Annotated in this window: 48 protein-coding genes, 2 pseudogenes and 2 riboswitches; of the genes and pseudogenes, 9 read left to right on the forward strand and 41 right to left on the reverse strand. The window is 50.2% G+C overall.

Going from position 1 to position 49,851, the window contains the following annotated elements; translation table 11 throughout:
* The 18 genes and pseudogenes from C792_RS0112190 to C792_RS0112275 form a co-directional block, all read right to left on the reverse strand.
* A pseudogene (locus C792_RS0112190) lies at positions 1 to 258 on the reverse strand (2-keto-4-pentenoate hydratase); the annotation flags it as partial.
* A gap of 11 nt (positions 259 to 269) precedes the next feature.
* Positions 270 to 1,097 (reverse strand): FAD synthetase family protein, encoded by an 828-nt coding sequence (locus tag C792_RS0112195; RefSeq protein WP_040608908.1) that lies wholly within the window; start codon positions 1,095 to 1,097, stop codon positions 270 to 272.
* Between the two features lie 41 nt (positions 1,098 to 1,138).
* Positions 1,139 to 1,618 carry a flavin reductase family protein gene (locus tag C792_RS0112200; RefSeq protein ID WP_017549736.1) on the reverse strand — a complete coding sequence of 160 codons (480 nt, stop codon included), beginning with the start codon at positions 1,616 to 1,618 and terminating at the stop codon, positions 1,139 to 1,141.
* A 26-nt stretch (positions 1,619 to 1,644) separates the two neighbouring features.
* Positions 1,645 to 3,060: a solute carrier family 23 protein gene (locus tag C792_RS0112205; protein ID WP_017549737.1), complete on the reverse strand. Its 1,416-nt coding sequence runs from the start codon at positions 3,058 to 3,060 to the stop codon at positions 1,645 to 1,647.
* Positions 3,061 to 3,120: 60 nt separating this feature from the next.
* Positions 3,121 to 3,972, reverse strand: coding sequence for an alpha/beta fold hydrolase (locus C792_RS0112210; protein ID WP_017549738.1), 852 nt, complete (start codon positions 3,970 to 3,972; stop codon positions 3,121 to 3,123).
* A 37-nt stretch (positions 3,973 to 4,009) separates the two neighbouring features.
* Positions 4,010 to 4,963, reverse strand: a complete 954-nt coding sequence (hpaD, locus tag C792_RS0112215; protein ID WP_017549739.1) for a 3,4-dihydroxyphenylacetate 2,3-dioxygenase — start codon at positions 4,961 to 4,963, stop codon at positions 4,010 to 4,012.
* A gap of 48 nt (positions 4,964 to 5,011) precedes the next feature.
* A complete protein-coding gene (locus tag C792_RS0112220; RefSeq protein ID WP_017549740.1) occupies positions 5,012 to 6,193 on the reverse strand; it encodes an acyl-CoA dehydrogenase family protein in 1,182 nt (393 codons plus the stop codon).
* 157 nt (positions 6,194 to 6,350) lie between these two features.
* The gene (locus C792_RS0112225; protein WP_017549741.1) at positions 6,351 to 8,213 is read right to left on the reverse strand and encodes a V4R domain-containing protein; all 1,863 of its coding nucleotides are present in this window, start codon (positions 8,211 to 8,213) and stop codon (positions 6,351 to 6,353) included.
* Positions 8,214 to 8,289: 76 nt separating this feature from the next.
* Positions 8,290 to 9,312, reverse strand: coding sequence for a 4-hydroxy-2-oxovalerate aldolase (gene dmpG / locus C792_RS0112230; protein ID WP_026090351.1), 1,023 nt, complete (start codon positions 9,310 to 9,312; stop codon positions 8,290 to 8,292).
* Positions 9,312 to 10,214: an acetaldehyde dehydrogenase (acetylating) gene (locus C792_RS0112235; protein WP_017549743.1), complete on the reverse strand. Its 903-nt coding sequence runs from the start codon at positions 10,212 to 10,214 to the stop codon at positions 9,312 to 9,314. The genes dmpG and C792_RS0112235 overlap by 1 nt, the downstream gene beginning before the upstream one ends.
* A gap of 16 nt (positions 10,215 to 10,230) precedes the next feature.
* On the reverse strand, positions 10,231 to 10,875 hold the full coding sequence (locus tag C792_RS0112240; RefSeq protein WP_017549744.1) for a GntR family transcriptional regulator: 645 nt from the start codon (positions 10,873 to 10,875) through the stop codon (positions 10,231 to 10,233).
* 131 nt (positions 10,876 to 11,006) lie between these two features.
* Entirely contained in the window at positions 11,007 to 11,912 is a 906-nt protein-coding gene (locus C792_RS0112245) for an AEC family transporter (protein ID WP_017549745.1), read from the reverse strand.
* A gap of 126 nt (positions 11,913 to 12,038) precedes the next feature.
* Positions 12,039 to 13,400 (reverse strand): anthrax toxin lethal factor-related metalloendopeptidase, encoded by a 1,362-nt coding sequence (locus tag C792_RS0112250; protein WP_017549746.1) that lies wholly within the window; start codon positions 13,398 to 13,400, stop codon positions 12,039 to 12,041.
* A 177-nt stretch (positions 13,401 to 13,577) separates the two neighbouring features.
* Positions 13,578 to 14,513, reverse strand: a complete 936-nt coding sequence (locus C792_RS0112255) for a CorA family divalent cation transporter (protein WP_017549747.1) — start codon at positions 14,511 to 14,513, stop codon at positions 13,578 to 13,580.
* A gap of 105 nt (positions 14,514 to 14,618) precedes the next feature.
* The gene (locus C792_RS0112260; protein ID WP_017549748.1) at positions 14,619 to 15,611 is read right to left on the reverse strand and encodes a FecCD family ABC transporter permease; all 993 of its coding nucleotides are present in this window, start codon (positions 15,609 to 15,611) and stop codon (positions 14,619 to 14,621) included.
* Positions 15,604 to 16,575, reverse strand: coding sequence for a FecCD family ABC transporter permease (locus C792_RS0112265; RefSeq protein WP_017549749.1), 972 nt, complete (start codon positions 16,573 to 16,575; stop codon positions 15,604 to 15,606). The genes C792_RS0112260 and C792_RS0112265 overlap by 8 nt, the downstream gene beginning before the upstream one ends.
* Entirely contained in the window at positions 16,565 to 17,380 is an 816-nt protein-coding gene (locus tag C792_RS0112270) for an ABC transporter ATP-binding protein (protein ID WP_017549750.1), read from the reverse strand. The genes C792_RS0112265 and C792_RS0112270 overlap by 11 nt, the downstream gene beginning before the upstream one ends.
* A 19-nt stretch (positions 17,381 to 17,399) precedes the next feature.
* The gene (locus C792_RS0112275; RefSeq protein WP_017549751.1) at positions 17,400 to 18,329 is read right to left on the reverse strand and encodes an ABC transporter substrate-binding protein; all 930 of its coding nucleotides are present in this window, start codon (positions 18,327 to 18,329) and stop codon (positions 17,400 to 17,402) included.
* A gap of 109 nt (positions 18,330 to 18,438) precedes the next feature.
* On the opposite strand from C792_RS0112275, the gene C792_RS0112280 reads away from it, so the two are divergent.
* Positions 18,439 to 19,452, forward strand: coding sequence for an NAD(P)/FAD-dependent oxidoreductase (locus C792_RS0112280; protein WP_017549752.1), 1,014 nt, complete (start codon positions 18,439 to 18,441; stop codon positions 19,450 to 19,452).
* Positions 19,453 to 19,538: 86 nt separating this feature from the next.
* Here the strand turns inward: C792_RS0112280 and C792_RS0112285 are convergent, their stop codons facing one another.
* Positions 19,539 to 20,870: a sodium-dependent transporter gene (locus tag C792_RS0112285; protein WP_017549753.1), complete on the reverse strand. Its 1,332-nt coding sequence runs from the start codon at positions 20,868 to 20,870 to the stop codon at positions 19,539 to 19,541.
* A 411-nt stretch (positions 20,871 to 21,281) separates the two neighbouring features.
* Positions 21,282 to 21,384, forward strand: a riboswitch (SAM riboswitch).
* An 83-nt stretch (positions 21,385 to 21,467) separates the two neighbouring features.
* Here C792_RS0112285 and C792_RS0112295 point away from each other — a divergent pair.
* Positions 21,468 to 22,763 (forward strand): Na+/H+ antiporter NhaC family protein, encoded by a 1,296-nt coding sequence (locus C792_RS0112295; protein ID WP_017549755.1) that lies wholly within the window; start codon positions 21,468 to 21,470, stop codon positions 22,761 to 22,763.
* A 31-nt stretch (positions 22,764 to 22,794) separates the two neighbouring features.
* On the opposite strand, the gene C792_RS0112300 is transcribed toward C792_RS0112295, so the two are convergent.
* Genes C792_RS0112300 through hpaB form a run of 7 tightly spaced genes read right to left on the reverse strand, consistent with a single transcriptional unit; the run spans position 22,795 to position 29,616 of the window.
* The gene (locus C792_RS0112300; protein ID WP_017549756.1) at positions 22,795 to 23,178 is read right to left on the reverse strand and encodes a 5-carboxymethyl-2-hydroxymuconate Delta-isomerase; all 384 of its coding nucleotides are present in this window, start codon (positions 23,176 to 23,178) and stop codon (positions 22,795 to 22,797) included.
* Positions 23,179 to 23,190: 12 nt separating this feature from the next.
* The gene (locus tag C792_RS0112305) at positions 23,191 to 23,928 is read right to left on the reverse strand and encodes a fumarylacetoacetate hydrolase family protein (RefSeq protein ID WP_017549757.1); all 738 of its coding nucleotides are present in this window, start codon (positions 23,926 to 23,928) and stop codon (positions 23,191 to 23,193) included.
* A complete protein-coding gene (locus tag C792_RS0112310) occupies positions 23,925 to 24,680 on the reverse strand; it encodes a fumarylacetoacetate hydrolase family protein (protein ID WP_017549758.1) in 756 nt (251 codons plus the stop codon). Before C792_RS0112310 ends, C792_RS0112305 begins: the two co-directional genes overlap by 4 nt.
* A 12-nt stretch (positions 24,681 to 24,692) precedes the next feature.
* Entirely contained in the window at positions 24,693 to 25,601 is a 909-nt protein-coding gene (hpaI, locus tag C792_RS0112315) for a 2,4-dihydroxyhept-2-ene-1,7-dioic acid aldolase (RefSeq protein ID WP_017549759.1), read from the reverse strand.
* A gap of 14 nt (positions 25,602 to 25,615) precedes the next feature.
* Positions 25,616 to 26,596: a 3,4-dihydroxyphenylacetate 2,3-dioxygenase gene (gene hpaD / locus C792_RS0112320; RefSeq protein WP_017549760.1), complete on the reverse strand. Its 981-nt coding sequence runs from the start codon at positions 26,594 to 26,596 to the stop codon at positions 25,616 to 25,618.
* 25 nt (positions 26,597 to 26,621) lie between these two features.
* A complete protein-coding gene (gene hpaE, locus C792_RS0112325) occupies positions 26,622 to 28,118 on the reverse strand; it encodes a 5-carboxymethyl-2-hydroxymuconate semialdehyde dehydrogenase (protein ID WP_017549761.1) in 1,497 nt (498 codons plus the stop codon).
* A gap of 28 nt (positions 28,119 to 28,146) precedes the next feature.
* Complete coding sequence (gene hpaB, locus C792_RS0112330) at positions 28,147 to 29,616, reverse strand: 4-hydroxyphenylacetate 3-monooxygenase, oxygenase component (RefSeq protein WP_017549762.1); 1,470 nt, start codon at positions 29,614 to 29,616, stop codon at positions 28,147 to 28,149.
* Between the two features lie 165 nt (positions 29,617 to 29,781).
* On the opposite strand from hpaB, the gene C792_RS0112335 reads away from it, so the two are divergent.
* Complete coding sequence (locus tag C792_RS0112335; protein WP_245537545.1) at positions 29,782 to 30,669, forward strand: LysR family transcriptional regulator; 888 nt, start codon at positions 29,782 to 29,784, stop codon at positions 30,667 to 30,669.
* Positions 30,670 to 30,850: 181 nt separating this feature from the next.
* Here the strand turns inward: C792_RS0112335 and C792_RS0112340 are convergent, their stop codons facing one another.
* The 7 genes from C792_RS0112340 to C792_RS0112370 form a co-directional block, all read right to left on the reverse strand.
* On the reverse strand, positions 30,851 to 32,017 hold the full coding sequence (locus tag C792_RS0112340) for a M20 metallopeptidase family protein (RefSeq protein ID WP_017549764.1): 1,167 nt from the start codon (positions 32,015 to 32,017) through the stop codon (positions 30,851 to 30,853).
* A 25-nt stretch (positions 32,018 to 32,042) separates the two neighbouring features.
* Positions 32,043 to 33,572, reverse strand: coding sequence for an AbgT family transporter (locus C792_RS0112345; RefSeq protein WP_017549765.1), 1,530 nt, complete (start codon positions 33,570 to 33,572; stop codon positions 32,043 to 32,045).
* A gap of 144 nt (positions 33,573 to 33,716) precedes the next feature.
* Positions 33,717 to 34,571, reverse strand: a complete 855-nt coding sequence (locus tag C792_RS0112350; RefSeq protein WP_017549766.1) for a LysR family transcriptional regulator — start codon at positions 34,569 to 34,571, stop codon at positions 33,717 to 33,719.
* A gap of 99 nt (positions 34,572 to 34,670) precedes the next feature.
* Positions 34,671 to 35,831, reverse strand: a complete 1,161-nt coding sequence (solA, locus tag C792_RS0112355; protein WP_017549767.1) for an N-methyl-L-tryptophan oxidase — start codon at positions 35,829 to 35,831, stop codon at positions 34,671 to 34,673.
* Between the two features lie 205 nt (positions 35,832 to 36,036).
* Entirely contained in the window at positions 36,037 to 37,170 is a 1,134-nt protein-coding gene (locus C792_RS14520) for a sodium:solute symporter family transporter (protein WP_017549769.1), read from the reverse strand.
* Complete coding sequence (locus C792_RS15120) at positions 37,085 to 37,534, reverse strand: sodium:solute symporter family transporter (protein ID WP_281166641.1); 450 nt, start codon at positions 37,532 to 37,534, stop codon at positions 37,085 to 37,087. The genes C792_RS14520 and C792_RS15120 overlap by 86 nt, the downstream gene beginning before the upstream one ends.
* Positions 37,535 to 37,550: 16 nt before the next feature.
* Positions 37,551 to 38,930: an LLM class flavin-dependent oxidoreductase gene (locus C792_RS0112370; RefSeq protein ID WP_017549771.1), complete on the reverse strand. Its 1,380-nt coding sequence runs from the start codon at positions 38,928 to 38,930 to the stop codon at positions 37,551 to 37,553.
* Positions 38,931 to 39,019: 89 nt separating this feature from the next.
* A riboswitch (SAM riboswitch) is annotated at positions 39,020 to 39,120 on the reverse strand.
* Between the two features lie 136 nt (positions 39,121 to 39,256).
* Between C792_RS0112370 and C792_RS0112375 the strand changes: the two genes are divergently transcribed.
* Positions 39,257 to 39,979, forward strand: coding sequence for an MBL fold metallo-hydrolase (locus C792_RS0112375; RefSeq protein ID WP_017549772.1), 723 nt, complete (start codon positions 39,257 to 39,259; stop codon positions 39,977 to 39,979).
* A gap of 105 nt (positions 39,980 to 40,084) precedes the next feature.
* Positions 40,085 to 40,306 carry a hypothetical protein gene (locus tag C792_RS0112380; protein WP_017549773.1) on the forward strand — a complete coding sequence of 74 codons (222 nt, stop codon included), beginning with the start codon at positions 40,085 to 40,087 and terminating at the stop codon, positions 40,304 to 40,306.
* Between the two features lie 125 nt (positions 40,307 to 40,431).
* Here C792_RS0112380 and C792_RS0112385 read toward each other — a convergent pair whose 3' ends face one another.
* From C792_RS0112385 to C792_RS0112405, 5 genes are all read right to left on the reverse strand, one after another.
* Positions 40,432 to 40,782, reverse strand: a complete 351-nt coding sequence (locus C792_RS0112385) for a hypothetical protein (RefSeq protein WP_017549774.1) — start codon at positions 40,780 to 40,782, stop codon at positions 40,432 to 40,434.
* 63 nt (positions 40,783 to 40,845) lie between these two features.
* Complete coding sequence (locus C792_RS0112390) at positions 40,846 to 41,439, reverse strand: alpha/beta hydrolase (protein WP_017549775.1); 594 nt, start codon at positions 41,437 to 41,439, stop codon at positions 40,846 to 40,848.
* A gap of 44 nt (positions 41,440 to 41,483) precedes the next feature.
* A complete protein-coding gene (locus C792_RS0112395; RefSeq protein ID WP_017549776.1) occupies positions 41,484 to 42,377 on the reverse strand; it encodes a VOC family protein in 894 nt (297 codons plus the stop codon).
* A 20-nt stretch (positions 42,378 to 42,397) separates the two neighbouring features.
* Positions 42,398 to 43,351: a ring-cleaving dioxygenase MhqE gene (gene mhqE / locus C792_RS0112400; protein ID WP_017549777.1), complete on the reverse strand. Its 954-nt coding sequence runs from the start codon at positions 43,349 to 43,351 to the stop codon at positions 42,398 to 42,400.
* A 90-nt stretch (positions 43,352 to 43,441) separates the two neighbouring features.
* Positions 43,442 to 43,882: a MarR family winged helix-turn-helix transcriptional regulator gene (locus C792_RS0112405; protein WP_017549778.1), complete on the reverse strand. Its 441-nt coding sequence runs from the start codon at positions 43,880 to 43,882 to the stop codon at positions 43,442 to 43,444.
* 183 nt (positions 43,883 to 44,065) lie between these two features.
* On the opposite strand from C792_RS0112405, the gene C792_RS0112410 reads away from it, so the two are divergent.
* Both C792_RS0112410 and glnA (C792_RS0112415) read left to right on the forward strand, forming a co-directional pair.
* Positions 44,066 to 44,584, forward strand: a complete 519-nt coding sequence (locus C792_RS0112410; protein ID WP_026090352.1) for a VOC family protein — start codon at positions 44,066 to 44,068, stop codon at positions 44,582 to 44,584.
* A 77-nt stretch (positions 44,585 to 44,661) separates the two neighbouring features.
* Positions 44,662 to 45,990 (forward strand): type I glutamate--ammonia ligase, encoded by a 1,329-nt coding sequence (gene glnA / locus C792_RS0112415; RefSeq protein ID WP_017549780.1) that lies wholly within the window; start codon positions 44,662 to 44,664, stop codon positions 45,988 to 45,990.
* Between the two features lie 57 nt (positions 45,991 to 46,047).
* Here the strand turns inward: glnA (C792_RS0112415) and C792_RS0112420 are convergent, their stop codons facing one another.
* The gene (locus C792_RS0112420) at positions 46,048 to 46,578 is read right to left on the reverse strand and encodes a GNAT family N-acetyltransferase (RefSeq protein WP_017549781.1); all 531 of its coding nucleotides are present in this window, start codon (positions 46,576 to 46,578) and stop codon (positions 46,048 to 46,050) included.
* Positions 46,579 to 46,635: 57 nt separating this feature from the next.
* Between C792_RS0112420 and C792_RS0112425 the strand changes: the two genes are divergently transcribed.
* Complete coding sequence (locus tag C792_RS0112425) at positions 46,636 to 47,058, forward strand: hypothetical protein (protein ID WP_017549782.1); 423 nt, start codon at positions 46,636 to 46,638, stop codon at positions 47,056 to 47,058.
* 189 nt (positions 47,059 to 47,247) lie between these two features.
* Positions 47,248 to 48,582, forward strand: a complete 1,335-nt coding sequence (gene glnA, locus C792_RS0112430) for a type I glutamate--ammonia ligase (protein WP_017549783.1) — start codon at positions 47,248 to 47,250, stop codon at positions 48,580 to 48,582.
* A gap of 46 nt (positions 48,583 to 48,628) precedes the next feature.
* Here glnA (C792_RS0112430) and C792_RS0112435 read toward each other — a convergent pair whose 3' ends face one another.
* Both C792_RS0112435 and C792_RS0112440 read right to left on the reverse strand, forming a co-directional pair.
* On the reverse strand, positions 48,629 to 49,405 hold the full coding sequence (locus C792_RS0112435; protein WP_017549784.1) for a 2-keto-4-pentenoate hydratase: 777 nt from the start codon (positions 49,403 to 49,405) through the stop codon (positions 48,629 to 48,631).
* Positions 49,406 to 49,419: 14 nt separating this feature from the next.
* A pseudogene (locus tag C792_RS0112440) lies at positions 49,420 to 49,851 on the reverse strand (FAD synthetase family protein); the annotation flags it as partial.

Genomic DNA, 49,851 nt, shown 5'->3' on the forward strand with positions numbered 1-49,851 from the left:
ATGGATCATATCATCAAATATATGCCCGTAATCGGGGCGGTCCACCCCCAGCATCTCCTGCATGGCTTTACTTGTAAGACCGATTTTTTTACCCTTCACGACAGCCCCGTCCGCAATACGCTTTTGTACATATTGGAGCTGTGCCCCGTAAGCCTCGTCCACAGAAATATCCGGAAAACATTCTGTGAATGGTTCAACAGGTTTCATATTTTTTTCAGCATCGTATATATAATCTCCAAGATCACAAGTAATGGTCATACATACCCCTCCTATTGTGCCACCATCTGATACAGGGTATAGGACGCTATCCTTCTCTCCCATGTAATGGCAATCTCAAACCTATTTATCTTATCCATCAGGCACTTTTGCGTAAACGAAATCTTCTGTGCATCGTTATCTACGTATATCTGCGCTTCATACCGTTTGAACCCCGCCTCAATCGTCACATTATATATTCCGTCCTGCGGAAGCATGTAGTAATCATTCAAAGACAGATAACCATCCGTCACACGGGCTTTTGTTGAATAATTCCTGCCCAGAAGCTCCCTCAACTCAGAAATTCTGCCTTCCAAAATCGCACTCCTGATACAGGTGGAACTTATCTTGCTGCCCATATGGGTCACTTTATCCACCTTTGTTGCTCCGATACTGAAACCTGAATCGGCCGCCAGCCTGTCCATGTTTCCCTCACCTTTGAACCCATAGGAGAAATCATAACCAGCCACCGCTTGGATGGTCCCGAGCTTTTCCAGGTACTCTTCTACATATTCATGAGGTTCCATGGAAGCGAATGCCTTCGTAAACTTTACGATATAGAAACGGTCGACACCCATCTTCTCAAGCACACGCGCCTTTTCCTCAAGCGGCATCAGATAGTCGACACGCTTTTTTCCATTTGAAATGACGGTCTTCGGATGCGGGAAGAAACTCATCACATCAAGTGAAGCATCATGTTTTTCTGCTTGCCGCTTTGCCTCTGCGATCACTTTCTGATGTCCCCGGTGCACCCCGTCAAAAAAACCGAGTGCCATCACGTTTTTACTGGATTTACGCTGCCATGCCTTCAAATTCATATCATCAACATAAATGATTTCCATCTGATCCGCCTCCCCTTTGAGGAATTCCTGCATATCCGGCGTTATTTCGCCACTGCTTCCAGCGCTTCGAGCCTTCTGTACTTGCCGCAGTTGAAGATGAGCGGCTCCCCCTCTTTCAGTACGAGATCGTTCACTTTGCCGATGAACAGCACATGATCCCCTTCCGTGTGCTCATTGTACACTTCGCATGACAGCTGGCACAGTGCATCTTTTATGACCGGCGCCTCACCCAGGCGGTCGAATTCAAATTGATCTTCAAACTCCTTCTGTCCGGCAAACCGCATGGATTCCTCCTGCTGCTCACAGGACAGGACGTTGACCGAGAACCTTCCGCTCTGACGGATCCTGTCCAGCATTTTCGCCTGGTCCCCGATTGAAATGACGATAAGCTTCGGGTCCAGTGACACCGACATGAATGCATTGGCAGTCATGCCATACACTTCACCTTCCACCTCTGCTGCGATAACGTTCACGCCTGTTGCGAATTTCCCCATTGCATTCCTGAACTGACGATCTTCCATACAATTACCTCCTGAAAATTTATTTATCAATCGACTGTTGCATATTCTTCATCAATTTTCCGGCCCCGCTTCTGTTTCTCGTTCTCAGACTGCTCAATTTCTTCACCTTCAGCATCTTTTTCAAAGAGCCTTGTTTTCTGTATGACAAAGTACAGAACTACGCCGGCTGCTAATGCGGCTGCTGCACCGTAAAGTGCCAAAGTGATTGCCATCAGACCGGCAACGCCCATTTCCGACTCTTTTTTGAGCTGCTGCATGCCAATTGTGATACAGAGATAACCTGTTAAGATCAGTGTCAATGACAGTGCTATGGGCAAAAAGGGCCTGAAGAATGAAACCAGCGGCAGGAGCATGATTCCGACACTGAAGGCAATCAGCATTGAATTCGTTCCTGAAAATATTGAGTCCATCGATTTTCTTCCATAGGTATACCTTTCAGCCACTGACGCTGTACCTGCAGTAAATATCGGTCCTGCCATCCCTGGGTGCGGAGCAAACAAGCCATTGAGCAGGTTACGCAGAAATGTCAGTTTATGAAGCATGCTGAAACTGTAGTTAATCTTCTCATCCGGCCGCGACTCTTCCGCACGTTTTATAACCTGTTCACCGACGACGATATCACCATAGGCAATCACATACGCCATGATCGCTGTAGGTATTGCCGCTACGAACATTTCCAAGCCCGGAAATCCTATGGAAAATGGAGACATTGCCCATACCTCCTGAATTGCCAGTGGAGTGATCCCCCATTCTATATCCGGGAATGAGTATTCACCAACCACAAGCCCGATGGCAATGGCTGCCATGATTGCCGGAATGATACCGTAACTGGCTATCTTCTGTATCATACTGCTTTTTCTTGATATTTTTCTAAAGTACATTGAGAACATGATGAACAGGCACAGCACAGAACCTATCCCAATCGTTATTGGCGTTTCCGTCAATCTGCCCCCAGGCTCTATCTCCGTCATGATTGCCGCGATCCCCGCGCCTATCAAAATACCGCCTTTAAGGGATGCCGGCAGATTCTTCACAACTTTCTCCCCCAGGCCGCTGATTCCGAAGACAAGGAAGATCAATGCGAGTACCAGCTGCACCGCTATTACTGCCTGTATTGCTTCCGGTCCCGGATCATACCCTTGGAGAAACACGATGATCAACGGTATCAAAGCTGTAATGAATCCTGAAACGAACGGCACTCCCATCGAGGATGGCAGAAGCATCAGGAACTGATTCAATATTGTAATGGTCAGAGCAGCTTCATATGAAATCCCCATAAAGCTCGTCATGATTTCTATCATGCTGAGCCCGGCTGTAAACAATACCAGACCCTGTATCAGTTCCGCCTTCTCAAGTCTATAGTGTATGAATGGCAGACGGATCTTGAATGATCCAAGCGGCCAGTACGGCTGTTCTTCCCCATCCTTCCTTTTTTTGAACACTGTTTGAAATCCCCCTCTATTGATAAATAGATGAATGTCCAAGACATCCATCCATTTAGATTACTTCACAGGTGCTTTAAGGAAATCTTTGATGACCCGGTTGAACTCTTCAACCTGCTCCCACTGCGGCCAGTGACCTGCATCATTTATGACAGTAAGTTCCGCTCCCGGTATCATCTCCTGGATCGGTTTGGCCTGTTCCACTGAGGATGTAGGGTCGTGATCCGTCCACGCAAGCAGTGTCGGTGCCTTGATCTTGCTGCACCATGAAGGATCCCATATATACTGTTTACGTGCTTCAGGGTCCTGCAGATGGACGATGTTATATACCGCTTCCTGATAGGCAGGCTGTGTATAGATATCATATCTCGACTGGATCAGCTCATCGGTTACAACACTCTTGTCATACATCAGCCATTCAAGTCGTGTTTTGACATTTTCGTAGCTTGCTTCAACAACCGCTTTAATTGTGGAAGCCCTGAGTCTCTCCATGATTTCCGGATCACTGTTTACGTTGCCCGGCGTATTCAATACCATCGCCTTTACATATTCAGGATGTTCGGCAGCGAACCATGCAGCTACCCAGCCGCCAAGTGACTCGCCTGAGAGAAAGACTTCGTCCAGCCCAAGCGCGTTTATTACGTCCAGAAGATGATCACTGTAAGCGTCAATTCCATACGGCTTGTCCGGCTTGTCCGTATAACCGTGACCGAGCATATCGATGCAGATCACCCTGAAGTCCTCAGCGAGCCCTTTTATGTTTTTGCCGTATGCCTCAATATGACCGCCTGTCCCATGCATCAGGATCAGCGGCTCACCTGTCCCTGATTCCATTACGCGCGTCTTTACACCATTGGCATCTAAATAATATAGTTTGAATTCAATGTCCTGTACTTCAGTCCAAAGTGACACAAAAATTCTCCTCTCTTTTAAGAAAATACTTTTCTGACTAATTATTGACTTTAGGCTTCACCCAGTCTTTATTGACCGGGGTCGTCTCAAAGAAACGATCAGGCACTGAAGGCCCCCACCACAGGCGGCCATTCGCATCATAATCTTCCTTGGTCCAGCCGATCGGCGGGAGATCCGTATCGCGGTTGTAGTCACCGGAATAGATTTCTATACGATGCCCGTCGGGATCACGCACATAAAGGAAGAATGCGTTACTCACACCATGCCGTCCCGGTCCGTACTCGACTGAATCCCTGTATCCCGCATCAGCCAGCAGGTCAGCCGTTCTTACAACACCTGCCACACCATCAACGATATAGGCAATATGATGAAGCGCCGTTTCCTCCTGCCTGACAAGGGCAACATCATGCGTGGAAGTTTTGGCCCTTGTCCATGCAGCAAACTTTTCATCACCATCCTGCACATATTCAGAAATGCTGAATCCGATGGCTTCCCAGTATTCCCATGCTTTATCGACATCTGTCACACGGAGGTTCATATGGTCAATTCTGACCGGAGGAATACCGTTGAACCTGTGGGTATTACGCATAGGCAGCTTTTCTACTCCTGGTCTGCCCCCGCCGACATCAATCTGTTCCATCGCATGGTAGAATTCCACCGGATGCCCGCTCGGCTCAGCAACCCTCAATGTACGTCCGCGTCCCGGATGGTGACTTTCAACCATTTCAGTTTCAATGCCCATCTCCCCGTGTTTCTTCTGCAGCTCATCCAGATATCCTTCACTGGACACCCTGAGTCCGAAGCTTGCCAGTGCCGCTTCTTCCTTCTGAGTCAGGACGAGAGTATAGATATCAAACTCGTCTGTCGCTTTAAGATACAGGCTCTCCTCCGTCTCATCCGCTTTGATGAACCCTAAAGTATCCACATAAAATCTTTCAGATTCTGCGAGGTCTGTAACGAATAGTTCAATTTGTCCAAGTCTTAATATCATAAGTACTCCACCTTTTTTATAGAATTGTCAGTAAACCGGGGTCCATTGCTACCCTCTGACATTGCTGTCGAATCCAAACAGATCCTGGCCATACGCTGCAACAGCATCTTCATACAGGGAAGTTTTGTGTGTCGCGAGCGACATCAGATCTCTGTAGAACAGTTCAATCGGCCCGCCCTTGTATAGTGCTCCTCCGCCAAGAGTAAGCAGGATGCGTGTACCAATGTCTACTGTATTTTTGATGATTTTTGTCCTTAGGGCGAAGAACTCTGAATTCGGTGTTTCACAGCCGTTCTTTTCATAATCTTCAAGCAAGGTCATATATTTATCGAGAAGCGCCTCCGCAACTTTAAATTCAGTTGTGATTTCCGCAATAACCCTTTGGCTTCTCGGAGACTCACTTTCCCTGACACCATCCATCAGACGCACTCGCTTTTCAGTGGCATTCTTAAATTCTTCAATCATTCTTTCAGCTGCTCCAACCGCCATAACCGGGAAGCCGAAATAGAATGCCGGGAATAAAGGAACATGATAGAGGGGGTAGTCTTTCTCATAGTTCTCCTCGTGTGGCCTGCGTGTTTCGACAGCTTTATCCACATCGAAAATCATTTCATCGGATACAAACACATTATCCGCGTTAACCTGATTGCTTCCGCTTCCCCTCAGACCGAATGTATCCCAGTTCACAACCACTTCCAGCTGCTCGATGGGGATAATTGGAAGGATCACTTTCGATTTGCCTGATTCATCTTCAAATTTCACACCCACACCGACCCAGTCTGCATGATTGACTCCGCTGACAAAGTTCCATTTGCCACTCACTCTATAACCGCCCTCGACCCTCTCGGCAGTCCCGACAGCTGCAAATATATCTGCAATCAATCCGCCGTCCTTGTAAACTTTGTCCTGACCTTCCTGCGGCAGATATGCAGGGAGCATATTATGCAATGGATACAGGAATGACAGCCATGCAGCAGAGACATTATAGTTGGATACCGTTCTTAAAACTTTGACGAATGTTTTCAAACTTGTTCCGGGGCCTCCCTGATTTTCAGGGATCATCATTTTAGTGATTCCGACCTCTTTCATGAGATCTACAACTTCCCTCGAAACACTTGCGTTTTCCTCCGCCTGATGCGCTTGCGATTCTGCCAGCTCACCTACGCGTCTCGCACCTTCCAGAAGTTCGTCTTCAGTCAGATTCACTTGCGCAGTTAATTGCTGTGTCATATAAAAACATCCTTTCATCAGAAAATTTCTCAGTGTATGCGGTTTCAACGATATTTACAGTCTATATTACAAATTTTCTGATAACTAGAGCAATAACTGCCCATGAAAAATTAATTCATGAACACTGTTTGTTGGTTTGTGATGAAAAAATCATAAATCATCGGACATTTATGTCTTTCAAAACAATCAGAGCTTTCATGATGAGCAGCAGGCTGTTGCCCACCTCGGGGTCCCTTATGTCCTTTTGCAAGATGTGCTCTATCCGTTGTATCCTGTGCCTCAATCCACTCATGGACAAAGCCAGATCGGCAGCCGTATTCCTCAAGTTTCCTCCGTTACTTAAAAAATAATACAATGTTTCGAACAATTCATGATCTTTTTCATCCTCTGCTCCGTACAATCCCTTCAATTCCTCTTTCGCAAGAATCTGTATACTTTCTATATTATTGGAATTGATCAACAGTCCCACCACCCCCAGTTCATCATAGGAGACGCGGCTTTTACGGATGGCGAGCCTCAATGCAATCCTGGCTTCTTCGTAACCTTTGGCTACGTTATCAATATTCTCTTCATATCCTCCCAGTCCCATCTGGAAGCGGATATTTCCCATATACTTATGAATGTATTCGACATACCCATCCAATATATTGTCTATATGGTCAGGTTCGAAGATCATCATAATGATCTTGTCATCGTTGAAACCTGTTAACGCCTGCTGGCCCTTGCTCCTGTAATACTGATGGGAGAGATCGAGCAGCTTTTCCTGGAAGCCAAACTCCTCCTCTAGGGTCGTAAAGTCATTTTCATAATTTATGACCACCAGCCGGTAAGGCAGGGTGAAATCCACATCAATATACTTACCTCTCTTGACAAGTTCCGATCTGGTATACTCACCGCTCAAGACCTGTTCCAGGTAATTGCCTTTCATCCTGCCCAGGGATTCAAACGCTGCTTTTTCATTGAGCAGGACCAGCGCTGCCGCACTGGCCAAATGTTCCAAATAGAGATATTCTTCATCGTATTCCCCTGTATTTTTCTTGTCGACAATCATCGTACAGTAACCCAGCAACTGCTTTTGGACAAGCACTGGAACCACTATACGGTTGTATGCTTCAAACTCATATATCTTCTTGTCGGAGGAAAGGGTGTATTCACTTTTATCCTCCACTATGAATTCCGGCGCAGTCTCAATCATCTCTTTTCGCATTTCTTCTTTTTGAATATCGGAAATCCCCGCACAGGCGATGGTCTCCATTGAAAGATCCTCTATCGTCAGAGGTTTTCCAACGAGCTCGCCGGCAACTTTGACAATCGCTTTCAGATCCCTCCCGTTAACGACTTCATTCGTCAGCTCTTTCTGAAAATCCGACAGGTTTGTGATGAACTCCGTCTGCTCAAGCAGGTTGTCATACGTATATTCCAGCTCCTCCACGATCGGTTTACGTCCAAGCAGGTCAGCCACATTCTGTTTTACATCATCCCCCCAGTCTTCCTGGGGTCTCACCATCCATTGGCATGTATCATGACCGGCTGCGGCACATGTGATTTCTTTGGCGATCAGTGGTTTCTTGAAAATCGTGGACATCATGCCGCTGGAATAACCGGCAAGTGTATGGCATACCGGTTCTTCGGATGGGCCAAAGTGATGCAGATGCTGTTCCACTTCATATGAATCGAACCATTCACCTCTGCCAACCAGCGTTTTAAGCGAACCGTCTTCATTATATTCAATATCACATCTGTGATCGATACCGCTGATATGGCCGCTGGCGATATGCTCTATCGGCCCGTCAATTACCAGATCCTCAAGTGCTTTGTCGCTTTTTAACAGCTCACGACCGTCAGCCACACCCATTTCCCAGCCAAATTGAAACAGGAAACTATCCATGCGGTCAATCCCAATATGTTTAGCCACCTGCAGACGTAATATTCCCATGGAATTCGCAGAAGTCCTTATCTTCCGTCCATAGCCAGATTTATGTATCTTCTCAATTGACTTATCTTCAACAGAAACTTTCATTTTCCATCCTCCCAGCATGATTCGTAAAAATGAGCCCGGGACCACTCTGTCCCAGGCTCATTCTCCATAATCCATCCTATGCGTTCAACTGCTTTTCTTTTGACAGTTCCTGTGCGACACCGATGATCCAGTCTTCCTGGCCGCCGACTGCGCCCATCTCGGCTATTCTTGTCAGTATGTCCCGGGCATCCACTCCGTATTCCCTGCCTGCACGTTCTGCAAAAAGCAGGAAACTGGAATAGACACCTGTGTACCCAAGTGTCAGGGAGAGACGGTCTATCTGTACCGGTCGTTCCATCATCGGTTTCATCAGGTTTTCAGCAGCGTCCATCGTCTTGTAGAGATCCAGGTTATGGTCGATATCCATTCTGTCCATCACTGCCACGAGCTGTTCTGTTGCGGTATTTCCTGCACCCGCACCCATGCCTGCCAGACTCGCATCGATCCTGTCGGCGCCTTCCTCGATTGCGGCGATTGAATTCGCCACACCGAGTGACAGGTTGTTGTGTCCGTGGAAACCGATCTGGGTCTTGCTGTTCAGATACTCTTTGAACAGGGAGACCCTGCGCCTTGTATCATCCATCGTCAGCGCACCGGCGGAATCGACGACATAGATGGTGTCTGCACCATAGGATTCCATTTTCCTGGCTTCCTCAAGAAGGTTTTCAGGTGGCGTCCGGTGGGACATCATGAGGAAGCCGACCGTATCCATGCCGAGTTCTTCGGCTTTTTTGATGTGCTGCTCGGATACATCCGCTTCTGTACAGTGAGTTGCCACGCGCGCGACCTGTGCTCCCCAGTCATGTGCCCGTTCAAGATGCTCGATCACACCGATTCCCGGAAGCAGCAGTACACCGACTTTTGCATTCTCTGCATTGGCAACCGCTGTTTTGATGATGTCCTCCTCGGATTCCTTTGAAAAACCATACTGGATGGAGCTCCCTCCCAGGCCGTCTCCATGCGTCGCTTCGATGATATCTGCGCCCGAATCATCGATTGCCCGTGTCAGCCGGGCGATCTGGTCGGTTGAATACTGGTGACGGATCGCATGCATGCCGTCCCTTAAAGTCACATCATTGATAATCACTTTTTTGCCCATCATTCAGCAACCCCTTCCTTTAACATGCTCTCTGCCATTACTTCCCCTGTCCTGACTGCTGCGGAAGTGATGATATCGAGATTGCCTGCATATTCCGGCAGGAAATCCCCGTTCCCTTCCACTTCAACAGATACGGTAACGATGTTTCCTTTGATGACCGGATCCGCTTTGAATCTGTAGCCCGGTACATATCCCTGTACATTGCCGAGCATCCTTTCCAGTGAACCCTTTATCGCCCCGGCGTGTGCTTCTGCATCTCCCGCAGTCTGTACATGTATCGTATTCCTCATGAGAATCGGAGGGTCTGCCGGGTTCAGGGTGATGATCGCTTTTGACTCTTTGGCCCCGCCAACTTCTTTCAATGCACTGGCTGTAGTGACAGTGAACTCATCGATATTCTGCCTTGTCCCGGGTCCTGCACTCCTGCTTGAGATTGAGGCTACAATTTCGGCATAGTCGACCGGCAGTACATCCGATACGGCCTTGACCATCGGAATCGTCGCCTGTCCGCCACAGGTGACCATGTTTACATTATCAAGCTTCGGGATCTCCCTCTCTTTCAGATTCACCGATGGAACAAGGAACGGGCCTACTGCCGCCGGTGTCAGGTCGATCGCTTTCTTTCCGAGATCCTTTAAAATTTCCGCATTATGCAGGTGCGCTTTTGCAGAAGTCGCCTCATACACAATGTCCGCAAGCTCCGGACGCTCCACAAGACCGTCTATACCGTTGGATATTGCGACAAGTCCATTCTCTTCTGCCCGCTTCAATCCTTTAGATTCCGGATCTATGCCGATCAGGGCAGTGACTTCCAGCTTTTCACTTCTTAAAAGTTTGACCATCAAGTCTGTTCCGATATTGCCGGATCCGATGATTGCACATTTGATCTTTTCATTCGTCATTGGATACATCCCCTTTTTAAAGTAATTTCTTACCGTTGCAGCAGTGCCCGGATGCTTCCTCCAGATGTTTCCTGAGAAGCACCTGGGCTTTCTCCACATCCTGTCCTGCCATTGCTTCGACAATTTCAACATGCTGGTCTATGATTTCAGACTGGTTTGTAAACGTTACCTCACTGGTTATATCGATCAGCGTCCTGAAAATATTACGCTGTGCCATCCACAAATGGAGGAGGGAATTATTCCCCGACATTTTGACAAGCAGATGATGGAAGGCAAGATCCGTTTCAACGTCCCTGTCCTCATAGTATTCAGCGTCACGCATCTGATTGATATATGACATGAGCTCACCCTCGTGCGCTTTGAAAACCTCAGCCGATACCTGGCTCAGTGCATGATTTTCCAGAAGGATACGTGTGTCATACAGGTTTTCGATATCCCTGATTTCAAAGCCCGTCACCGCCGTCCGCCCATTCGAGAATTTTTCCGCAAGATTCTCAGTGACAAGTTCGCCGATTGCTTCCCTGACCGGCCCTCTGCTGACACCAAGCTCGCCGGACAGTTTCGTTTCCACGAGCGCCTCCCCTTTTTCGTACTTTCCCAGTATGATCTCCTTTCTCAGATGGTCGACCACCTGGGATGCAATATTATTCTTTACAATCATGGTCATCACCCGCTCAATTATCTGAAATGTTAACAGTTAACATATTTCAAGTTTAAGAAAGCGTTCTCTGTTTGTCAAGTTAATATTCAGAAATTTCTATACTAAAAAACCGGGACTCTCGTCCCGGCATGCTATATGCCGATCAGGTACAGGAAGAACGGTATGGTCAAAAGACTCAGCAGTGTTGTGACCAGCGTCGAGAATGATACAAGATTCGGCTTTACATTGAATTGTACGGCCAGCATCGTCGAATTGGCGGCCACGGGCATTGCATTCAGTATGATGAAGACCATCTTCATCGTCTCGTCCACAGGCATGAACATGACGAGCACCATCGCTACAATCGGCGAAACGACCATGCGGATGAGGACGACAGCGTTGATGTTTCTCAGTTCAAAATTTTCCTTCCTGATTTCGGCAAGCTGCATGCCAAGGATCAGCATGACGACCGGAATGGCCGCATTGCCCGTCATCTGCAGGATCTCCATCAGCTTGTCATCGATTGTGACGTTTCCAAGCTGGAACAGTAACCCTGCCGCCGCACCGTATATCACCGGTATCCTGAATATGCTCAGGATGGCATCCTTCACGGAAATCGTGCCCCCACTGCCGAACGATGCGATGAAGATACCGACTGTGCTGATAATGAAGCCGTGCAGCACCATCAGTACGATGGCATAGTCAAAAGCCACTGCACCGAGCGCAAACAGCATGACCGGTGCACCGTAGTTCCCGCTGTTGGGGAATAGAGTTCCTAGCAAAATGGCCGAAACATCCTCTTTCGTGGATTTCATGAACCATCCGGCGAGTACGGTGATTCCAATGAGGAGCACTGTAATGATCACCGAAAATATAAACAGGAACAGATAGTCCACTGTCAGTTCATTGCGGTAGAACGTATCGAATGTCAGAAGAGGGAGCAGTATGTACAGAGACATGGCCGATATCGATTTGATATCCATCTTCAAAAGTTTCTGCGAGGCATAGCCGATGCCGAAGATAAGAAACACCGGCAGTACAATCATCAATAATTCCATGCTGTTCAACGTCCTTTGAAAAGATTTGAATCCTATTCTCAATGATAGGCGAAAAAGATGCATAAAGGTAGCCATTGAAACAAAAAAGAAACCCTGAGCCGTGTCAGAGCTTCTGCCTCCCGCTTATCATTTCTTCCTTTTCCATATCAGTATTGCCGAGATTATTGCCAGAATGACCAGGACGGATGACAGCAGGATCATGAACATATTATCATTCGATGCTTCTGCCTGTGAACTGCCCGTCTCGGATTCGGCTTCTGTCTCCTCTTCAGTTTCTTCTTCTGCAGATTCTTCAGTTTCTTCTTCTGTCGATTCTTCGGTTGTGTCCTCTTCTGTAGATTCCTCAGCGGACTCTTCCTCAGCCGCTTTTAGCTCTTTCCGGTTTTCTTCAAGAGCAGAAGATAATGCTGTCTCGGCTTCATCCGCCTGCTGCTGGCCGGCTTCATCGCTGCCAACTATGCTTCTGGCATTTTCAAGGGCTGACTGCAGACCGGGACTGCGGTCTGCTTCACTGACCGCTTCGGCATCTTCAATCACGCTTTCCAGTTCAGCCGTGTCCACTTCCGGGGCGTCCTCCTCCGACTGTGTGGTCGTCGTACGGAAATACGATGTCAGAAGCCGGTTGCCGGATGAATCCACCGGCCTGATATAGTAGTTATAGTTCGTGGAAGTCTTGAGTTCCTCATCGGTGAAACTTGTCTCTGCAGTTTCGTCGATTTTCTCATCATTCCGGTAGATCTCATACTTTGCCGCCCCGTCCATCTCATCCCATGAAATCTTTGCAGTGTTCCCGGTCACTTCATCGACTGTAACCAGCCTGTTGTGGAAATGGCTGATGAATTCATATGTCTCAGGTGCGCGGTTCTGGAGTTTGCTTTGGGCATCTCCGCCCATATAGTACATTGCAAATACTTCAGCAAAGTATTCTCCCGGTTCATCAAAATACTCGGACACTTTATGGTCGCCGAATAACGCGTCCTTTTCACTGTTCATGATCTGGCGGAATTCATCCGACCCGCTCACCGTGAAGCCGGCGGCATATGAATCGACTGCGTGACCATATTCATGCAGTTCCAGATTGATCGTGGAATGGCCGTTTCCCGGGTCGCTGTAGCCGATTCTGGCAGCGGTTGTATGACCGCCCGCTCCCGGCACTTCATCCCATGTGGAATTTGTGTTTTCCCAGCCTCTCGGCACCTTGCCGGAAAGGTAATCAAACTCAGGAAGTTCCGTAAGCGGCATGTCCATAAGGATGATGCTCACACCTGCACTGTTTGTATGCTGCAATATGCGGTCGTCCACTCTCCGGAGCCTGTCGATCATCGCCTGGGCCTCCGCCGAGTCGTACTCTCCGTCATCCGATCTGATATCGATCATGCTGTCCAATGCACTGTTCGCTGATGCCTGTTCTGTGTTTGCGGTTAGTAATGAAAGGAAAAGAACGGCCAATATAACAAGACCGGACTTCCAGAGGGAGCTGCCTTTCATAAAATTCCCTTCTTTCTTTTTGCTGATTCATATCCGTATTCTTCCCGGACTCAGAAAAAATAGTCATGTATGAACAATCTTTTAGCAAACGTATCGCTATTGAGAAATAAAGTCAATCAATTCACTATCATATAAAAGCCCGTTTCTGGAAAACTGCCTCAAAAGTCCCCCCATTATTCACATCCAGCCTTTATATTTGAAGAATCCGAGCATGGATACGCTGATGATCAGCATCAATGCCAACGAAAGATAATACCCGATATCCCATTTCAGTTCCGGCATGATATCGAAGTTCATGCCGTATATGCCGGTAATCAGCGTAAGCGGCAGGAACACCGCTGAAATGAGTGTCAGTACGCTGATGATCCTATTCATACGGTAGGTATTATAGGATATATAATTATCCTTCAGTTCATCCACCATCTCTTCTGAGAAGCGGATGATCAGCTTCTGCCTGTCTATTTTGGTTTTCAATCTGTCCAGAAGGCCACCGCTCTGCGAACTGGTGAATATATCATCCTGCTCTTCAAACTTCTCCGCCAGCTCCTCCATCGGGATGATCACACGTTTGACCCGGAACACTTTCCTTTTCACATCAAATATTTTCGCGGTCAGATCACTCCCCTTTTTCTCATCCGCATGCTTCTCCTCGAAGGATATGACTTCATCTTCAATGTCACGCACGATATCAAAATACTGGTCCACTGTCGCAAGCAGGATGTGGAGGGCGATATCGACTTCCAGATCATCCTGTTTATTTTTGATGATTTTGGCGATATCAATGAATTCATCAAGGACCCCATTATGGAAGGTAATGATAATGTCCTGCATGACACATATGTTCACCGCATGGGCCTCAAGTGTCTCCTGATCTATGACATGACAGATCAGAAGCTGGTAATCACCATTGTTGAAGTAGGCCGGGCGGTAATTTTTAACCATCTCATCTTCGAGCTTTATATCCCGAAACCCGAAATCATCGAGCAGCTGTTCCTTATCGTCAAAGCTGCTGTAGTCATACCACGTGAATGTTACGTCACCCGGCACATCTCCGCCGCGGGACGCTTTTTCTATAGTGTCATCTTTCGTTATGTACTGTATGGAAAGACCCATCTTATCACCCCACTGTCCCTAATACCCGAATTTTCAGTTGTAAAGCCGAAAAAGGCAGTGAAACCGTGAGGTCCCACTGCCGATCAGGATTGAATATGCCATCCATCAGACTTTCCCCGCCCGGAGCAGCAGCCATACGAAGTACGGTCCGCCGATCAGGGAGACGACGATGCCTGCAGGTATGATCATCGGTGCAAGAAGAAGCTTGCCCAGGAGGTCCGCTGTGGTGAGCAGCAGTGCGCCCATCACAAACGATGCAAAGAACAGAAACTTCATGTTATGCCCGAACATCATCCGGGAAATGTGCGGGGCTATAAGCCCTATGAAACTGATGGCTCCGCATACGCTGACCGCAAGGCTCGACAGCATTGCCGCCAGCACGATGAGCACAATCTTTTCCCTGTTGACATTCATGCCGAACCCCGTGAGCATCTCATCATCCAGATTGAGCATATCCATCTCCCGGAGCCTCGAATATACGAGCACCAGTATGATCAGTATATAAGGGACTGAGACAAGGACGAACGCCCACGTATCCCCCCATATGTTCCCCGCGAAATAGCGGTTGAGCATTTCCATCTGTTCGGTATCGAACAGGGAAGTGAATACATAGACGAAGCCGGTGACGCCCATCGCGGTCGCAATACCGATCAGGATGAAAATATTGCTCTTGAACTCCCCGCTCATGAAGGACAGGGAGAAGATGATGAGCACCGTGAGCAGCCCGCCGGCGAAGCTCATGATCGGCAGGGCGTACAGGTGCTGGGTCAATGAACCGCTGACGAAGGTGATGAATAAAACAACCCCGAAGCCGCTGCCGGCATTCACTCCGATGATGCCCGGGTCAGCCAGGGCATTCCTCGAAATCGCCTGCAGTATGAGACCGCTGACAGCAAGTGCCGCCCCGCAGACGAGCGTAATGATGATCCTCGGCATTCTGAAATCAAAGAAGACGGTCATTACATTCTCATCCGCACTGCCTGTCATCAGGGCTGCAAGATCCTGGAATGTCAGATTGAATGTACCTGTAACAAGACTTGTAATGACCACAGCTACGAGCAGTATGACCAAAACGGCCAGTTTGTATGAATTACGCATACTGCCCACCCCGCTTCTTGATGATGTAGATGAAGAAAGGCAGGCCGATCATTGCAATGACTGCATTGACCGGCGCTTCATTGAACACCCTTGCGAACATATCGGACAGGGCAAAGATGATTGCACCGAACAGCCCGGTGTAGATGATTGTATATTTGTGCATATTGCCGTATATCATCTTGACGATATGCGGCACCAGGAGACCGAGGAATACGACGTTGCCCACCATCGCAACGGCGATGCTCGAGAGCATGACCGCAATGACGAGTGTCAGCCATTTGTACAGTCCGCGGTTCTGACCGAGGGAAACCGCCATTTCGTCACCGAACAAAAGGACATCCAGTTCTTTTGCCATCATATAAAGTGCGATGACGAGTACGGCCGCCAGCGGAACGACAATTACGAGGTTCCCTATGGACTGGCCGCTGGCGCCGCCGGCGGTGAAGAATGTCATGTACTGCCCGAGGTCATTCGTAATCACAAGGAAGTCAGTGATTGCATACAGAAACAGCGAAATCCCCGCACCTGCCAGAATCAGATGGAGCGGGGATCTGGAACGTGTGACCGACAGGATGACCAGACCGACCAGCATGCCGCCGACAAAGCCGCTCACCATGATGGCCACGAAAGATAATGCCGGAACAAGCAGTGCCGCAAGTATGATTGCAAGGTTCGCTCCGGCATTTATGCCGAGGATGCTCGGTTCACTCAGATCATTGTGCGTGACAGACTGCAGCACCAGGCCCGCAATGCTGATCATGAATCCTGAGACGAGCGCCGCAAGTACGCGGGGCATCCGGATTTCATAGAGGATCTGATGCGTCTTGTCCGTCATATCAAGGCGGGTTATGACACTCCATACCTCACCGGGGGCATAGTGGTTCGCCCCGAACATCATCGCCAGGATGAAAGAAATAAGAACGCCCATCACAATGATGGGCAGTGTATACCATCTACGATCCATATTTGACGCCTTTCACCGTTTCGCAGAACAGGTCGTAATCTGCAAGAATCGGTTTTTTAGTGATGGGATCGATGGATATCTTTCCGTTGATATTAAAAACGTCATTCAGGATTTCATTGGTCAGGACTTCTGTGGGATGGCCGCTGGTGATGATATCCCCGTCTTTCATGACGACAAGGTTGTCAGAGTACTTGATTGCATGGTTGATGTCATGCAGCACCATGACCACCGTCTGGTGCGACTGTTCATTGAGCTCTTTGACGATATTCAATGTTTCGAGCTGATGGTGGATATCGAGATAGGTCGTCGGCTCATCGAGCAGCAAAACATCCGCTTCCTGTGCAAGCAGCAGACTGATCCATACACGCTGTGCCTGACCGCCTGAAAGTTCGCTCATCATGCGTTTGCGGAATTCATCCGCACCGGTTTCCCTCATCGCCCAGTTGATGATCTCTATATCATGCTCCTTCAGACTCTGGAACCTCTTCAGGTGCGGATACCTGCTGAAGCTGACCAGATCCTCCACTTTGACATCATATTGCAGTTTGTTGCGCTGTGACAGTATGCTGATCTTTTTGGCGACTTCCTTTGATTTCATCTGGCGTATGTTGATGTCATTGATGTAGACGCCGCCCTCTTTTGCCGAAATGATGCGGGAAATCGTCTTCAGCATCGTCGACTTGCCGCAACCGTTCGGACCGATGATCGTCGTCACTCTGCCTTCCATCAGTTCCATGTTTATATTGTGTAAAATCGCTCTGTCGTTCAGTTCCACTTTTATATCTTTAAGCGCCACACTCGTCATTATTAGACACCTGCCTGGTTTATTTCGTTAATGCATCGACCAGAAATTCTTTCTGGTGTTCAAGCGAATAGGGATCATTGTAGTAGAAAGCCGGCGAATCAAATTCAATCACCCGGTCGTTTTCCACTGCATCAAGACCCTGCCACACCTCTGTATCCTTATAGGCATTATCTGCACCGGCATCACCGCTTCCAACGAACATGAAATCACCGGCATATTTTTCTATCTCTTCGGCAGATATGCTCTTCCATCCTGTTTCCACGACTTCATTCTGGATTTCTTCCGGTACTCCGAGTCCAAGACCCTGATACAGTATCTCTGTACCGCGGCCCCAGTTCGTACCATAGACATATATATCTTTTGCATATTGTTCCATTACTGTTGCGGTGGCGTCTTCACCAACCGCTTCCTCTACTGCCTGTCTGTCTTCAGCGAGTTCAGCCTCGAAGCCTTCGACCCACTCAGCCGCTTCCTCTTCTTTGCCGACTATCCGGCCCATCTCCTCATGGATATCCAGATAGTTCCACTTGTCATACTCCACCGGAATCGTCGGGGCAATCGCTTTCAGCTTGTCCAGATTTTCATCTGTCGAGAAAGTGATGATGAGGTCGGGGTCCAGATTCATGACCTGCTCTACATTGCCGACTTCAAGCAATTCTACATTACCATCTTCGGCTATCGGCTTCAATACTTCACTGCCTTCAACATCGTTTGACACGCCTGCCACATTTGCATCAAGCTGCATCAGGTTGCCGAAATAACTCGACGCCAGTACGACGATGCGCTGCGGGTCTTCCGGAATTTCAATCTCTTCTCCGCCATCCGTCGTATACGGCACCATCTCAGGCTCCCCGCCGGAAGCCTCTTCAGTCCCATCATCCTCGGAATTGCCGCACGCTGCGAGGATCAGAGCCATCATTGTTGCAATCATCCATATGTACTTTTTCATTTTCCTTCCTCTTTCCTGTTCCTAAATTATATTTCTCATTGATAATCATTATCATTGATTATATAATAAATGAGAAACCACCCAATTTCAACAGAAAAGAGGATGGAGCATGAAAATTTCTGATACGCTGATCATCGGTGGCGGCCCTGCGGGCCTTTACGCAAGCTTCTACGCCGGACTCCGCGGCATGAGTGTCCAGATCATCGAACATCATCCGGAGCTTGGCGGCAAACTCAATATATATCCGGAAAAGATCATCTGGGACATCGGCGGCATTCCACCCGCCCCGGCCCAGGACATAAAGAACGACATGATTGAACAGGCTAAGACGTTCAATCCCGGCATTTCTGTTTCCACAACATGTGAAACAATCACAAAACATGAGGACTATTTCGAGGTTATCACTGATAACGGTATCTTTTACAGTAAAACCATCATCATCGCGTCAGGCCGGGGCATTTTCACCCCGACGCGTCTCAAAGTCGAAGGCGCGGATAAATTCGAAATATCCAATCTCCACTATACAGTCAAACGTTTCGCCCGCTTCAAGGACCGGCATGTGCTCATTTCGGGCGGCGGCAATACCGCCATCGACTGGGCAGCCGAGATTTCCAATATTGCCGCGAGCGTCACGATGATATGCCGGAGCGACGCCATGCGCGGACACGAAGCGATGGCCGAGGAACTCCACCGCCGCGATATCGACATACAGTTCAACAGATGCATCGATCACCTGACACCCAATGAGGCAGGCGACCGCATAGAATACGTCGTGCTCGATGACGGCAGCCAGGTCGCAGTCGATGATGTCCTTGTCAGCCATGGCTACGATTCCAACTGTGCCTTCCTCGAAGCGATGGAAGACCAGTTCGATTTCAATGAGCATCAGATGCTGAAAACCGAACATATGGTGGACACGACGGTACCCGGCATCTTTGCGTGCGGCGACCAGGTCGAATACGACAACAAAGTCAGGCTCATCGCCGGCTGCTTCTCAGAAGCCGCCCAGGCGGCGAACCATGCAAAACTCTTCCTCGATGAAGATGCCCTGGCTGAGGGCATGGTGTCTTCACATAACGAAGTCTTTGCAGAGAAGAACAAGGAACTCATGAAGAGAATGTGAACCATATTGAATGAAGAAGGCGCCCAGGGGCGTCTTTTTTATTTCACACGTAATAGAAGCCAGGACTCCTGTCCTGGCTTCATGTCCTACATCAAAGCTGTTATGAATACGAAGAGTATGATAACAGGAAGCAGGTACCTGATGATGAACACCCATGTCCTGAATATCAATCCCTGTTTCACATCCAGTGCCTGAGAGACGCTGCCGAGATCCACTTTCCACCCGAGGAAGAGTGTGGCGAGCAGTGCTCCGAGCGGCATGAATATGTTGGATACGAGCATGTCCATGGTGTCAAATATGGACCTTGAGAAGATTTCCACATCCGACAGCACGCTCATGGAAAGGGTGCTCGGTACACCGAACAGGAAGATGAGCACAGCAAAGATCCATGTGACTCTATTCCGCTTTTCCTGGCGCCCTTTGATGACGTTGCTGACGTTGATCTCGATCATCGAAATGGATGAAGTCAGCGTCGCGAAGAGGAACAGCAGTATGAACAGCAGGTAGAACCAGGCACCGCCTGCGATTTCAGCGAATACCTTCGGCAGTATGATGAACAGGAGCCCCGGCCCCTGGGCCTCGTCCTGCATGCCGAATGATGCGACGGCCGGGAAGACCGCAAGTCCTGCAAATATCGTGATGATGACCGTCGTGAGGACGATATATGCCCCACTGTGCGGAAGGTTCACATCATCCTTTACATAGGATGCATAGGTGAGCATCCCCATTGCACCGATGGACAGTGCGAAGAATGACTGGCCGAGCGCGAACAGCACGGCTTCACTTGTAATCGCACTGAAGTCCGGCATGAGCAGGAACTCCACCCCCTCCATTGCACCGGGCAGCGTCATGCTGCGCGCAATCAGCAATATGAAGGTCAGGAACAGCATCGGCATCATGATTTTTGATGCACGCTCTATCCCCTTCTCGACCCCTCCTGTCACAATCCAAGCCGTAATGAGCATGAAGGCGGCCTGGCCTGTGATGACCATCCACGGCGTACCCGTCACCGCATCGAACAGTCCGGGTGCCGTGACATCCGCCATGCCGAGAATATCGCCGATTGCCAGTATAAAGTACACCATGATCCAGCCGCCCACTACGCTGTAGAAACTGAGCAGTATGAAGGCGGCGATATTGCCGAGCAGGCCGATCAGCCCGTATGCACGGTGCCCGCCCAGGAATTTGAACGTCTCGATCGAAGGCCGCCTGCCGAGCCTGCCGAGTGTGAATTCCACCATCAGCATCGGCAGGCCGACGAGCAGTGTGAATATGAGGAATATCAGGAGGAAAGCACCTCCGCCAAACTGTGCCACCATGTACGGGAATTTCCATACTGCGCCCAGACCGACTGCCGAACCTGCTGCAGCCAGTATGAACCCGAGCCTGGATCCCCATTGTACCTGTTGTTCTTTCATTGTATGAACCACCTTACCTGTCATTTTCCATTCCAATAAAAAAAGCCACCCGGTCCGCCCGGATGGCTGGTAAAGTGTGCCATCCAGAGAGAACAGATGGCCGATTCCAATTCCTCAGCCATCGCAAGTACAAGACAAGATGACCTGTACTTACGATGGGTAAATACAAGTCTACATGCGATAGCTATACCAGATGTTTACGTTGATGGTGCGGAACATGGAAATCATCCTTTACAGGAAATATTAGAATGTCACTATTCTACTCATATGTGAATCGCTTGTCAAACATCAGATAATTCTGTGTCTTCCCGGTTTTGTCATATGAAATCATAGCATATGGGTAACGTTTCTCGAATCCCTATTGACACAGATGGTTTCACACGTTAAAGTGAATGAACTAAATGAACATTGATCTTATCAAGAGAGGTGGAGGGACTGGCCCTTTGAAGCCTCGGCAACAGCTCATGTGAGCCAGTGCCAATTCCAGCAGCCAAAACGGCTGTAAAGATGAGAAGAGATACAGTTTTTGTGGCCTCTTCCATATCTGGAGAGGCTTTTTTATCGTCTTGAAGATCATTCATAAAGAGGAGCATTGTCATGAAACCTGAACAATCCAAAGGAAACCCGCTCGCCCTGATGCCGCTGCTGGTCTTTGTACTGCTGTTCATCGGCACAGGCATCATTACAGGGGATTTTACAGCCATGCCGATCCCTGTGGCACTCGTCATAGCAATCATCGCGGCGCTGCTCATCAAACCCAGGGAACGTCTGAATGAAAAGATCGGCATCATCACAAGAGGGGCCGGCAAGGAAAATATCATGCTCATGGTGCTCATCTTCCTTCTCGCAGGTGCGTTTTCAAAAGTCGCCGAGGGCATGGGGGCTGTGGACTCCACTGTCAATCTCGGGCTGACACTGCTGCCGGGCAGCCTGCTGCTAGTCGGCCTGTTCATCATCTGCTGCTTCATCTCCATATCCATGGGGACTTCCACGGGCACAGTCGTCGCTCTTGCGCCGATTGCAGTCGGAATCTCAGACCAGACTGAAATTGGTCTGGCACTTGCGCTGGCCACGGTCATAGGCGGCGCCATGTTCGGTGATAACCTGTCTGTCATTTCCGATACGACGATTGTCGCGACACAATCCCAGGAAGTGAAGATGGCAGACAAGTTCAAAGTGAACTTCTTCATCATACTCCCGGGCGCCATCGCAACAGCCGTCATCCTTTATTTCATATCGACTGGAATCTCGACAAACGTCGGGGAAGGGATGGAATATGACCTGATTAAAGTCATCCCCTACCTGGCGGTCCTCATCATAGCCCTCTGCGGTGTCAATGTACTGACTGTCCTCGTCGGCGGGACGGTGCTTGCCGGCATCATCGGCTTCATGGACGGTTCGTATAATTTCACGTCATTTGCCGGTGCTGCCGGGGAAGGCATGGCAGGCATGATGGAGATCTCCATCATCGCCATATTGATCGGCGGCATGATCGGGCTCATTCAGCATTATGGGGGAATCGACTATCTGCTCCATTTCATCACGAGCCGTATACGCTCCAGAAGAGGTGCTGAATTCGGTATCGCCTCGCTGGTCGGCGCGACGGATGTCAGCACTGCCAACAACACGATTTCAATCATCATCACAGGCCCTCTCGCCAAGGAGATTGCGGATGAATACGGCGTTGACCGGAGGAAATCTGCAAGTCTGCTCGACATTTTTGCAGCAGCGTTCCAGGGGCTGATCCCGTACGGCGGACAGCTGCTTGCAGCGGCGGGCATCGCAGCGATTTCACCGGTCACGATCGTCCCTTATTCAATCTATCCGGCCATGCTTCTCATCTGCGGCATCGTCGCGATACTCGCCGGCTTCCCGAAAAAACTGAAGGCATAGAAAAATCACTCCACTGAAGTGGAGTGATTTTTTAGTTCTCATATCTCGTATGGATATTATTGTGCTTGTACGTCTCATTTTGGAACTCATACAGTTCCATGGACAACGCGATATACCTCGATTCGAAAATATGCACAAAGTGTCCCTTTATCGTCTGGAACAGATTGTCGCATACCACTTTCTTCTCTTCGTCGGACCGGCCGGGTGCAAGCTTCAAAGTGACATGGACGAAAGCATCATCCTCAGTGCCGTCCGCGACAATATAATCGCTGAGCTCGATCGCCCGTGTCCTGAGTCCGCCGGCCGGTATGATGTCGCTGTGACCGAGCAGTGTCTGATTCACCTTTTCCAGAAGACCGGCAATATCCGCTTCCTTTTTGATGTTATCCGTGTATTCGACATACAGATGCGGCATCCAAGACCTCCCCTATATGATTGTGTTCACGAGGGCCCCGATATGTTCCACTTCCGTAATGACTTCATCACCGGTTTTGACATCCACTGAGCCTTTCGGTGTCCCCGTCAGTATGATATCCCCTTTATTGAGCGTCATGAAACCACTCAGATACTCGATGAGGACAGGGATAGAGAAAATCATGTCCGCAGTCGACCCATCCTGCACAGTCTCCCCGTTAATCTTTGTCGTGAGCCTCAGGTCCATCGGATCTTCCACGTCATCCCGGTCCACGAGCCACGGACCGATCGGTGTCGATGCATCACGGTTCTTGACTCTCAGGTTCGGACGGTAGTAGTTCTCCAGATAGTCCCTGACCGCATAGTCATTGGCGACCGTGTACCCTGCCACATAAGAATAGGCATCCCCCGCCTTCACATTTTTGGCTGACCGGCCGATGACGACTGCAAGTTCACACTCGTAATGCATGAACCCGACATTGTCCGGGCGGGGCGTTGCACCCCTGTGACCGACGAAAGTATTCGGTCCTTTCAGAAATACCAGCGGTTCCTCCGGCACATCTTTGAAAGACAGCTCCGAGGCATGGTCTGCATAATTGAGGCCGAGTGTGAAAACGGTCTCCGGCATCACAGGAGGCAGCCATTCCACCTCCTGCTCCGTCACATTGCGTCCGTCCCCGAGCGTCAGGCCGGAACCGGCGGGTGCAGCATCATGGACCCTGCCCTGGTAGACCACCCTTGCACGCTTCAAAGGCCCTCACCTCCCGAAACCTCATTTTCATCCTTCACTTCATTGGTCAGCCTGCCGATGCCGCTGATGTCAATTTTCACGACATCCCCATTGCCCGCCTGCGGCATCATTTCCGGTGAACCGGCAAGCAGCACATCCCCTTCGTAAAGTGTCATGAATTCCGTGACATCCATGATGAGCTGCTCCACAGTACGCACAAGATTTGAAGTATTATTCTCCTGCCTCAGCACATCATTGATATACACCCTGATATCCAGATTGTTCGGATCGGCTACCTCTGATTGCTCCACAACAAAGGGTCCGATCGGACAGAACCCGTCCCGCGCCTTCTCCTTATAGGCCGGCCGGTAGACACTCTCATGCGGAATGCTCACATCATTTACAATCGTGTAGCCTTCCACGTAATCCAGCGCCCCTTCAGCATCGACCCGCGTCGCCGTGCGGCCTATCACTATGCCGAGTGATGCCCCGATCGTTACAGACCGGCGCTCCTTCGGCATGGGAATGAACCCCCTGTGGGCAACATGAGTGTTGACGGGCTTGATGAAGAGCACCGGCGCTTTCGGCGGTTCCCTGTACGGATGCTTGTGCATCTCCGGTGCCAGGGCATCATAGACTGCCCGGTAATTGAGTGCAGCCCCGTATACCGTGCCGCTGATCGGAACGTCATACAAAAGCTCTGGATTTTCCTCCGCTGTATCGGCTGTCTCCATCATGCGTTTCCCCTGCAGCCTGTACTTTACTCTGACCATGGACCATCCCTCCTATAACTTGCCATAGGTCCTCAGCGTTTCCCTGATTTCTTCCTGGAGTTTTGATGACGGCATCCCCATCGGTTTCCTGAGAACCGGTTCGATCTTTCCCATCATGCCGAGTGCCGCCTTGACCGGTGCCGGATTCGTGTCCTTGAACAGGACATCATTAAGGTTCATCAGTTCGTAGTGCAAATCGAGTGCACGATCCCGGTCGCCCCGCTCCCAGGCATCATGCATTTCGGCCACCTTCCGGGGCTCGACGTTTGCCGTCGCACTGATGGATCCGGCACCGCCGATTGCGAGCATCGGATAGCATAGCAGTTCTATGCCGCTGTACAGCAGGAAATCCCTCCCACAGTTAAGCATCACCCTGTTCACATGTTCAAAATCTTTATTCGACTCTTTGACTCCGACGATGTTCGGGCAGTCCCGGGACAGTCTCGCCATCGTCCCGGCCGTCATATTGAGAGCCGTACGCCCGGGTATGTTATAGATGATGATGGGAATAGCGACTGCATCCGCCACAGTTTTGAAATGGTCGTACAGTGCATCCTGGTTGGGCTTGTTGTAGTAGGGGACGATGACCATCGCTGCATCCGCCCCCATCTCTTCGGCCTTTTTTGTCAGGTACATGGTCTCGTCATGGTTCACTGAACCTGTCCCTGGTGCGAACGGCACCCGGCCTGCGATGGTCTTCATGGCATGTTCCATAATCTGCACCCGCTCCTTCGTTGTCAGTGAACTCGGCTCCCCCGAGGTCCCCGTGACAGAAATGCAGTGTGTTCCATTGTCAAGCTGATATTCAATCAGTCCGGCCTGCCCGTCAAAATCAATGTCCCCATTCTCCTTGAACGGGGTGATGACGGGACAGATCGATCCCCTGAGTTTCTCCTTCACCTTTTCGTAACCTTTTACCACGCTTCATGCCCCCTTCAGATGATTGTATCCGGCTTCTTCTTTTCCAGCAGCGGCTCCTCAAGCGGGATTTTCTCCCCTGTGTGCACATCCAGGAAATCCGACGCCTCTTCGAACCAGCACGGCGGTGCCGCGTGTCCCCAGAATGTCTGGCGCTGCGGATTGTCGAGATCCCATTCAATCGGTTCGAAATCGGAGTCCCCTGTATAGTAGTCCCCGTTGTACAGTTCAATGCGGTGACCGTCCGGATCCCTCAGATACAGAAAGAAGGCATTGGAAAGCCCGTGGCGTCCCGGTCCCCGTTCTATCGAACCGGCATAGCCTTTCGCCGCAAGATAATCGCAGCAGTCGATGATCCCCATCGGATCCTTCAGCCAGAAGCCGATATGGTGCAGCCTGGGCCCCGCACTGTTCATGAAGGCAGCATCGTGGACGCCCGGCTTGCGGTGCAGCCAGGCTGCCCATACATCCCTGTCCCGGGTCGTCGTATACTCAGCGCACCTGAAGCCGAGTCCCCCGGTATAGTAATCGTATGCCTTTTGGACATCGGGCACTGCGATGTTGAAGTGATCGATGCGCTGCACTTTGCCGCCGACATGGAGATCGAAACGCTGAAGCATCCGTTCCGCTTTGTCCATTTCCACATAATATTCAGTCGGAATACCAGACACATCATTGACACGGAGCGCCCTGCCGATACCCTTTTGCACCCCCTTCTCCATCCATTTGACCGCTTTGCCTTTTCCTTTGAAGAACTCTGCAATCCTGTCGAGGTCCTCTTCCCCGTTCATCCGGTAACTGATGACTTCGACCGCTGCCTCCGGTTTCTTTTTGAGCCACAGGCAATGGTGGTTATGATCCTCTATCGCCCGGTAGAAGATGTTTTCATCATCCGATTCCGTCTCTATGAAGCCGAGTGAATCATAGAACTTCCGGGACGCCCCGAGATCCGTGACATGCAGGATCACCCGTCCTGTGCGTTTAATATCAAAATTCATGAATTTCCCCCTCCCTAAAAGAGAACTACCTGCCGAACTGCGGTATGTGATGGTCCCCGACGGCGACATGTATGACCTTTATCTCGGTGTAGAATTCGAACGCATAGAAGCCCCCTTCTCGTCCGATCCCGCTATGCTTGGAGCCGCCGAACGGCGTCCTGAGGTCGCGTACGTTCTGTGCATTGACCCAGAGCATGCCGGAGTCGACAGCCTGTGCCACCCGGTGTCCGCGTTTGATGTCATTCGTCCATACATATCCGGCGAGTCCGTAGCGCACATCATTCGCCTGCTCTATCACTTCATCCTCGTCTTTGAATGTCATCACAGCAATCACCGGGCCGAAAATTTCCTCCTGCACCACGCGCATCGAGTTTTCCGCACCGAGCAGCATGGTCGGCGGCACATAGTTGCCGCGTGCAAACGCCTTTGGCACCTCACCGCTTATGACTTCACACCCCTCCTCTTTGGCGAGTTCGATATATGACTTCACCCGTTCGAAGTGCTCCGTCCGTATCAGAGGACCAACCTGTGTGGCATCATCAAGCGGGTCACCCACTTTAATGTTCATCACACGCCGCTGCAGCTTCATTATGAAATCCCCGGCGATATCCTCGTGCAGATAAAGCCTCGAGTTCGCCGTGCAACGCTCACCATTGAAGGAGAATATCCCCCATGTCGCAGCGTCCAGCGCCCGGTCCAGGTCCGCATCGTCAAAGACGATCATCGGAGATTTCCCGCCGAGTTCCATCGAAAAGCGTTTCAGTGCATCTGCCCCATTCCTCATGATTTCAGAGCCTGTCGTCGTTTCGCCTGTGAATGAAATGAGTTCCACATCCGGATGTTTCACCAGCGCATCGCCAGCCACTTCACCGATGCCGTGGACCACGTTGAATACCCCGTCCGGCAGCCCCGCCATATCTATTATTTCCGCCATGCGGTTTGCTGTGAGCGGCGACCATTCTGCCGGCTTCAGCACCACTGTGTTACCGGTGGCAAGCGCCGGTGCAATCTTCCATGTCTCGAGCATGAACGGGGCATTCCACGGCGTGATGAGCCCTGCAACCCCTACCGGGGAGTGCACAGTATAGTTTATGAATTCATCGTCCACCTGATAAGCTTCACCATACATCTGGCTCTTCACGGTATCTGCGTAAAACCTGAAATTGTTCGCGGATCTCGAGACCTGTTTTCTGGTCTGGCTGATCGGCAGTCCCGTATCCAGCGCCTCGAGTTCCGACAGCTCATCCGTGTACTGTTCAATCAGGTCTCCGATCCTGTAGACATATCCCAGGCGCTCCTGCAGCTTCATCTTCCCCCATTTGCCCAGGAAAGCCGCCTTGGCGGCTTTTGCCGCCCGATCGATGTCAGACGGCTGTCCGGCCGCTATGCTGTTCATCGTTTCGTTCGTATAGGGGCTGATATTATCAAACGTTGCATTTCCTTCCGCATCAGTGAACCGCCCATCGATATACAGCCTTACATCGGACAGGCTGGCAGCGAGTGTTTCATGCTGATCCGCCACATCACCACTTCCTTTCCTTATTCATACATCAATTGAAATTCGGTCTTTTGACGTTCATGCTTTTCAGGAAATCATCCACTTCATTTTTGAGAGGTTCCTTGTCATACTGATCGAAATAGGCCATGCCCATCTTCACAGGATCGCCGAAGAAATAATATTCATAATGCGTCTGGCGCGAGCCGAATGAACTGAGCGTCATATCCCATGCCAGGCGGAACAGCTGCACCCGTTCAAACCCTTCCATGTTCTTGCTCTGCATGGCACGGTTCAGTATGGGGCCGATCTCATCATCCGCAAAATCATCATATGTCGGTATTCCCATCAGTCCGGATGCCCCGAGCACCCTCAGAATCTCAGCCATTCTCGGATATACGCGCGGGAACCAGTTCCGGGCGGCATTCAAGGCCGCGAAATCCGGTGTCATCATCCCCCACTTATCGAGCCTTGCATTATGTTCCGCCCGATAAAGGTGCGATTTCATGTTCTCAAGTGTCAGCATGATCTCCGTCCCCTTGTCCTTCACATGCTGGAATCCGTCGATACCGATCGAATCCATGAGCTTCAATGTAACCCCGAGCAGGAATTCGGTCTTGGCAATATCTTTTGCCACGACCTGGTGCGCCATATGCGTCACTGCATTCGTTTCCTGAAATGCCTGGTTGCACAATGTGGAATCCTCAAGGATGAACACACGGTCCCAGGGAACCAGCACATTATCGAAGGAGACGACTGCATCACCTTCCTCGAACCTCGAAGCTGCCGGGTGATCGTATGCATTCTTCCCCTCGAATGATTCGCGGCTCAAATATTTGAGCCCCTGTGTGTTATTCGGTAACGCAAATGCCAGGGAATATGGATCATCCTTCTCCCCCGCCTTCATCACGGTCGATGGGAAGACGAATATCTCATCCGTTATCCCCGCCTGTGTGGCAAGCAGCCGGATACCGGTGACAACCACTCCATCATCATTCTTCTCCACTACATGCAGTGCCACATTGGCATCCTTCTGCTCCGCCTGTATTTTTGCCCGGTTCACCTGCGGATGGATGAGCGTATGTGTGAGGCTGATATCATTTTCCCTCGCAAATTCCGCATATTTACGGGCATTTTCCGCAAATTCGGGATGATCACCCCGGCCATAGAAATCATACGCCTTTGCCATCGTCATGACTTCCGAATTCAAATAATCCGGTGCCCGGCCCATCATTCCCTTTGTGAAACTCTGCCATTCCATCATCGCTTCGCGCCGTTCAATCAACTGATCCACAGTTTCCGGCACCATGAATGTCTTGCCGACCTTATCCCCTGTGGACGGCGAAGTGTAGAGCATCTTTCCGGGATTTTCATGCTGCATATCATACAGCTTCGCCATCGATGCCACCGCACCTTCGAATGATGGATGAGTAGTGACATCATCCACACGCCTGCCGTGGATATAGACATTATTATCCGCTTTCCTCAGATTCTCGATATATTGCTGGCCGTTCTTCGCCGGCATTGTCATCTCCCCTTTGTTTGAAAACGCTTACATAAGTGTCCAAAAAAATATTGAAACCTATACTTGTATCCTAGCATGAATGCTTATATATTATAAATATATATAATATATCAAAAACCAACATTTCATGTATGTATTATTTGAAAGACAGGTGACACTATGGATATGAGACAGATTCGCCACTTCCGCACAATCGCGGACGAACGGCAGATTACGCGCGCGTCAAAGAAACTGCACATGTCACAGCCACCGCTCAGCCATAGTCTGCAGCTGCTCGAAACTGAAATCGGCGTGACGCTCTTCGAGCGCAGCGGCCGCCGGATGGAACTGACTGAAGCAGGCAGAGTGCTCTATGAAAGGACACAGCACTTCTTCGAATACATGGACGAAACGCTGGCTGAAGTCAGAGAAACGGGCTCAGGCATAAAAGGCATGCTGTCGGCCGGTTGTGTGAAATCCTCATTTGCACTCATTCCCCCGAAGATGAAGGCGTTCCGCGAAGAGTATCCCGGCGTCACTTTCGAACTCAGGGAGGGCGATTCATTCCAGCTTGCCGAACAGCTGAAACAGCGCACAATCGATTTCGCCGTCGTCAGACTGCCGCTTGAGATGGAGGATTTCAACAGCATTCCGCTGCCGGATGAGAAATATACGGCCATCATACCTGAGGCTTGGGCAGGCGTATATGGAGACACCATTGCAATAGAAGATCTCGGGATACTTCCGCTGCTCCTCCTCCGCCGGATCAGCGGTGAAGGACAGTATGAAATCATCATGGATCGTTTTCGGGAAGAACAGGTGACCCCGAACGTCGCAGCAGTCTGCCCCGACGTCGATATGATCCTGGAAATGGTGTCAGAGGAGGTCGGCGCATCCATCATCCCCGAAGCCACACTTCATAAAAACAACCTGACGGGCATAAAGGCCCTGGATATTGCAGACAGGACACTCGTATCAGAATCGGCCATCATATGGCTCAAGGATCGTTATCTTCCGAAAAGCGCTGAACGGTTCATCGGCATGCTGGGTGGCAATACAGAATCAAAACCATAAAAAAGCCGCTTCCCCCGCACCCGGGAAAAGGGCTGATATGCCAGATTATCCGGCTTGTCCGGAAATGCTATTTCATCTTCTCTCTCGCCTGATCCTTCCCTATATGTTGCATGTATGATATAGGCATCTTTACAGAAAACCCCTTTCCACAATCCATCGTGCAGAAAGGGGTATGTCTATGTCATTTCGCCATTTCAAGCGCAACGTACACCATCATCTTCACACCATCGATGAAACCGTCCTCGTCCATGCCGAACTTCGGGTGGTGGTGCGGGTATTCCATGTCCTTCCCGGGGTTTCTCACCCCGATCATTGCATAGGTCGAAGGTACTAGCCTTGAGAACGACGAGAAGTCCTCCCCGCCCATGACGAGCGGAAATTCAAATACTTTGTCACCGAACCTCTCTGTCGCGATCTGCCTCACCTTATCCGTCATCCCGGCATCATTCACGACGGCAGCATAACCAAACTGGAAGTTGAAATCATATGTCGCACCGTACATTTCACAGATATTTTTCACAGCTTTCTCCATTTTTTCCCGGACGAGCAGCCGTGTATCATCATTGATCGTCCGGACACTGCCCGACAGCTCTGCTGTATCCGGAATGATATTCTTTGCGCTCCCGGCATGGAAATTCGTGGTCGAGATGACGACAGAATCGAGCGGCGATGTGATGCGGGATACGATTGCCTGGAACTGGCTGATGATCTGCACGCCGATATTGACCGGATCGACTGTCAGTTCAGGCTGGGAGGCATGGCCGCCGCTGCCCTGGATGATAATTTCGAAACCGTCCGAATTGGAAGTGACCGGCCCGTTGGTGATGCCGATTTTCCCCACGGGCACCGGTGTGAACAAGTGCTGTCCGTATATGAAATCCAGATCATCGAACAGCCCTGTTGCGACCATCTCCTGTGCACCACCGGGAATCAGCTCTTCGGCATGCTGGAATATAAGGTAGACTTCACCATGCAGCCTGCCTGCATTACCGGACAGGATCTTCGCGGCACCCAGCAGTATCGCCGTGTGCCCGTCATGCCCGCATGCATGCATCTTACCGGGAACCTCCGATACGAAATCAATATCCGTCCGCTCTTCCTCTACAGGAAGCGCATCGATATCCGCACGGAGACCGATCTTTTTGCCCGGATGCGCCCCTTTGATGATGCCGAGTACACTGGTCGGTGTCGGACGGCTGATTTCAATGCCATCCATCCCCGCAAGCGCATCTTCGATATATCGACTCGTCCAATGCTCTTCGAATGAAAGCTCGGGATGCCTGTGCAGCGTCCTCCTCCATTCGAAAACGTCAGACATCACATTATCTATCTGTTGATCTATATTCATTTATAACAGGCCTCCAAAAATCATTTTATCCCGGCAGGTGGACCGGCCCCTCAACACCGAGCGGTATGCCGAGCAGATACCATACGATAAGCAGGATTGTCCACGCAAAGAAGAGCACGATCGAATATGGGAGCAGCGTCGACAGCAGTGTACCCAGCCCCGCATTCTTGTCATAACGTTGCGCAAACGCAAGCAGCAACGGCAGGTAAGGCAGCATCGGAGTAATCGGGTTCGTGAATGAATCACCTATGCGGTAGAGCATCTGCGTAAATGCAGGGTCGTAGCCAAGCAGCATGAACATCGGCACGAAGACCGGTGCCAGTATCGCCCATTTTGCCGACGCACTGCCGATCAGCAGGTTGATGAGACCGGCCAGCAGTATGAAACCGATGATCAGCGGGATCCCCGAGGCATTGACAGCTTCAAGTACGTTCGCACCTTTTATGGCTATGATCGGACCGAGGTTGCTCCAGTTGAAATAGGCCAGCATCTGGGCTGCGAAGAACACAAGGACAACATAGCTTCCCATCGTGCCCATCGCATCACCCAGCATGCTGCCGAAATCCCTTGTCGTCTTGATGGTCCCCACTTTCAGACCATAGACGAGTCCGGGAACGAAAAAGAGTATCGTCAGTACGAAAATGATTGAATTCATGAACGGGGAGTCCTGTATTATCGATCCCGTTTCAGGATTCCGGAAAATCGCATTCTCCGGAATAAGGAATACCATGAAGACAAGGAAGGTCAGGACGGCGGAGATGTTGGCCCATCTGAGAGCCGTGATTTCCTCCTTTTTCAACGGCTCCTGGTCGACCGCAGTTTCACCTTCATATGTACCAAGCCTCGGTATCGTAATCTTTTTCGTCACGAAGTAGACGATGAAGAGCAGGAAGAATGTAGCCACTGCTGTGAAATAGTAGTTCATCAATATGTTGCCGGAGTATTCCGGGTCGATCAGCTGGGCAGCCGGCTCGGTAAATGCTATCGCCAGCGCCTCTGTCATCCCCGGAACCACATTCGCGGCGAATGCCCCAAGAGAGGCGGCGTACGCCATGACCAGTCCTACGAATGGATGATAGCCGAGCTTCATCACAACCATCGCCGCAAGCGGCGGCAGTATGATCGGTGCTGCATCACCCGCTACATTGCCGATGATGCCGACCAGGATGATGGCAGGCAGTATGAGCTTCTGCGGAGACACTTCTATGGCGCGTTTCATAGCCGTTTCAAAGTATCCCGATTTCTCGGCGATGCCGATACCGATCATCACGACCAGCACCATGCCGAGGGGCGGGAATTCGCTGAAGTTCGTGATCGCCTCGGTAAAGATACGTACAATCCCTTCACCATTGAGCAGGTTCACCGCCTGGATGGTTTCATCATCCGCCGGGTTGACCGCCTCCCATTTCATCATGCCGCCGATGAAAGACGCCCCGAGTATCGTGAACATCAGGATGATGAAAAGTACGATCGGATCAGGCAGTTTATTACCCACCCGCTCAATGACATCAAGAAAGCGATTGAATATCCCTTTCTTTTCACTTTTGTTTTCCATGTGCACCTTCCTCTTTGTTACAATTTTCTAATTATTAGACCATTATTCCAAATTGCCCGGAAAAGCACAAGGTATATTTCTAAACTGACAATAAAAAAATCCCCCCTTACACACATCCGGTATAAAAGGAGACTATGGGCCTGTTCAGGCCTCTTTAAATTTTCGTACCGTCTCAGCAAATCCGTCCAGCATTCCCCGCTTCCCGGAATCTCTGGGCCAGATGAAATCCGTCGAGATATCATTGTAGTGCCTGGGAATATCATAACTGTAGAGCGCGCCTGTCTCAATGAGTTCAGAAACGCTCGCTTCCGGCACCAGGCTTATGCCGAGTCCTGCCCTTACACTGCCGAGTATCGTTTCCATCGTTCCGAATTCCTTCACTTGCGTCTTCTCTACCCCCGAGTCAAGCAGCCATTCCTCCAGCTTCGCCCTGTAGCTGCAGCCTTTTTTGAAAACAAGCATGGGTTTCTGTTTTAGATCTGCCACCGTAATTTCCGGTGCATTCGATATCAGCACCAATCTCTCCCTCAATATTTCCATCTTGTTGATTTTCGGGTGATGGGTGAAATCAGCAACAAACGCACAGTCGATATCCCTGTCCATGATCTGGCGGGTGATGTTTTTTGTCACGTCTGTATAAACGGATATGTTAACCTCAGGATTGCAGAGCTGGTATGCCGTCAATATTTCCGGGAGTCTGGTGATGGTCTCGACAGTCCCCACTGTGACGCTCCCTTTTTGCGACCCGTCATCAAAGTCCTCGTGCAGAGCATCGACGCGGGCAAGTATACCATCAGCATGTTTCAGCAGTTTTTCACCGTCCGGACTCAGCACCGTGCCCCGGGCAGTACGCAGAAGCAGCTCTGCATCAAGTTCCGCCTCCAGTGCCTTCATCCGCGTTGTAATATAGGATTGTACAAAATTCAGTTCTGCGGCCGCCCTGCTGATACTGCCCTCAGCAGCCACGCTTTTTAATATCCGAAGGTCCTTGAGCTCCATCGTATCCCCTCTCCCTGATTCTACTGTCATCTTGGTTCAGGTCAGTATACAGTAATATTTCACAGGAACACAATGGAAAGGCTCTGCTTCCAGTGGATGTCATATGCCGATGTTATCCGGGTGCAGAGCCTGTCGTCCGGCTGAAAACGAGGAGATGTCCCGGCCGGCTTCGCCTTCTGTCACAAGATCACTCAGAATTTCCCCCACCACACTGGAAAATTTGTAGCCATGCCCGGAAAAACCTGCGGCAATTGCAACATGGCCATATTCGGGGTGCAGATCGATGACGAAGTTTTCATCAGGGGTATTGGTGAACATGCAGGTCTTTCCGACATTCAGTTTCCCGTTCGCCTGTGGCATATATTCACCGAGAAAATATCGGAGATCCGCCTCATCTTCCCCATATGCGCCGAATTCACGGTTCATATATTCCGGTGCACCGTCCACACCGTTATCAAAGCGTCCGACTTTAAGGCCGGCCCCTTCAATGCTCGGGAATCCGTAAAATGTCCCGTCCGGCATATCACATATGAACCCGGGGAATTTATCGGATGCATAAAGGCTGTCATCTGAGTCGAACCAGCCGATGACACGTCTGCTCGGCTGTATCGCAATATCCAGTTTCAGGTCGGAAAGGATCTTTTTATTCCACGCGCCGGCAGTGATGATGAGTTTGTCAGCAGTGAACATGCCGTCCCGGGCTGTGATGCGTACAGAATCCGCTTTGACATCAATCGACGTCACCGGTGAATCCGTCATGAGTTCCGCACCGTTCTCAAGCGCAAGACGGCGGAACGCCCGGATGCAGTTCCCGGCAAACAGCACCCCCGCAGCCGGCTCATAGCAGCCGATATTATTCCCCGGCAGTGTAATGCCTGGCCAGCGTGCCATGATCTCATCCGCTGACAGTGCCTCGATGTCCATCTCATACCTGCGGCCGGACTCAATAGCCTGTTCCACAAACTCAGACCCCTTTTTGCCGAACGTCAGAATGCCCGTCTTCCGGAAGAGCGTTTCGGATGTTTTTCCCTGCAGTTCATCCCAAAGCTCCTGTGACCTCAGACCAAGTGGTGCGTACTCGGGCCCTTCACCGCATGCATGGCGGATGATGCGCGTATCGCCGCTGTGACTCCCGTTCTCATGCGGCGGATCGAACGCATCGATCATCAGCGTCCTGACACCCTTTTGTGACAGATAATATCCCGCTGCCATGCCCATCGCCCCTGCACCGACAACAATTACCTCATAATGGTTATTCATGCTATCTCCCCTTCCATTTCATCTGTTTAATGAAATCATACTCCATATGGGCGCGAGATGTAAAATTACCATTCAAGATGGGAGGCATCTCAATTTGAGATGGGGGATCAATCTTTAAAATACCACTTCCAGAGTGACAGGCTTACGGCCAAAAGTGAAAATATGGAGCCGTAAAGCCATATGGTCAGCATTTCGTTTACAAACATCATACGCCTCCTTCCTCTGCATGAGCCCTGCCGCCAGCCAGGCGGATGGCCCACGTGGCGATATTGATTGTGGCGATGCCGACGAATGTAGCCACTGCCCCTGCTGTCATCGTGCTCGGTATCAGTCCCGTGAAGTAGAGCAGCAGATATGACCCCAGGCCGCAGAACATGGACAGTTCGGCCGCTTTTGCCGGCGCCCTCCTTTTTGCGTATACCGCCTGCAGTATCGGCCCCATTGTCCCGGCTGCAATGCCGGATATGCCGACCCACATGACATCACCCATATACTTCGGCGGTTCAAGGACAAGCAGGAATGCAAGAAGTCCGATTACGGGCACTGTCATCCTGCTGATCCTGAAGGCAATCTTCCGGGCTTTGTCATCACTCACCTTCACGATGTTCCGTCTGACCAGGAATTTCAGGAAAATGTCGTTGGCGAATACGGTTGATATGGACACGAATATCCCGTCTGTCGTGGACATTGCCGCTGCGAGTATCACCACACCGAACATGGCTGCGAAAATGGCAGGAAATGCCCATATGATATAATCCATAAGCGCAAGGTCGACAGCAGCTGCGGAATCGCCGAGTGCCGCCCTGCTGTAGAGCCCGCCGAACAATACAAGGACGCACAGGGTGGCGACTGCCACATAGGTCGCTATCATTTTCCCCAGGTCCTTCTCATTCCTGAGACCGAGCACTTTGTTGAACAGGTGCGGGGCGGATGCGAACGCCCATTGGATCGTGATGGCGCCAACCACCGCACCGAGGGAATAGAAGTGCAGTGACTCCGGATTGAAGACGGCGATGAGGTTTTCATTCTGGCCGGCAAGGTTGGCTGAAATCCCCGAAAATGTACCGGTGATGCTGCCCTTCCAGAAGATGGCTATACCGGAGGCGAAGACGGCAATCCCGGCAACGGCCATGATGGCCGCCTGGATGGCATCCGTGTAGATGTCCGCAATGGCTCCCCCTGCAAACACATATACGACAACGACTGCGGTGATGAAGATGAGCCCGCCGGTATAGGACATGCCGAGAAGATATTCAAAGATCTTGGCACCGGCGACGAACTGTGCGGCGATATAGAATATATTGAACAGCAGTATGAGGGCTGTGCCGACACGCAGCACATCGCTCTGGTAGAAGTCCCCCCAGCCAGTCGGGAAGGGATATGGATTTCTGTGTCGTATTGAGCTTTCTGATCTTCTTGGCGACCATCAGGACACCGGCCGGTCCGCCGAATATTATTGCGATAAACAGCCACAGGTTTGAAAACCCCCATTCATACGACCATCCCGGGTAACCCAGGAACGTTGCAGCGCTCAGATAGGTTGCTGCAAATGACAAACCGAGTACATACGGTCCCAGCTTCCCGCCGCCTGTGGCAAAATCCGCGATGGTTTTCATCCTGCGGGCACTCAGGTAGCCGACCACAAGCATCAGCAGAAGAAACGCGATAAAACCTATCCATGTATATAACGTAATCTGTTCCATATGATCCCCCTTTCCGTCATGTCAATTCTGAAGCCGTACTTCCCGCTCTGGCCGGATGGTTGTCCGGAATATGATTCCTTCCTCTGCCAAACATGTTTTCACGGAGAGTCTTTCCTTCATATTCCAGCCGGTAGATGCCGCGCTCCTGCAGCTCGGGGACGACATGATCGACGAACTCCCGGAAGGTTCCCGGCGAATAGCTTTGTGCAATATTAAAACCGTCCGCTCCGCCCCGCACTGCCCAGTCTTCCATCATGTCCGCAATCGTTTCCGGCGTGCCGATGAATTTGACGGTACCGTTGCCGAGACCATGATTTTTGACCGCTTCACGAAGCGTCCATTTCCTGTCTGGGTCTTTTGTATACATATCCAGGTTGCCCTGCACGGCTTCCGTCTCAATATCCTCGATATACTGGTCCGGGTCGTAGCCTGAAAAATCTATGCCGGTGTGCCCTGAGAGAAGTGCCGCCGTCCCTTCATAACTCACATTTTCCTGAAGTTCCTCATATTTGGCGTAAGCGGCTTCTTCCGTCGCTCCGATTATCGGGAGTATCATCGGGAATACCTTCACATCATCCGCATTCCTCCCCTGGGCAACCACACGTTCCCGCAAATCTTCAGTATAGGATGCCAGTGCCTCGAGCGAATGGTTTTTCGTAAACACCGCCTCGGCATGCCTCGCGGCGAAATCCCGGCCGCGCGGAGAAGCACCCGCCTGGAATATGACCGGCGTCCTCTGCGGGGATGGTTCGACAAGATGCGGTCCGGGCACATTGAAAAATCTCCCTTCGTGATTGATCCTGTGCACCTTCTCTGGATCGGCAAACGCATCGTGCTCCCTGTCATGTAAAACCGCACCGTCATCCCAGCTTTCTTCCCAGAGCCTGTAGACCACTTTCAGGAACTCGTCCGCCCTGTCATACCGCATCGCTTTGGGCAGACGTTCAGTCAGACCCAGATTCACCGCCTCACTATCGAGATATGAAGTGACAACATTCCATGCCAGACGCCCTTCCGTCAGGTGATCGAGTGTCGACAATTGACGGGCCAATGAGTAGGGCTGTGCATAGGTCGTTGACACCGTCGGGGCGAATCCCAGATGTGCTGTTGCCGCAGCCATTGCCGGAATGACAAGCAGTGGATCGTGGGCTGGCAGCTGCACAGCATGTTTCGCAGCCGGCCCGTGCGTACCTCCGTAGACACTGTAGGCACCGAGCACATCCGCTATGAACATCGCATCAAATTTCCCGCGTTCAAGCGTCTCGGCAGCATCTATCCAGTAATCCAGCCTGTTGTGCTCCCTCCCTTTATCCTTGTCATGTTTCCATAATCCTGTCGAATGTGGCGAAGGCGAGTTCTGGATGAATCCGTTAAGGTGAATCTTCTTTTTTGTCATCATAAATCCTCCCGTCAAAAGTTCATGGATAAAAAAAGCCCTCTTTCAATGGATAGAAAGAAGGCTGAGTTATAATATTCCCCGATCTCCTCCTATCTTCTAGCGATACGCTACTGGAATTGGCACAGTTCTTAGAAAGTCTGCTGCCGAAGCTTCAAAGGGCCAGTCCCTCCGCTTCTCTGGATAAGAAAATTCTGAAATATTAAGTTGTTCCGCTTAATATATATCATCACGGGTGCATGTGTCAATTAATTTATAGTAATTTAGTAAGATATATTTTCATCCTCTGCATGTTACCATGTACATAAACGAAAGGGGTGAAAAATATGCTCTCTCAAATCTCTCCCCATGTCCACATCCTGCCCTTCGAGGAAAAACGTGACAGGCCGAACCTCGGATATATCCACGGTGAGGACTACAGCATGCTGATTGATGCAGGCAACTCACCTGCGCATCTGAAGACGATGCTTGAAGCAGTCAGTGCGTCCGCTCTCCCTCCCCCTGAGACTGTTCTCATCACCCATTGGCACTGGGATCATACTTTTGCGATGCACGCGTTCCCTGGACTGACCGTTGCCCATGCCAAGACAGACAGTATACTCGGCACACTGACAGAATGGGAATGGACAGAGGAAGCTATGGCTGAACGCCTCCGTACCGGTGAGGAATGTGAATTCTGTGATACCCATATCAAGATTGAATATGGAGACATCGCACAGATCAAAGTCGTGCAGGCGGACATTGTCTTCGACGGCAGTGCCACCTTCAACCTGGGCGGTGTCACCGTGGAAGCAACCCCTATCACAAACCCGCATTCAGATGACGGCATCGTCGCTTTCATCAGGGAAGACAGAGTGCTGTTTGCAGGTGATGCCGACACAGGCGACTTCTATAAACTGAACGGCGGCTACAATCCGCAGCATTTCCACCATTACATCAATGAAGTCGATCAGATAGGATATGACACATATATTCACGGCCACCTCGAGCCAATGTCACGGGAAGAGACCAATGCTCTGCGCAGACAGATAGAGGCAGAAGCACTTTAGCAGTATGGATTTCTTCAATACTCCTCTATACTTTGGAGAACAGAGGTGCTTATGGTACACTCATCACCATACTTAATTCACTGAAAAATGGGAGCGATTTTTCCGATGAATCCAATCAGTCAACTTCTGGACGATAACGTCAAACTTGCATTATTGCTTGTCTTTGCTGTGCATCTGGCGGCCATTGTCGTAATGGTGCTGATGCAGCATCATTTCCATAACGAGGAGATCAATATTCTCGTGAGCGGCGCTGTTGCCAGAGATGAGAATTATGAACTCGTGATCCACAATGAACTGACGAAGGCGTACAGTTTCAAGACGAAATGACCAAAAAGCGGGGACTGGATTTTACAGTCCCCGCTTCCATATATATTATCATCTTGCTTATCTGCGTTTCTGATGCCCTTTGGACAATAAGCCCCCGCATTTACATCTATCCAGCCGGTTTCCGCTTACTTCCTGCGGAAAGTCTCTGCAAAACTCAATGTGTTCAGACCAAAGAATTTAAGTGCATTTTTGCTTCCTTCATAACCGTGCCCGGCTTTATAGTGTTTGAAGATTGCCACACCCAGTACAGTGTTGATCATCACTGTCCCGATCCTTGTGAATGTCTTGCCCAGGAATGAAACGAACAGGAATGCCGAACCGATCGTCTCAAGATATCCCGCAACCTTCATCTGGTTGCTGTCCACCTTGAATTCACTTTCAAATTCTTCCCCCATCTGTCCGTCATTCTTTACTTTGGCGAGCCCGCCGTCGAACATGCTTTTACCTACATAGGCATTCAATAAATATTGGATCATATCAATATACTCCTCTTTATATAAATTTTTGCGTCTCTGCTATTACCGGTTTTTCTGCTGATATTACTTGTTCAGCCAATGTTTAGCTTCCAGAGCCACTTCCTGTGTCAGGCTGTGACCGTTCACCCATGCAGTCGTCACATCAGCGCCTCCACCTTCGAAGAGGCTGACGACCCTCTCACTCTCAGATTCGGGGACGATCGGGTCGCCCTTGCCGAGTGACAGGAATACGTCCGTTTCACTGAAGTCCCGCTTTTCTTTTACATCAGCCGGATAGAGCGGTGCGAACAATGCCGCCTTCCTGAATGTTCCAGGCTGCTTGAGCATCATCTGTATCGCAATGTTCGAACCGTTGGAGAATCCGACGAATACGACATCTTCCAACTCGAAATCATATTCACGTGATTTCCGGACGATGAAGTCATAAAGTTCGTCTCCGCGGAAATCAAGATCCTCCCAGTCATACTGACCTTCACCATGGCGTTTGAAGTAGCGGTTCATCCCGTTTTCCTGCACATTCCCCCGGATTCCCAGGATGTTGTACCCGGGATTCAGCAGTTCAGCGAGCGGAATGAGATCATTTTCCGTTCCTCCAGTGCCATGCAGCAGTACGAATACCGGTGCACCTTTTTCCTTTTCTTTATAAATATGTTCCATTAATCACACTCCCCATTCATTGGTTATTCAGGACGGTCCATATATTACAGCTCCAGCTCCGGCAGCGAGCGTTCATATTCCCGACGCCTGTGCTCGTATTGTTCCGGCAGCTTCAATGCCGAGCCGAGTGACTCCATATCTTCGTCGGCTGTGAAGCCGGGACCGTCCGTTGCGAACTCGAATACGACATTGCCGGGTTCTCCGAGGTATATGGATTCGAAGTAGTTCCTGTCCTTGATCACTGTGACAACGAACCCTTCCCCTCTCAGGGCGGACTGCCATGATCCAAGTGTTTCACGGTCCGGCACGGACCATGCGATGTGATGGACAGTGCTGATGCCAAAGCGGCCCGGTGTCATCGGCGGGATGGCCGTAATGATGCGGTGCCGCTCTTCCCCGGCTGTTTCAAAGTGCTGGTTCTGTCCTTTGGCATCAAGAGATTTCAGTCCCATCTTTTTGGCCAGGAGTTCTTTCGTCCCTTCCGGGTTGCCCGACAACAGCACCGCACCGTGGAAACCAAGGATCTTATCAGCATCAGAAGCCCCGCTGCCTTCGACGATGGCGAGCTCTAGACCGTGTACATCATCGAACTCGAGGGTGTCACTGCCAAAGAGCCGGGTCACTTTCGTCTCAATGCCGTGACCGTCCAGATGCCCTTTCCAGGAACTCAGGCTGCCTTTTGGCACTCTGAAGGCGATTCTGCCGACCTGGCCGCTCCCTTTGCGGCCATAATTGTCATTAGGCCATGGGAAGAATGTGATGACCGTGCCCGGTGTTGCATCACGATCGGCAAAATACAGGTGGTAGACGCCCGGATCATCAAAATTGACGGTCTGCTTGATCAGTCTGAGACCGAGCACATCACGATAGAATTTAAGGTTTTCATTCGGATCGCCGACGATTGCCGTGATGTGGTGGATCCTTTTGATTGCTTCCATATTGATCTACCTCCCAGATTTTATGAGCGTTTCGTGTCGAATGGACGGATCTCCGCTTCGATATATTCACGTTTCGGCTCAAGGAACGGCGGCAGTGCAAGACTCTCGCCGAGTGTTTCATAAGGCTCATCATCCATGAATCCCGGGCCGTCTGTAGAGACTTCGATGAGGATGTGGCCGACACGCGTATAGAGGGCTTCGAAGTAGAAGCGGTCCACATTGCCGGAATGTCCCATGCCGATTTCGTCATACTTCGCTTCCCACTGCTTGATTGCGTCGTGGTCTTTCACCCTGAATGATACGTGGTGCACTTGACCATAACCCTGGCGGCCGGCAGTCCTTTCGTCCTTCCTCAGGATGACCTGGCCGCCGTTGCCGCCTTCACCGACATTGAAGACTGTCACATCCTCTTCCTCTATGACCGGTTTCATGCCGAATATATCCGTCAGCACTTTCTGGAAATCCTCGAAATAGCTGACTGTAATCTCGATCGGACCAAGACCATATATCGCCTTGTCTTCCGGCACCGGACCATCCCTCCAGGGTTTCCCCGGTGCAACACCTTCGTTGTTCTCATCGGAGAACAGCTGGTATCTCTGTCCGTCAGATTCCTCGAAAGGAAGCACCTTTTTGCCAAAAAGCTCCTGGATACCGTCATGCTTCACGCCAAATTCTTCGAAACGTTCTCTGTAGTATTCAAGTGCGGAATCATCCGGCACTCTGAGACCCGTCCTTGAAATCGAGTTCGTTCCCGGCGCACCTTTCGGATTGTCCGGAAAGTCGAAGAATGTCATATCCGTACCGGGCGAGCCCACATCATCCGCGAAGAATGTATGATATGTGTGGATGTCATCCTGGTTGACCGTCTTCTTGACCAGTCTCATTCCGAGTACATTTGTAAAGAAATCATAGTTTCTCATTGCGTTGTCCGTCATTGCTGTAACGTGGTGGATTCCAAGCAGTTCATTTTCCATTGATAAAAACTCCTTTGTAATTCTTGCCCGGTTATCTCGAATTCAAGATAATGATTTTTATAGAAGCCTGTGTCCGTTTCAGACACCGGCTTATTTCAACAGACTTTCTGCGTGTATGCCGATGCGTTTGAGGAGGTTGATCGCATCTTCGACCTCACTGTCATCCCACTCATCAAAAATGGTGTTGATCAGCGTTTCCTGCTCCTTCACACGGGTTTCCATATATTCCCTTCCCGCATCCGTGATGCAGGCAAACATCTTGCGGCGGTCCTCCGGACACGGCTTTCTGTACAGGAAACCCTTGTCCTCAAGCTTGTCTATGACGTAGGTGATGCTGCCGCCGCCCATGAGCACCCGCTTGCCGACCGACTGGATCGGCTGGTCGCCCTTGTGATGCAGCAGCTCCATCACCGCATACTCATTCAGGTTGACCTCCTTTTTCAGGAAATCCTGCTTAATCAGCTTCTGCACCGACTGGGATGATTTGATAAAAACCGTAAACGCCTTGATGCGCGGATCTTTTTCTTCCACCTCTGCACCTCCTCAAAATAAATCGAAATTAAACATATTAAATTTAATATATTTGAAACTGATTTAATTATAGAGTATACACTTACAAAATGCAAGCATGTGCTGAAAAATACCCCAGGATTTCTTCAAAGCATGATCAGCTGGCAAAAAGGGAACACTGGTTTTATGAAAGGAGTGGATGAATTGGGCATAGTAAGAGGCATGAACCACGTCGGATTGACCGTCCCGGATATAGACGGGGCAACAGAGTTCTTCAAAAAAGGACTGGATGCGAAAGTGGCCTATGACAGCCAGATGCCGGAAGATCCGCCGAGAGGCGGGAGTGAAGTCGAAAGGTTCCTCGGAATACCGGCAGGTTCCAAAATAACAAGGAAACGGATGATCGTCATCGGCAGCGGGCCGAATATAGAGATGTTCCAGTTTGAAAATGCATTGTCCGACTGTCCGGCAGACCTCGGGGACTACGGTTACACCCACCTCTCATTCTATACGGATGACATAGATGAAGCCTATGAAAATATGAAAGCCGCGGGCGGAGAACCCCTGTCGGAAATCCACCAGAACACAAGATACGAAGACACAGAGGGTAATGGCACCGTCTATTTCAGGACACCGTGGGGCAGCCTGATTGAACTGCAGACACTGCCGAATGGCTACTACTATCCAAAGGACAGTGAATCGGAAGTGTTCGTTCCCGAATGATCTTCTGAACATGCGTTTTGCATATACTTTACGGGGAATACACCAACTATACGAACATTTGGGAGTGAACATATTTAATGGGTGAATATTCGAAAGAGGATATTTTACGTATTGCAGAAGATGAGAATGTCAGATATATAAGACTTCAATTTACAGATATACTGGGCACTATAAAGAATGTGGAAATTCCATTCAAACAGCTCGGCAAGGCGCTGGATGGCGAGATGATGTTTGACGGCTCCTCCATCGAAGGGTTTGCACGTGTAGAGGAATCGGATATGTACCTCAAGCCCGACCTCGATACCTGGCTGATTTTCCCCTGGTCGTCGGACGATGCAAGAGCCGGCCGGCTGATCTGCGATGTATACGACATCGACGGCACACCGTTTTCCGGCGATCCCCGCTCCAATCTGAAGCGGCTTGTAGCCGAGATGCAGGATATGGGCTATGAGGACCTCAACCTCGGTCCGGAGCCTGAGTTTTTCCTTTTCAAACTGGATAAGGAGGGCAATGCCACGACGGAACTCAGTGACAACGGCGGCTATTTCGACCTGCAGCCGATCGATTTCGGTGAAGACTGCCGCCGGGACATTACACTGACGCTTGAAGACATGGGCTTTGACGTCGAAATGTCCCATCACGAAGGTGCCCCCAGCCAGCACGAAATCAGTTTCAAATACAGCGATGCAGTGACCGCTTCTGATAATATCCAGACATTCAAGCTCGTAGCGAAGACCATTGCACGCAGGCACAATCTGCATGCAACATTCATGCCTAAGCCTTTGTACGGCATACCCGGCAACGGCATGCACTATAACGTATCACTGTTCAGAGACGGAGACAACGCGTTCTATGATGAAAACGATGAATTCGGACTCAGCCCATGCATGAGATATTTCATGGCAGGCCTCCTCTCGCACGCCAGAGGATTTACCGCGATATGCAACCCGCTCGTGAATTCCTACAAACGGCTGCAGTCCGGTTTTGAAGCGCCGAAATATGTCGCCTGGAGCGGCAGCAACCGTTCGCCGCTTCTGAGAATCCCGCCTTCCCGCGGAAAATCCACACGCGCAGAAGTGAGATCACTCGATCCTTCGGCAAACCCTTACCTGGCAGCCGCCACCATACTGAAAGCAGGATTGAACGGGATCAAGTACAAGTTGGAACTCGACAATCCAATCGACGAAAACATCTACGAAATGAGCACCAGACAAAAGGAAACTGTGGAAGACCTCCCTTCCACACTGTACACAGCATTGAAAGCACTGAAAGAGGACGACGTCATCAGGGAAGCGCTCGGCGACCATATCTTCAAACAGTTCCATGAGAACAAGAGCATCGAATGGAACATGTACAGTTCGCAGATTACGCAATGGGAAATCGACGAATACCTCGGGCAGTACTAGGAACAAAGAAACAGCGGAACCGCCATGAAGATCCGGAGGTTCCGCTGTCTTATATTTTCATCCAGAAAAAGGTGCCGGATACTGCACAGTTCCCCGGGCATCATCCAGCGCATGGTCAACAAGTTCAAGCGCCATGAATGCTTCATCAGGCACATCGAACGGTGCACGGATCCCCCACACGCTGGCCGGTTTGAAACCGAACTTCGGATAATATTTGTCATGCCCGAGAACGACCACCGACTGATACCCCAACTCCCGGGCTTTCTCCAGTGAGGCATGTATCAGCTTACCGCCTATTCCTTTATGCTGCCAGGCAGGGGCTACTGAGACTGGCGCAAGCGCAAGTGAGCCTGTCGACCTTCCCCGCTCTTCTATAGTAATCTTCGAGAGCATTATATGACCTGCGGCCGAGCCGTCCAAAACAGCAACAAGCGACAGTTCCGGGATGAATGCATCCGTCTTCCTGAGTTTGTTCACAAGGTGGTGCTCATCAGGGTCGTTCCCGTCCCTGCCCGTGAAAGCAGCCTTTACCAGTTCCTCAATTTCCCTGTGATCATCCGGGGTTTCCGGTCTGATTTTAACATCCATGCTGATCCCCCATTCCCAAACAGTTTTATAAACCTTATTATACAGAGGTGATGAAATTTGAAAAGTATACATGATAACCCCGTGAAATCTTTTTACTACGTGTCTGAGACATCCTATGGTCATATAGAACAATACTTGATACACAGAACCTGTATCTCCGCCAGAGGACTGATCAAAATCGAATTTTCACGACGCTGCTATCCATATGATGACAATGAATCACTGCCGGCCAGTGTGATATACAAATACACAGTCCACCCCCAGAAAATCAAAAACCTCTTCAGAAATTATGACTTTAAAAACTTCAAGGATAACAGTTCACCCGTCGATGACGGCAATTCATTCAAAATGAGTGTCACCTGCGAAAACGGTGAAATATACAGGATCAAGGGAAACATCACACCTGCAGGTGATACCGACGAGCTGAGGGAGGATATCCTGAAGCTGGTGGATTTCAAGGAAGTCCCTGATATTCTTTAAATATCCCTGTTGTCATGACGTATAACAACGAAAGCCGGAGCATTGAATTCTTTTATTCTCATCAGTTTTTAAATTTTCCCTGTAAAATGTTTATAAGGAGGAAAACAGGCTAATGGGTATATAAGTGTTTGTGCGCTCGAAAGTTTTAAGTGTACAATATCTTCAATAATATGGGGGCGTGTTAAAGATATGGATGAGTATTCAAGGGATGACATTTTAAGGATTGCTGAATCAGAGAATGTGAGGTACGTCAGACTGCAGTTCACCGATATTCTGGGGACAATCAAGAATGTGGAGATACCGACGACCCAGCTGGGCAAGGCACTGGATGGTGAAATGATGTTTGATGGATCTTCAATCGAAGGGTTTGTCCGGGTGGAAGAGTCTGACATGTACCTTAAACCTGATTTCAACACCTGGAGGATTTTCCCTTGGTCGGATGATAATGCAAAATCCGCAAGATTGATCTGTGATGTATACGATATCGACGGCCAGCCTTTTGAAGGAGATCCGAGATCGAATTTGAAAAAAGTCATCCAGGAGATGGAGGATATGGGTTACACTTCCTTCAACCTGGGGCCCGAACCGGAATTCTTCCTCTTCAAGCTGGACAGCGAAGGGAATCCGACAACTGAGATGAATGATGAAGGCGGTTATTTTGACCTTGCACCGATCGACACCAGTGAGGACTGCAGGCAGGAGATTGCAAGGACACTTGAAGAGATCGGATTTGAGGTGGAGATGTCACACCATGAAGCCGGCCCGAGCCAGCATGAAATCAGCTTCAAATATGCAGATGCGGTGACTGCATGCGACAACATACAGACTTTCAAGCTTGTTGCAAAGACGATTGCACGCAAACACCATATGCATGCAACGTTCATGCCGAAGCCGCTCTATGGCATTGCCGGAAACGGAATGCACTTCAACGTCTCCCTGTTCAAGCAAAGCACGAACGTATTCTTTGATGATAGTGATGAATTCGGCCTGAGTGCTGATATGAGGCATTTCATGGCAGGCATACTCGATCATGCAAGAGGGTTCACGGCGGTCTGTAATCCACTGGTCAATTCATACAAGAGGCTCCAGTCCGGATTCGAGGCACCAAAATATATCGCATGGAGCGGCAGGAACCGTACGCCGCTCCTCAGAATCCCGTCTGCCAGAGGACCGGCGACAAGGGCTGAGGTAAGGTCGCTCGACCCGTCAGCCAACCCTTACCTCGCCACAGCAGCGGTATTGAAGGCCGGACTCGACGGCATCCGTCAGGAACTTGACCTCGATACACCGGTCAACCAGAATATATATAAGATGAGCCAAAAAGAACGCGAGATCGAAAATGTTGAAGACCTGCCGACGACACTCTATACCGCACTCAAGGCACTGAAGGAAGACGAAGTGATCCAGGATGCACTGGGCGAACACATATACAAGCAGTTCCATAAGAACAAACTGGTTGAGTGGAACGCCTACAGTTCGCAGATTTCCCAATGGGAAATCGATGAATATTTGAAGAACTACTGACACATTAAACTCTCCCGGAATCGATTCCGGGAGAGTTTTGCATTCATTATGAGAATATGACTTCCACTTCACCGAGACCCTCGAAAGTCGCTTTAAAACTGTCACCAGCTCTTACATCGACGGCTTTGGTCAACGCGCCGGCCAGGATCTTCTCCCCTTTTTTAAGAGATATCCCGTACTGATGCAGTGCCCTGGAGAGCCAGACGACCGCTTCCAGTGGATTCCCCAGCACTGCAGAGCCGTATCCTTCATCAAGCTTCTCATCATTTTTGTATACTTCCATCTTTACCGTCGGCAGATCGACCGCTTCCAGCTCCACCTGCCCGGAACCGAATACCGCCCCGGCCGATGAGCCGTTGTCCGCAACGGTATCCTCAAATTTTATCTTCCAGTCCCGGATGCGGCTGTCGATGATCTCTGCCGCCGGTACGACATAATCAATGGCTTCCCTGACTTTTTCGACCGTGACAGTTTCACCGTCGATATCCGCCTTCAAGACAAAGGCGATTTCGAACTCGACCCTCGGGGCAATATACCGCCCGGTATCGATCGGCTCGCCTTCCTCATGGATCATATCATCAAATATGTTCCCGTAATCGGGGCGGTCCACCCCCAGCATCTCCTGCATGGCTTTACTTGTCAGCCCGATTTTTTTACCCTTCACGACAGCCCCGTCGGCGATACGCTTCTGTACATACTGCAGCTGTGCCCCGTAAGCCTCGTCCGTTGTGATTCCTGGATATTCCTCCGTAAACGGAGCGATTGCCGTCACATCTCTCTCTGCTTCATAGATTTCCCGTCCCAGCTCCCGTGTTACCGGCATTCTGCAGTCCTCCTCTATTGAACGACCAATTGATTGAAGGAATAGGATGCTACCCTTCCCTCCCATGTAATCGTAATTTCTTGCTGATCAATCTGTTTCATCAGACATTTACTTGTAAATATAATTTTCTGAAGTTCGCCATCCACATATATCTGGGTCTGGTATCTTCCGGAGTCTGTATCGATTGTCACATTGTATATTCCATCCTCCGGAAGCATGTAATATTCATACAGTGAAAGGCAGCCTTCCTTCACCCTGGCTTTTGTTGAATAATTCCTGCCCAGAAGCTCCCTCAACTCAGAAATTCTGCCTTCCAAAATCGCACTCCTGATACAGGTGGAACTTATCTTGCTGCCCATATGGGTCACTTTATCCACCTTTGTTGCTCCGATACTGAAACCTGAATCGGCCGCCAGCCTGTCCATGTTTCCCTCACCTTTGAACCC

It is taken from the genome of Salinicoccus carnicancri Crm (genome assembly GCF_000330705.1).
GTDB lineage: Bacteria > Bacillota > Bacilli > Staphylococcales > Salinicoccaceae > Salinicoccus > Salinicoccus carnicancri.

Coding starts and splice junctions, on each gene's coding strand:
- C792_RS0112260 (WP_017549748.1), bottom strand. CDS start 15,611: ATGCGTAATTCATACAAACTGGCCGTTTTGGTCATACTGCTCGTAGCT.
- C792_RS0112345 (WP_017549765.1), bottom strand. CDS start 33,572: ATGGAAAACAAAAGTGAAAAGAAAGGGATATTCAATCGCTTTCTTGAT.
- C792_RS0112285 (WP_017549753.1), bottom strand. CDS start 20,870: ATGAAAGAACAACAGGTACAATGGGGATCCAGGCTCGGGTTCATACTG.
- hpaD (WP_017549760.1), bottom strand. CDS start 26,596: ATGAATTTTGATATTAAACGCACAGGACGGGTGATCCTGCATGTCACG.
- C792_RS0112390 (WP_017549775.1), bottom strand. CDS start 41,439: ATGGAACATATTTATAAAGAAAAGGAAAAAGGTGCACCGGTATTCGTA.
- hpaB (WP_017549762.1), bottom strand. CDS start 29,616: ATGCCGGCGAAGAACGGCCAGCAATATATCGAGAATCTGAGGAAAGCG.
- C792_RS0112310 (WP_017549758.1), bottom strand. CDS start 24,680: ATGGTCAGAGTAAAGTACAGGCTGCAGGGGAAACGCATGATGGAGACA.
- C792_RS0112225 (WP_017549741.1), bottom strand. CDS start 8,213: ATGAAAGTTTCTGTTGAAGATAAGTCAATTGAGAAGATACATAAATCT.
- C792_RS0112240 (WP_017549744.1), bottom strand. CDS start 10,875: ATGATTGTAAAGAATAATATTGCATCCCAGGTGGTCGACCATCTGAGA.
- C792_RS0112335 (WP_245537545.1), top strand. CDS start 29,782: ATGAGACAGATTCGCCACTTCCGCACAATCGCGGACGAACGGCAGATT.
- C792_RS0112250 (WP_017549746.1), bottom strand. CDS start 13,400: ATGAAAGGCAGCTCCCTCTGGAAGTCCGGTCTTGTTATATTGGCCGTT.
- C792_RS0112255 (WP_017549747.1), bottom strand. CDS start 14,513: ATGGGTCTTTCCATACAGTACATAACGAAAGATGACACTATAGAAAAA.
- solA (WP_017549767.1), bottom strand. CDS start 35,831: ATGAATAACCATTATGAGGTAATTGTTGTCGGTGCAGGGGCGATGGGC.
- C792_RS0112435 (WP_017549784.1), bottom strand. CDS start 49,405: ATGCCGGTAACACGGGAGCTGGGACGGGAAATCTATGAAGCAGAGAGA.
- C792_RS0112265 (WP_017549749.1), bottom strand. CDS start 16,575: ATGGATCGTAGATGGTATACACTGCCCATCATTGTGATGGGCGTTCTT.
- C792_RS0112420 (WP_017549781.1), bottom strand. CDS start 46,578: ATGGATGTTAAAATCAGACCGGAAACCCCGGATGATCACAGGGAAATT.
- C792_RS0112395 (WP_017549776.1), bottom strand. CDS start 42,377: ATGGAAGCAATCAAAAGGATCCACCACATCACGGCAATCGTCGGCGAT.
- glnA (WP_017549783.1), top strand. CDS start 47,248: ATGGATGAGTATTCAAGGGATGACATTTTAAGGATTGCTGAATCAGAG.
- C792_RS0112270 (WP_017549750.1), bottom strand. CDS start 17,380: ATGACGAGTGTGGCGCTTAAAGATATAAAAGTGGAACTGAACGACAGA.
- C792_RS0112275 (WP_017549751.1), bottom strand. CDS start 18,329: ATGAAAAAGTACATATGGATGATTGCAACAATGATGGCTCTGATCCTC.
- C792_RS0112235 (WP_017549743.1), bottom strand. CDS start 10,214: ATGACGAATGAAAAGATCAAATGTGCAATCATCGGATCCGGCAATATC.
- C792_RS0112385 (WP_017549774.1), bottom strand. CDS start 40,782: ATGATCCAATATTTATTGAATGCCTATGTAGGTAAAAGCATGTTCGAC.
- hpaD (WP_017549739.1), bottom strand. CDS start 4,963: ATGATATTAAGACTTGGACAAATTGAACTATTCGTTACAGACCTCGCA.
- C792_RS15120 (WP_281166641.1), bottom strand. CDS start 37,534: ATGGAACAGATTACGTTATATACATGGATAGGTTTTATCGCGTTTCTT.
- C792_RS0112280 (WP_017549752.1), top strand. CDS start 18,439: ATGAAAATTTCTGATACGCTGATCATCGGTGGCGGCCCTGCGGGCCTT.
- C792_RS0112220 (WP_017549740.1), bottom strand. CDS start 6,193: ATGACACAGCAATTAACTGCGCAAGTGAATCTGACTGAAGACGAACTT.
- C792_RS0112245 (WP_017549745.1), bottom strand. CDS start 11,912: ATGGAATTATTGATGATTGTACTGCCGGTGTTTCTTATCTTCGGCATC.
- C792_RS0112200 (WP_017549736.1), bottom strand. CDS start 1,618: ATGGAAGATCGTCAGTTCAGGAATGCAATGGGGAAATTCGCAACAGGC.
- C792_RS0112375 (WP_017549772.1), top strand. CDS start 39,257: ATGCTCTCTCAAATCTCTCCCCATGTCCACATCCTGCCCTTCGAGGAA.
- glnA (WP_017549780.1), top strand. CDS start 44,662: ATGGGTGAATATTCGAAAGAGGATATTTTACGTATTGCAGAAGATGAG.
- C792_RS0112300 (WP_017549756.1), bottom strand. CDS start 23,178: ATGCCGCATCTGTATGTCGAATACACGGATAACATCAAAAAGGAAGCG.
- C792_RS0112380 (WP_017549773.1), top strand. CDS start 40,085: ATGAATCCAATCAGTCAACTTCTGGACGATAACGTCAAACTTGCATTA.
- C792_RS0112350 (WP_017549766.1), bottom strand. CDS start 34,571: ATGGAGCTCAAGGACCTTCGGATATTAAAAAGCGTGGCTGCTGAGGGC.
- dmpG (WP_026090351.1), bottom strand. CDS start 9,312: ATGGGCAAAAAAGTGATTATCAATGATGTGACTTTAAGGGACGGCATG.
- C792_RS0112195 (WP_040608908.1), bottom strand. CDS start 1,097: ATGGAAATCATTTATGTTGATGATATGAATTTGAAGGCATGGCAGCGT.
- C792_RS0112340 (WP_017549764.1), bottom strand. CDS start 32,017: ATGAATATAGATCAACAGATAGATAATGTGATGTCTGACGTTTTCGAA.
- C792_RS0112295 (WP_017549755.1), top strand. CDS start 21,468: ATGAAACCTGAACAATCCAAAGGAAACCCGCTCGCCCTGATGCCGCTG.
- mhqE (WP_017549777.1), bottom strand. CDS start 43,351: ATGGAAAATGAACTGCTTGGAATCCACCACGTTACAGCAATGACGGAC.
- C792_RS0112370 (WP_017549771.1), bottom strand. CDS start 38,930: ATGACAAAAAAGAAGATTCACCTTAACGGATTCATCCAGAACTCGCCT.